The organism is Paraburkholderia kirstenboschensis (assembly GCF_032806925.1).
GTDB classification, from domain to species: domain Bacteria; phylum Pseudomonadota; class Gammaproteobacteria; order Burkholderiales; family Burkholderiaceae; genus Paraburkholderia; species Paraburkholderia kirstenboschensis.
This window is the reverse complement of record NZ_CP136512.1, coordinates 2,709,729-2,767,399: the sequence shown is the minus strand read 5'-3', so window position 1 is coordinate 2,767,399 and position 57,671 is coordinate 2,709,729. Positions and strand designations below refer to the sequence as shown.

At 62.7% G+C, this 57,671-nt stretch carries 51 protein-coding genes and 2 pseudogenes (1 of these 53 only partly in view); 21 read left to right on the top strand and 32 right to left on the bottom strand.

Annotated elements, in window-relative coordinates:
• The 3 genes from RW095_RS21370 to RW095_RS21360 all read left to right on the top strand — a co-directional run.
• On the top strand, positions 1–115 hold the end of the coding sequence (locus RW095_RS21370) for a thioredoxin family protein (protein WP_128596873.1). The gene continues 206 nt to the left of window position 1, outside the view; 115 of the gene's 321 nt are visible here — the last part of the coding sequence; the start codon falls outside the window, past its left edge; it ends in the stop codon at positions 113–115.
• 22 nt (positions 116–137) lie between these two features.
• The gene (locus RW095_RS21365) at positions 138–557 is read left to right on the top strand and encodes a secondary thiamine-phosphate synthase enzyme YjbQ (RefSeq protein WP_317018182.1); all 420 of its coding nucleotides are present in this window, start codon (positions 138–140) and stop codon (positions 555–557) included.
• Positions 558–634: 77 nt separating this feature from the next.
• A complete protein-coding gene (locus tag RW095_RS21360) occupies positions 635–1,654 on the top strand; it encodes a class I fructose-bisphosphate aldolase (RefSeq protein WP_317018181.1) in 1,020 nt (339 codons plus the stop codon).
• Positions 1,655–1,741: 87 nt separating this feature from the next.
• Here RW095_RS21360 and RW095_RS21355 read toward each other — a convergent pair whose 3' ends face one another.
• On the bottom strand, positions 1,742–2,035 hold the full coding sequence (locus RW095_RS21355) for a hypothetical protein (protein ID WP_317018179.1): 294 nt from the start codon (positions 2,033–2,035) through the stop codon (positions 1,742–1,744).
• A gap of 116 nt (positions 2,036–2,151) precedes the next feature.
• Entirely contained in the window at positions 2,152–4,305 is a 2,154-nt protein-coding gene (locus RW095_RS21350; protein ID WP_317019924.1) for a hybrid sensor histidine kinase/response regulator, read from the bottom strand.
• A 288-nt stretch (positions 4,306–4,593) separates the two neighbouring features.
• On the opposite strand from RW095_RS21350, the gene RW095_RS21345 reads away from it, so the two are divergent.
• Together RW095_RS21345 and RW095_RS21340 are read left to right on the top strand one after the other, a co-directional pair.
• Positions 4,594–6,204: an FAD-dependent oxidoreductase gene (locus RW095_RS21345; protein ID WP_317018178.1), complete on the top strand. Its 1,611-nt coding sequence runs from the start codon at positions 4,594–4,596 to the stop codon at positions 6,202–6,204.
• A gap of 136 nt (positions 6,205–6,340) precedes the next feature.
• The gene (locus RW095_RS21340; protein ID WP_317018176.1) at positions 6,341–6,511 is read left to right on the top strand and encodes a hypothetical protein; all 171 of its coding nucleotides are present in this window, start codon (positions 6,341–6,343) and stop codon (positions 6,509–6,511) included.
• 71 nt (positions 6,512–6,582) lie between these two features.
• Here the strand turns inward: RW095_RS21340 and RW095_RS21335 are convergent, their stop codons facing one another.
• The 3 genes from RW095_RS21335 to glgX all read right to left on the bottom strand — a co-directional run bounded on the left by RW095_RS21335 (position 6,583) and on the right by glgX (position 11,184).
• A complete protein-coding gene (locus RW095_RS21335; RefSeq protein ID WP_317018175.1) occupies positions 6,583–8,628 on the bottom strand; it encodes an AI-2E family transporter in 2,046 nt (681 codons plus the stop codon).
• Between the two features lie 51 nt (positions 8,629–8,679).
• Positions 8,680–8,859, bottom strand: coding sequence for a DUF2934 domain-containing protein (locus RW095_RS21330; protein ID WP_128591973.1), 180 nt, complete (start codon positions 8,857–8,859; stop codon positions 8,680–8,682).
• A 108-nt stretch (positions 8,860–8,967) separates the two neighbouring features.
• Positions 8,968–11,184 carry a glycogen debranching protein GlgX gene (gene glgX, locus RW095_RS21325; protein WP_317018173.1) on the bottom strand — a complete coding sequence of 739 codons (2,217 nt, stop codon included), beginning with the start codon at positions 11,182–11,184 and terminating at the stop codon, positions 8,968–8,970.
• Between the two features lie 196 nt (positions 11,185–11,380).
• Between glgX and RW095_RS21320 the strand changes: the two genes are divergently transcribed.
• Positions 11,381–11,782, top strand: a complete 402-nt coding sequence (locus RW095_RS21320; RefSeq protein WP_128591655.1) for a PRC-barrel domain-containing protein — start codon at positions 11,381–11,383, stop codon at positions 11,780–11,782.
• Between the two features lie 196 nt (positions 11,783–11,978).
• Here the strand turns inward: RW095_RS21320 and RW095_RS21315 are convergent, their stop codons facing one another.
• The 7 genes from RW095_RS21315 to RW095_RS21285 all read right to left on the bottom strand — a co-directional run bounded on the left by RW095_RS21315 (position 11,979) and on the right by RW095_RS21285 (position 20,620).
• Positions 11,979–14,228: a xanthine dehydrogenase family protein molybdopterin-binding subunit gene (locus RW095_RS21315; RefSeq protein WP_317018171.1), complete on the bottom strand. Its 2,250-nt coding sequence runs from the start codon at positions 14,226–14,228 to the stop codon at positions 11,979–11,981.
• Positions 14,225–15,229: an FAD binding domain-containing protein gene (locus RW095_RS21310; protein WP_317018169.1), complete on the bottom strand. Its 1,005-nt coding sequence runs from the start codon at positions 15,227–15,229 to the stop codon at positions 14,225–14,227. Before RW095_RS21310 ends, RW095_RS21315 begins: the two co-directional genes overlap by 4 nt.
• A complete protein-coding gene (locus RW095_RS21305; protein WP_317018167.1) occupies positions 15,226–15,765 on the bottom strand; it encodes a (2Fe-2S)-binding protein in 540 nt (179 codons plus the stop codon). Before RW095_RS21305 ends, RW095_RS21310 begins: the two co-directional genes overlap by 4 nt.
• Positions 15,766–15,972: 207 nt before the next feature.
• Positions 15,973–16,839 (bottom strand): SDR family oxidoreductase, encoded by an 867-nt coding sequence (locus RW095_RS21300; protein WP_317018166.1) that lies wholly within the window; start codon positions 16,837–16,839, stop codon positions 15,973–15,975.
• Positions 16,840–17,124: 285 nt separating this feature from the next.
• Positions 17,125–17,580: a response regulator gene (locus RW095_RS21295; protein ID WP_394365161.1), complete on the bottom strand. Its 456-nt coding sequence runs from the start codon at positions 17,578–17,580 to the stop codon at positions 17,125–17,127.
• 209 nt (positions 17,581–17,789) lie between these two features.
• Positions 17,790–19,475 carry an ATP-dependent DNA ligase gene (locus RW095_RS21290; protein ID WP_317018163.1) on the bottom strand — a complete coding sequence of 562 codons (1,686 nt, stop codon included), beginning with the start codon at positions 19,473–19,475 and terminating at the stop codon, positions 17,790–17,792.
• Positions 19,472–20,620, bottom strand: coding sequence for a ligase-associated DNA damage response exonuclease (locus RW095_RS21285; RefSeq protein ID WP_317018161.1), 1,149 nt, complete (start codon positions 20,618–20,620; stop codon positions 19,472–19,474). The genes RW095_RS21290 and RW095_RS21285 overlap by 4 nt, the downstream gene beginning before the upstream one ends.
• Before the next feature lie 176 nt (positions 20,621–20,796).
• Here RW095_RS21285 and RW095_RS21280 point away from each other — a divergent pair, with 176 nt between their 5' ends.
• The 5 genes from RW095_RS21280 to RW095_RS21260 all read left to right on the top strand — a co-directional run bounded on the left by RW095_RS21280 (position 20,797) and on the right by RW095_RS21260 (position 27,386).
• A complete protein-coding gene (locus tag RW095_RS21280; protein WP_317018160.1) occupies positions 20,797–21,699 on the top strand; it encodes a YihY/virulence factor BrkB family protein in 903 nt (300 codons plus the stop codon).
• A 135-nt stretch (positions 21,700–21,834) separates the two neighbouring features.
• Positions 21,835–22,638, top strand: coding sequence for an alpha/beta fold hydrolase (locus RW095_RS21275; protein ID WP_317018158.1), 804 nt, complete (start codon positions 21,835–21,837; stop codon positions 22,636–22,638).
• A 4-nt stretch (positions 22,639–22,642) separates the two neighbouring features.
• Positions 22,643–24,976, top strand: coding sequence for a hybrid sensor histidine kinase/response regulator (locus tag RW095_RS21270; RefSeq protein ID WP_317018157.1), 2,334 nt, complete (start codon positions 22,643–22,645; stop codon positions 24,974–24,976).
• A gap of 8 nt (positions 24,977–24,984) precedes the next feature.
• Entirely contained in the window at positions 24,985–26,061 is a 1,077-nt protein-coding gene (zapE, locus tag RW095_RS21265; RefSeq protein ID WP_317018156.1) for a cell division protein ZapE, read from the top strand.
• A 239-nt stretch (positions 26,062–26,300) separates the two neighbouring features.
• Positions 26,301–27,386: a hypothetical protein gene (locus RW095_RS21260; RefSeq protein ID WP_317018154.1), complete on the top strand. Its 1,086-nt coding sequence runs from the start codon at positions 26,301–26,303 to the stop codon at positions 27,384–27,386.
• 119 nt (positions 27,387–27,505) lie between these two features.
• Here RW095_RS21260 and tkt read toward each other — a convergent pair whose 3' ends face one another.
• The 4 genes from tkt to RW095_RS21240 form a co-directional block, all read right to left on the bottom strand.
• Positions 27,506–29,590, bottom strand: a complete 2,085-nt coding sequence (gene tkt, locus RW095_RS21255; RefSeq protein ID WP_317018153.1) for a transketolase — start codon at positions 29,588–29,590, stop codon at positions 27,506–27,508.
• A gap of 195 nt (positions 29,591–29,785) precedes the next feature.
• Entirely contained in the window at positions 29,786–30,331 is a 546-nt protein-coding gene (locus RW095_RS21250) for a cupin domain-containing protein (RefSeq protein ID WP_317018151.1), read from the bottom strand.
• Between the two features lie 204 nt (positions 30,332–30,535).
• Positions 30,536–30,706, bottom strand: a complete 171-nt coding sequence (locus RW095_RS21245) for a hypothetical protein (protein WP_020067861.1) — start codon at positions 30,704–30,706, stop codon at positions 30,536–30,538.
• Between the two features lie 27 nt (positions 30,707–30,733).
• Entirely contained in the window at positions 30,734–30,994 is a 261-nt protein-coding gene (locus RW095_RS21240; RefSeq protein ID WP_128586164.1) for a hypothetical protein, read from the bottom strand.
• A gap of 188 nt (positions 30,995–31,182) precedes the next feature.
• Here RW095_RS21240 and RW095_RS21235 point away from each other — a divergent pair, with 188 nt between their 5' ends.
• Positions 31,183–31,419, top strand: coding sequence for a hypothetical protein (locus RW095_RS21235; RefSeq protein WP_128596885.1), 237 nt, complete (start codon positions 31,183–31,185; stop codon positions 31,417–31,419).
• A 20-nt stretch (positions 31,420–31,439) separates the two neighbouring features.
• Here RW095_RS21235 and RW095_RS21230 read toward each other — a convergent pair whose 3' ends face one another.
• On the bottom strand, positions 31,440–31,685 hold the full coding sequence (locus RW095_RS21230; RefSeq protein WP_317018148.1) for a DUF6723 family protein: 246 nt from the start codon (positions 31,683–31,685) through the stop codon (positions 31,440–31,442).
• 189 nt (positions 31,686–31,874) lie between these two features.
• Between RW095_RS21230 and RW095_RS21225 the strand changes: the two genes are divergently transcribed.
• Positions 31,875–32,075: a hypothetical protein gene (locus tag RW095_RS21225; protein WP_317018147.1), complete on the top strand. Its 201-nt coding sequence runs from the start codon at positions 31,875–31,877 to the stop codon at positions 32,073–32,075.
• A 34-nt stretch (positions 32,076–32,109) separates the two neighbouring features.
• On the opposite strand, the gene RW095_RS21220 is transcribed toward RW095_RS21225, so the two are convergent.
• From RW095_RS21220 to RW095_RS21200, 5 genes and pseudogenes are all read right to left on the bottom strand, one after another.
• Positions 32,110–33,426 carry a c-type cytochrome gene (locus RW095_RS21220; RefSeq protein WP_394365112.1) on the bottom strand — a complete coding sequence of 439 codons (1,317 nt, stop codon included), beginning with the start codon at positions 33,424–33,426 and terminating at the stop codon, positions 32,110–32,112.
• 2 nt (positions 33,427–33,428) lie between these two features.
• Positions 33,429–35,008: pseudogene (locus RW095_RS21215) on the bottom strand (GMC family oxidoreductase).
• A gap of 2 nt (positions 35,009–35,010) precedes the next feature.
• Positions 35,011–35,460, bottom strand: a complete 450-nt coding sequence (locus RW095_RS21210) for a sugar dehydrogenase complex small subunit (protein ID WP_317019922.1) — start codon at positions 35,458–35,460, stop codon at positions 35,011–35,013.
• Between the two features lie 368 nt (positions 35,461–35,828).
• The gene (locus tag RW095_RS21205) at positions 35,829–36,935 is read right to left on the bottom strand and encodes a porin (RefSeq protein WP_317018145.1); all 1,107 of its coding nucleotides are present in this window, start codon (positions 36,933–36,935) and stop codon (positions 35,829–35,831) included.
• Between the two features lie 264 nt (positions 36,936–37,199).
• Complete coding sequence (locus RW095_RS21200) at positions 37,200–37,880, bottom strand: MarC family protein (RefSeq protein ID WP_128590829.1); 681 nt, start codon at positions 37,878–37,880, stop codon at positions 37,200–37,202.
• A gap of 366 nt (positions 37,881–38,246) precedes the next feature.
• Here RW095_RS21200 and RW095_RS21195 point away from each other — a divergent pair, with 366 nt between their 5' ends.
• The 3 genes from RW095_RS21195 to glgA all read left to right on the top strand — a co-directional run bounded on the left by RW095_RS21195 (position 38,247) and on the right by glgA (position 41,799).
• Positions 38,247–38,462, top strand: coding sequence for a DUF3311 domain-containing protein (locus RW095_RS21195; RefSeq protein WP_020067872.1), 216 nt, complete (start codon positions 38,247–38,249; stop codon positions 38,460–38,462).
• Entirely contained in the window at positions 38,459–39,931 is a 1,473-nt protein-coding gene (locus RW095_RS21190; RefSeq protein ID WP_317018142.1) for a sodium:solute symporter family protein, read from the top strand. Before RW095_RS21195 ends, RW095_RS21190 begins: the two co-directional genes overlap by 4 nt.
• Before the next feature lie 266 nt (positions 39,932–40,197).
• Positions 40,198–41,799, top strand: coding sequence for a glycogen synthase GlgA (gene glgA, locus RW095_RS21185; protein WP_317018141.1), 1,602 nt, complete (start codon positions 40,198–40,200; stop codon positions 41,797–41,799).
• A gap of 87 nt (positions 41,800–41,886) precedes the next feature.
• On the opposite strand, the gene RW095_RS21180 is transcribed toward glgA, so the two are convergent.
• From RW095_RS21180 to RW095_RS21150, 7 genes and pseudogenes are all read right to left on the bottom strand, one after another.
• The gene (locus RW095_RS21180) at positions 41,887–43,032 is read right to left on the bottom strand and encodes a GGDEF domain-containing protein (protein ID WP_317018139.1); all 1,146 of its coding nucleotides are present in this window, start codon (positions 43,030–43,032) and stop codon (positions 41,887–41,889) included.
• Positions 42,992–43,819 (bottom strand): hypothetical protein, encoded by an 828-nt coding sequence (locus RW095_RS21175; RefSeq protein WP_317018137.1) that lies wholly within the window; start codon positions 43,817–43,819, stop codon positions 42,992–42,994. Before RW095_RS21175 ends, RW095_RS21180 begins: the two co-directional genes overlap by 41 nt.
• A gap of 754 nt (positions 43,820–44,573) precedes the next feature.
• Positions 44,574–46,742, bottom strand: a complete 2,169-nt coding sequence (locus RW095_RS21170; protein ID WP_317018136.1) for a M1 family metallopeptidase — start codon at positions 46,740–46,742, stop codon at positions 44,574–44,576.
• 674 nt (positions 46,743–47,416) lie between these two features.
• On the bottom strand, positions 47,417–47,818 hold the full coding sequence (locus RW095_RS21165) for a glutathione S-transferase family protein (RefSeq protein ID WP_394365160.1): 402 nt from the start codon (positions 47,816–47,818) through the stop codon (positions 47,417–47,419).
• Between the two features lie 24 nt (positions 47,819–47,842).
• Positions 47,843–47,953 (bottom strand): annotated as a pseudogene (locus RW095_RS21160) (glutathione S-transferase family protein); the annotation flags it as partial.
• A gap of 141 nt (positions 47,954–48,094) precedes the next feature.
• Entirely contained in the window at positions 48,095–48,541 is a 447-nt protein-coding gene (locus tag RW095_RS21155) for an SRPBCC family protein (protein WP_317018134.1), read from the bottom strand.
• Positions 48,541–48,873: an ArsR/SmtB family transcription factor gene (locus tag RW095_RS21150; protein ID WP_128586123.1), complete on the bottom strand. Its 333-nt coding sequence runs from the start codon at positions 48,871–48,873 to the stop codon at positions 48,541–48,543. Before RW095_RS21150 ends, RW095_RS21155 begins: the two co-directional genes overlap by 1 nt.
• A gap of 130 nt (positions 48,874–49,003) precedes the next feature.
• On the opposite strand from RW095_RS21150, the gene RW095_RS21145 reads away from it, so the two are divergent.
• Complete coding sequence (locus RW095_RS21145; RefSeq protein WP_317018132.1) at positions 49,004–49,777, top strand: YkgJ family cysteine cluster protein; 774 nt, start codon at positions 49,004–49,006, stop codon at positions 49,775–49,777.
• A gap of 203 nt (positions 49,778–49,980) precedes the next feature.
• On the opposite strand, the gene RW095_RS21140 is transcribed toward RW095_RS21145, so the two are convergent.
• Positions 49,981–51,135 carry an epoxide hydrolase family protein gene (locus tag RW095_RS21140; protein ID WP_317018130.1) on the bottom strand — a complete coding sequence of 385 codons (1,155 nt, stop codon included), beginning with the start codon at positions 51,133–51,135 and terminating at the stop codon, positions 49,981–49,983.
• 133 nt (positions 51,136–51,268) lie between these two features.
• On the opposite strand from RW095_RS21140, the gene RW095_RS21135 reads away from it, so the two are divergent.
• Complete coding sequence (locus tag RW095_RS21135; RefSeq protein ID WP_317018129.1) at positions 51,269–51,652, top strand: CidA/LrgA family protein; 384 nt, start codon at positions 51,269–51,271, stop codon at positions 51,650–51,652.
• Positions 51,649–52,389 (top strand): LrgB family protein, encoded by a 741-nt coding sequence (locus RW095_RS21130; RefSeq protein WP_128586119.1) that lies wholly within the window; start codon positions 51,649–51,651, stop codon positions 52,387–52,389. Before RW095_RS21135 ends, RW095_RS21130 begins: the two co-directional genes overlap by 4 nt.
• A 92-nt stretch (positions 52,390–52,481) precedes the next feature.
• Here the strand turns inward: RW095_RS21130 and RW095_RS21125 are convergent, their stop codons facing one another.
• Positions 52,482–53,627: a porin gene (locus RW095_RS21125; RefSeq protein ID WP_317018127.1), complete on the bottom strand. Its 1,146-nt coding sequence runs from the start codon at positions 53,625–53,627 to the stop codon at positions 52,482–52,484.
• Between the two features lie 670 nt (positions 53,628–54,297).
• Between RW095_RS21125 and treA the strand changes: the two genes are divergently transcribed.
• The gene (gene treA, locus RW095_RS21120; RefSeq protein ID WP_317018126.1) at positions 54,298–55,992 is read left to right on the top strand and encodes an alpha,alpha-trehalase TreA; all 1,695 of its coding nucleotides are present in this window, start codon (positions 54,298–54,300) and stop codon (positions 55,990–55,992) included.
• A 146-nt stretch (positions 55,993–56,138) separates the two neighbouring features.
• Positions 56,139–56,720 carry an alpha-ketoglutarate-dependent dioxygenase AlkB gene (locus RW095_RS21115; protein ID WP_317018125.1) on the top strand — a complete coding sequence of 194 codons (582 nt, stop codon included), beginning with the start codon at positions 56,139–56,141 and terminating at the stop codon, positions 56,718–56,720.
• A gap of 33 nt (positions 56,721–56,753) precedes the next feature.
• Here RW095_RS21115 and RW095_RS21110 read toward each other — a convergent pair whose 3' ends face one another.
• Complete coding sequence (locus tag RW095_RS21110; RefSeq protein ID WP_317019920.1) at positions 56,754–57,389, bottom strand: carbonic anhydrase; 636 nt, start codon at positions 57,387–57,389, stop codon at positions 56,754–56,756.
• Between the last annotated feature and the right edge of the window lie 282 nt (positions 57,390–57,671).

Below are 57,671 nucleotides of genomic sequence, written 5' to 3'. Positions count from 1 at the left end.
GTTCAAGGTCAAGCTATGGCCCACGCTGATTTTCATGCGCGACGGCGCGGAAGTGGCGCGCGTCGTTCGCCCTGGAAGCGTGGAACAGATCGCCGACGCATTCGCGTCGCTCTGAACCGGAGTCGAGCGCTTCCATCATGCGACAGGCCATCCACCATCTGAGCGTCAAGGCGCCCTCTCGCGGACTCGTCGAATTCACCGACGAAGCGCACCGCTTCGTCGCGGCGCAGGACATCGACACCGGACTGCTGACTCTCTTTTGCCGTCATACGTCGGCGTCACTGCTGATTCAGGAGAATGCCGACCCGTCGGTGCAGCGAGATCTCGAGCGCTACTTCGCGAACCTCGCACCCGAAGACAAGCAACGCTACGAGCACGACGCCGAAGGGCCCGACGACATGCCCGCGCATTTGCGCACCGCGTTGACGCAAGTGCAATTGAGCGTACCGGTCGAGCATGGGCAGATGGTGCTCGGCACATGGCAAGGCCTGTATCTGTTCGAGCATCGACGTCATACGCAGCATCGCGACATCGTGCTGCATCTGATCGGCGAATAACGCAGGTAGTGCAGCGGCCGCCAATGCGCCGCGGCCGCAGTTTTCCTTCCGCAACCGGAACAAAGGGAGCACATCTCATGGACACCCGTAGCGAACTGCAAGCCACCGTCGACGCAATGGTTCAGCCCGGCAAGGGCCTGCTCGCCGCCGACGAAAGCGGCCCCACCATCGCGAAACGCTTCAAGACGATCGGCCTCGACTCCACCGAGGAAAACCGCCGTGCGTATCGCAATCTGCTGCTCACCACGCCGGGCCTCGGCGAATTTGTGAGCGGCGTGATTCTCTACGAGGAGACGCTCGGCCAGAAAGCTGACAACGGCACGCCGTTCCCAGAAGTCGCAGCGAAGAACGGGATCGTGCCGGGCATCAAGGTGGACCTCGGCAAGGTTGCGCTTGCTCATGCTCCGGGCGATGAAATCACCGAAGGGCTCGACGGCCTTGCGCGCCGCTTCGTCGATTACAAACAGCAAGGCGCGCGCTTTGCAAAGTGGCGCGCGGTCTACAACATCGCGGCCAACCTGCCGAGCCGTCTCGCGATAGAAGCGAATGCCGACTCGCTTGCGCGCTACGCTGCGATCGCGCAGGAAGCGGGCATCGTGCCGATCGTCGAACCGGAAGTGCTGATGGACGGCGACCACACGATCGAGCGCAGTGCCGAAGTGACCGAGGCGGTCTTGCACGAGGTGTTCGTCGCGCTGCAACGGCATCGCGTGGTGCTCGAACACATGCTGTTGAAGCCGAGCATGGTGCTTGCCGGTTCGGAGAGCGCGCGGCAATCGTCCACTGCGGATATCGCTGCTTACACGGTACGGATTCTGAAACGCACCGTGCCCTCGGCCGTGCCGGGCATTGTGTTTTTATCCGGCGGACAATCGCCCGAGGAAGCGACCGCGAACCTCGACGCCATGAATCGCCTCGGGCCGCTGCCGTGGAATCTGAGCTTCTCGTATGGACGTGCGTTGCAGGAGCCGCCGTTGCAAGCCTGGAAAGGCGCGGCGAGCAACGTCGGCGAAGCGCAGCAGGCGCTTCTGAAACGCGCGCGTCTGAATAGCGCCGCGGCGCTCGGCAAGTACGACGCGGCGCAGGAAAAGAGCTAGTCAGCCAAGCCGCGCCGGTAAAGCAGGCGATTCACGAGGCGCCCGTAGCGCATTCGCGCCGCAGGCCCTCACTCAGGACACGTCGGGTTATTGCCCCTTCGTGTCGCTACTTGCGTTCGCGCCCGGCATGTTGGTGGTGTCGGTTGCGGGCTTCGTGGTCTTCGACTTCGACGAGTGCTTCTTCGACTTCGAATGCGACATTGCGCCCGATGTCGCGTCACCACCCTCGCGCGTGGAGGTATTCGCGCCGCCGGTCGCGCTCGGGTCGTTGCCGGCCGGGCCGCCGCCCGCCCCGCCACCCGAGCCGCCCGCGCCCTGTGCCATGGCAAGCGAGGAAGCCGTGAGCAGTGTGGAAATAAGCAGTGCCTTCTTGATCTTCATGACTGTTCTCCTGTCGGAATGGAAGCGAGATAGAAGCGGATCGCGCACGCAGGCGTGCCACGTGCGCTTGCCTCGTCAGGAGTTCAGCAAGGGCTGTGCCTCAAGATTGCAACGCATTACGGTTCGCAAGCCACGAGCGCGTGCAGTTCCTCGATGTTGAAGGGTTTCGCCAGTATCGCCACGCCGAGGCGGCGCGCGCGTTCGAGTTCGTCCGCGTAGCCCGTCATCAAAGCGATCTTCTGCGAGGGCCATGCGCTGCGCACTCTTTCGGCAAGGTCGATGCCGTTCAGCTTGCCCGGCATCTGGATGTCCGACAGCACGAGTTCGAAGCGCTCGCCGCCGGTGAGTACGTCGAACGCCTGATCGGCGGTGGGCTCGTGACGCACTGCGCAGCCGAACGTTTCCAGCACAGCCGCGACGCCCGCCGCGACGTCTTCGTTGTCTTCCACGAGGAGCACCATGCCCGCGTGCCGCAGTGCTGGCTGCTCCACCACTTCTTCGTTCACGACGCGCGTCTGACGGCGTTCGCGATAGCGCGGCAGATACATCCGCACCGTCGTGCCGCTGCCGGGCACGCTGTCGATCTTCGCGGTGCCGCCCGCCTGTTCGCACATCGACAGAACCTGCGCCAAGCCGAGGCCTGCGCCCGAGCCGCTGAGCTTGGTCGTGAAGAGCGCCTCGAACGCGCGCCGCGCGACCGATTCGGGCATACCTTCGCCGTCGTCGGAACACGCGATCAGCACGTATTCGCCATCGGGCAGCAAGGTATCGCTGCCGACCAGCCGGTTGTTCTGGCAACGAATCACGAAGCGTCCGCCGCGCGGCATCGCATCGCGTGCATTCACCGCCAGGTTCATGATCGCAAGCTCGAGGTCGGTCGGATCCGCGAGCACATCCCATACATCGTCCACGATGCTCTGCGCCAGTTCGATCTGATCGCCGAGCGCCGCCTCGATGAGCGGCGCCGCGCCCGGCATCCACTTCTTCAGGTGGATCGGCTCCTGTTTCAGCGGCTGCTTCTTTGCGACGCTCAACAGCCGCCGCGTCAGCGATTCGGCCGTGGCGGTGGCGCGCTGTACCGCCGTCATTTCCTTTTCGAGGTTGTTGAACCGCTTCAGACGGGCAAGCTCGATATTCGCGGAGACAACCATCAACAGATTGTTGAAGTCGTGCGCGACGTTGGCGACCAGATTGCCGAGCGCGCCCATGCGCTGCAATTGCCGGCTCGAAGCTTCCGCCGAAAGCCGCATCGCAACCTCGCCCTGCCAGCGTTCCCACGCGACGCGCTCGCCGTCGAGTTGACGCAGCGAGTAAAGCACCAGGATCCAGATCGCGACACAAGGCACGGCGGTCAACGCGGCGATCACAAGGAAGTGCTCGCGCCACGCGTCGACGATCGCGCCTGTTGCATAGGCGCTCGACACATACAGCGGATAGTCGCCGACCCGGCGAAACGCGACGAGCCGCGCATCGCCGTCTTCCGCTGATTTGACACGTACGTGGCCGGACAACTGTTTGTCACGCAACGCGGAGGCAAACGCGTCGGACGCACTATCCGTCACTCCTGCCGGCGACGGCGGATAGCGCACCAGCGGATTGCCGTCCTGGCGATAAAGGGCCAACGCGAGCGACGAGTCGCCATTGATCAGCTCGCGATAGAAGCGCGAGAAGTACTCGTTGCGCAACGCGACCGACACGACGCCGAGGAAATTGCCGTCGTTATCGGTGCGCGCAATCGTCGTGTTGAACACGTCCGTTTGCGATAGAGGGCCGAACATCGGCAACGAAAAGTATGGATGCGGGCGCATCGCTCGCGCGGAGACGAAGTCTTCGCGATGACCGATCGAGATGCCGGTTGCGGGATACGCGCGGCTCGACACGAGCAGATCGCCGTTCACACCTATCAGGTTGATGGACGCCACTTGCGGAAAGTCCCCGCCGATTTCGCGCAGGCTCTTGTGTAACTGCGCGTCACGCGCGCGAAGCTGCGTATCGTCTTCGTTGCCGATCAGCTCGACGATGCGCGCAGCCATCTGCTGATTCAGGTCGAGCACCTTGACGGCCTGCTCCTCGGTTACGCGTACAAGCCGGTCGATTATGTCGTTCGAATCGGCTATGCGCCGCTGGTAATCGAAATAGCCGTAGCCGGCGAGGCATGCAAGGGGAAAGAGAATCGAAACGGCAAGCACGACGAGTAGCACACGCCGCGTCGCCGCAAAATTGCGCGACGGCATAGGGACATCAACTGCAACTCGCTCCGCACGCTGCACGGCCAACATCTCCACAAAAGTCATGAGAAGTCACGTAATTCGTCGCACGTATCGTGCCTCGTGATCGTGCGCTATTTCCGTAAAAGGAATCTAGCGTACTTTTCGGCCATTCACATAGCGAGACGTGAACAAACGAGAATGTTTTTGCATGACCCCGCCTACAGCCGGCTCCGGGCACGACGATTGCTGTTCCAGATAGCTTTAGGCTTTTTCTCTTTCCGCCCCCGCGGCCTCGGCGCGCGATCCTACCGCCCGGAGCCGCATCTGGCAACGCCTCGAGGAGCCCGCATGCCCACGACTGCACGACACGTCGCCCAGCTTTCGCAGTTACGCGAGGACCGGGCACAACGCGTCGTCGTGGACGACGAAAAGATCCTGTTGGTCCGCGACGGCGACACCGTGCGCGCGTATTCCGCCGACTGTCCGCACGCGGGCGGACCGCTCGCGCAAGGCGCGCTGTGCCGCGGCCGGATCGTTTGTCCCTGGCATAAGGGCACGTTCGACGCGTCCACCGGCCAGGTGCTGGAGCCGCCGCCGCTCGTGCCGCTCGAACGCTACGCGGTGATCGTCGACGGCGATGACGTGCTGGTCACGCCGGACGAACTGCCGAACGAAACAGAGCTTGCCCGCACACAGGAGCCGCACTTCGCGGTGATCGGCGCGGGCGCGGCCGGCGCTGCGGCTTGCGCTGCGCTACGCGAGTCTGGCTTTAGCGGGCGCATCACGCTGATCGGCGACGAACCGCACGCGCCGTATGACCGCACGTCGCTGAGCAAGTTTGTCCCTTCCGCGGGAATGGCCCCCGCCGATGTGCCGCCGCTTCTCGCTCACGACTGGTTCGAGCAGCACGGCGTGGAGCGGATCGTCGCGAAGGTAGTGCGCCTAGATGTGCCCAAGCGCACCGTTCATCTGGAACCCGGTGGCGCATTGACTTACGACACCGCGCTGCTCGCCACCGGCAGCGTGCCGAAAGTCCCTTCTATTCCAGGCTGCGAGCTTGGCGGCGTGTATGTGCTGCGCAATCTCGACGACGCCTCGGCAATCGTCGACGCGCTTGGCGACGGGCCGACCGACGAACTCGCAATCGACGCCGCCTCTGCCGCCACCACCACCTCCAGGCAGGTAGCGATTCTCGGCGGCAGTTTCATCGGACTCGAAACCGCCGCCGCGCTGCGCAAACGCGGTGTCGAAGTCACCGTTATTTCGCCGGACAAGGTGCCTTTCGCGAAGCAGTTCGGTGAACGCGTGGGCGCAATGTTCCGCGCGCTGCACGAAAGCAATGGCGTGCGGTTTCATCTGGAAGCGAAAGTCGCTTCGCTCGAAGGCGAAGAAGGCAGCGTGCATGAAGTAATACTGGAAAGCGGCGAGCATATCGCCGCCGACGTCGTGCTGTTAGGTACGGGCGTTACCCCCGCGACTGGCTTCATCGAAGGATTGCCGCTGCAAAAAGACGGCGGCGTGATCGTGAATGCAGGCATGCAGGCCGCGCCCGGTCTCTACGCCGCCGGCGACATCGCGGTCTTTCCGCTGCGTGAGAACGAGGAGCCGCTGCGAATCGAACATTGGCGGGTTGCGCAACAGCACGCGCGCATCGCCGCGCAAAACATGTGCGGCGCACGCAACCGCTATAGCGGCGTGCCGTTTTTCTGGACCTATCACTTCGGCAAGACGTTTGAATATCTCGGCCACGCAGGCGACTGGGACGAACTCGTGGTCGACGGCGATCTCGATAGTTACGAGTTCGCTGCGCTATACGTGAAGGACGACGAGGTTCAAGCCGTGCTCGCGTGCGAACGCGACGCGCAGACCGCGCACCTGATCGACGCTATGCGTCAAGGTCCGCTCGCGCGCGCCGACGCATTGCGGATCGTCGGGCGCGAGTCGTGCGGGGAAGCCTGACGCAATCCGATGTTTAGCTCATGGAGCGCTCACCTTTCATGCAACTCTACATGCCGATGTAAAAAGCACCCCAAGTAGGCCGCGCGAACAGCGTGGCCGTCCGCCCACCACATTTATCAGCCAAAGGAGAAACGTCATGGCAGAACCCAAGGAGCAGCATCCGAACGCCGACAAGACCGAGAAGCAGATCGACAAGGAAGTCGAGGACACGTTTCCGGCGAGCGACCCGCCCTCTACCGGCGGCACAACGAAAATCGTGACCGACGACGAAGGCAAGTCCTCGGAAGGCGGCGCCACAGGCAAGTAAGCACTGCTGCAACGAACATCGCCCGACGCGCAAGCGCCGGGCGTTTTTTTGCCTGTTTTTCCAGCGCTTTTCTAGGCGTTGGCCACCGCGAGCGATTCGCCGCTTGTCGTGCTGGCGCACATGCGGCAGGCGGCCAGCATCTCCTGCAACGAAGTGACATAGCATTCCGCGCCCATTGCGTTTTGCAGATCGACGCTCCACTTCTCGATATCCTCGCGCGCCCACAATCCAACGATAATCGACGCCTTCGGCAAACGCGTGCGGATGCGCCGCACCATGTAGCGCAAATGCGAGGGAATGCCGTCGATCCGCAAATAGACGATGCAAACGATGCCCACGTCGTCGGCATTCAATTGCTCGATCATGGCGCGTGAAGCGGCCTCGTGCGGCAGCGAGCGTGCTGTGAAGCCGTGCCTGCCAAGCAGCTGCAACAGAATGGTCGTCGCCAGAGGATCGAGCGGGCCCCGTCCGGGAATGCACAAGACGCGCTGATTCGCGGCGCGCGGCGGGTCTTGCGCCCGCTCCAGCGCATCTTCGGCGGCTTGTTCCGCGCTATCGTCGCGCGGCCCTTGCGCGGCACCGCGCGAAACGTGATTCGCAAACAACGCATGCATGCCCGCCGATGCCGCCGGCGCAATGCGCGACGGCGCCACCGGGCCGATATCGGCGCTAGCGTCTTCCGCCATGAGCCGCGGCGGGTGCTCGTCCGGATAACTGTCGAGTCCATCGACCAGATCGTTGGTAGTGGACTCGATGCGCGCGAGCTGCGCCGCCGTGACGCTGCCGCGCACGACATCGTTGGCGGCGAGTTGCAGGCCCGGGATCGTCACCTCGTCGTAGTATGCCGACAGCGAACGCTCGCGCAGCAGCAACTCCGCTTGCGCGATCGCTTCGTCGGGATCGCCCGCTAGCGCACGTTGATAAAAATTTTCGACGGGCGTGAGCGCGGGCTGGTCGCCCAGCATCACGTCGAGAAATTCCAGACGCCTGATATGCCGGCCGAGCACGAGCAGGCAGAGCGTCAAAGGCGTCGACAGAATCAGCCCGATTGGCCCCCAGATCCAGCTCCAGAAGATCGCCGCCACGACCACCGAAAACGGCGAGAGTCCGGTACTGCGTCCATACAGCAGCGGCTCCACCACCTGGCCCACCAGCAACTCGACCGTCACGAAAAGCGCGATGGACCAGATCGCCATGTCCCATCCGGGACTCACCGCGGCGGCGAGCGCGGTGGCAAGCCCGCCTGCGATCCAGATGCCGACATACGGCACGAGCCGCAGCAACGCCGCGAGAATGCCCCACAAAATCGGACTCGGCACGCCGATAAAGAAAAGCCCCGCGCCGATCACGACACCGAGCCCTGCATTCAATCCAAGCTGCGAAACGAAGTAGCGGCTCAGGCGCCGCGCGGCTTCGTCCATTACCGTGGTGGTGCGATGCAGGTCGCGCGAGCCGAACAACCGGATCGCGCGGTCGCGAAGATCGTCGCGTTGCAAGAGGATCACGACCATCACGACGAACACGATGAACGCCGTCTCCAGCGGACTGATCGCCGGCGACAACACGCGTCGCGCGAGTTCCAGCGGCGTCGGCACCGGCTCGCGCACTTCGACGGGAACGGCGGCGGCGCGGCCATCGGGAGAAGACGCATCATGACGCGGCGCGGGCTGTGACGGTTCCACGGTGGCGCGTTGCAGCGCCTGGCCCGCGGCTTTGGCGAAACGATCGAGCTTGCCCACGGTCAGCGTATGCGCGGCTTCCATCTTTTGCTCGATGGTCGCCTGATAGCGCGGCATACCCGCCGCCAATTCTGTCAGTTGCATCGCGATCACCGCGCCGAGCACGCCGATCACCGACACCGAAATCACCACAGCGGCGAACACCGACGCGACATGGCCGAGCTTCAAACGGCCCAGCCACTTCACAAGCGGCGCGACAAGAAAGCTCAGCAGAATTGCGAGCGTCACCGGGATCAGCACCGCTCGCGCGAAGTACAGGCACGCCACGAGACCCGCGCCAACGCCCAACGCGATCAGCGCATCGAGACCGAACGCGGCAGGCGGAGCGTCGATGCGCGTGGGAGGGCTGCCGCGCGACGGATCGGGGAAGTCCTTCATGGCGATGCGTACCGCTTGCCGCTATCTGTTGTAGTGCTCCCTGGCATGTGCTTATTTCTTCGGCTCTTCTGCAATCGGCCCGCTTTCCACTGGCGGCGCTTCCTTTTCGATCTCGCTGCGGGCCTGTTCCCAGTATTCGTCGGGCGTGCCTTTCGGCTCCGACGCCTGCTCCCACAGGTAATAAGCGCGCATGCGAATCTGTTCCTCCTGAGAGGCCTGCTCCTGTTCCATTTGGTCACCTACAGTAAAGGTCAAGCGGATGCCGACATGGCGAAGGCCACGCGCAATCACTGAGTGAATACGCGCGGCCTTCAGGCAAACAGCAAGTGCTATTCCCGATCAGGAAGCAGGCGGGGCTTCGCTTTCATCGGAGGTGAGCTGCTCTTCCAGCCGGTCGAACACGCGTTGCGTCGCGCGACTCGGAGCCTCCAGCGCGAATAGCAGTAACGAGCGCGCCGTCACCTGATAGTCGTCGCCAGCGCTGAACTGGGGCAGTTCGGCGCGCACCGGCATGTTCGTGTCGAGCAGGCAAGTCCAGCGTTCGCCTTCGGCCACCTCGGGCAACGTGAAGTTGACGACGTCGTGGTGCGCGTTCAGCACCAGCAACAAGGTCGCGTCCGACGCGGGACGGCGAATGCCGCTCGCCTGCGCGCGGCCGTCGATCACGAGACCGAAGCAGCGCATCAGCGGATCGGCCCATTGCTCAGGCGTGAGATCGGTGCCGTCGGGCGAGAGCCAACGCGCGTCGGTCACGTCGAGCGCCTCGTTGTACTCGCCCGTGAGAAAGCGGCTGCGACGCAGCACCGGCAAGCGGTGACGCAGCGTCGTGAGGTTTCTCACGAACTCGGTCAGCGCGCGGCCGTCATCGTCGATACCTTCCCAGTCCACCCAACTGATCTCGTTGTCCTGGCAATATGCGTTGTTGTTGCCCTTCTGCGTGCGGCCGAACTCGTCGCCCGCGAGAACCATCGGCGTGCCTTGCGAAAGCAGCAACGTTGCCAGCAGATTGCGCTTTTGACGCTCACGTTGCTGACGAATCTCGATGTCGTCGGTTGGACCTTCGACGCCCATATTCCACGACTTGTTGTCCGAGTGCCCGTCCTTGTTGTCTTCGCCGTTCGCCTCGTTGTGCTTGTCGTTGTACGAGACGAGATCGTTCAGCGTGAAGCCGTCGTGAGCGGCGATGAAGTTCACGCTGGCCCACGGGCGCCGGCCGCGATGATTGAACTTGTCCCCTGAGCCGGTCAGACGCGCGGCGAGATCGGCAACCATGCCTTCGTCGCCCTTCCAGTAGGCGCGCACCGTGTCGCGAAAGCGGTCGTTCCATTCGGCCCAGCCAGGCGGAAAGCCACCCACCTGGTAGCCGCCGGGACCGCAATCCCACGGCTCCGCGACGAGCCGCACGCTGGAGAGAACCGGGTCTTGCCGGCAACTGTCGAGAAAGCCGCCGCCCTCGTCGAAGCCGTGCGGCTCGCGGCCGAGAATCGTCGCGAGGTCGAAGCGGAAGCCGTCGACCTTCATTTCCGTCACCCAGTAACGCAGGCTGTCGGTCACCATTTGCAGCACGCGAGGATGCGACAGATTCAGCGTGTTTCCGGTGCCCGTATCGTTGATGTAATAGCGCGGCTCGTCCGGCATCAGGCGGTAGTACGACGCGTTGTCGATGCCCTTGAACGAAAGCGTCGGCCCGCGTTCGTTGCCTTCGGCGGTGTGGTTGTACACCACGTCGAGAATGACTTCGAGGTTGGCGTTGTGAAAGCTGTCCACCATTCCCTTGAACTCGCTGACGGAATCCGTCGACGAAGCGAAGAAACGCGGGTCAGCCGCAAAAAAGCCGATGGTGTTGTAGCCCCAGTAGTTCGTGAGGCCCTTCTCGAGCAGATAGCTGTCGTTCACAAATGTCTGGATCGGCATCAGTTCGACCGACGTCACGCCGAGGCTCCTGATGTAGTCGATCACCGCTTTCTGTCCGAGTCCCGCGAAGGTGCCACGCAATTCCTCGGGCACTTCGGGATGACGCTTCGTGAAGCCGCGAACATGCGTTTCGTAGAAGATCACGCGGTCCCACGGCAGCGGATTGCGCTCCGGGTGCGACCATGAAAACGTGGCGTCCACGACCTTGCACTTCGGCACGAAAGGCGCGCTGTCGCGTTCGTCGAACGACAGGTCCCCTTCTTCCGAACCAAGCGTATAGCCGAAAATTTCGGGCGCCCATTTCAGGTCGCCGATATGCGCCTTCGCATAAGGGTCGAGCAGCAGCTTGTTCGGATTGAAGCGATGGCCCTTCTCGGGTTCATACGGACCATGCACGCGATAACCGTACACGGCGCCCGGTTTCAGATTCGGCACGAACACGTGCCAGACCTCGTCGGTGTATTCGGGCAGTTCAATGCGTTCAATTTCATGCTGACCGGTTTCATCGAACAGACATAGCTCGACTTTGGTCGCGTGCGCCGAAAACAGCGCGAAGTTCACACCGTTTCCATTCCATGTCGCGCCGAGCGGAAAAGGCGTGCCTTCCGCGATGCGCGTGGAGTAACTGGGCGGGGATGACATAGGGATTCCTGTGAGAAGCAAAAGCGCTTGCGCGCGGTTCCGGTGTAGGCGATATGAATAGCAGGCCCGCTCCTATAGCAATCCCCGGGCCCGGGCCTTGCGACCTTGGGCCGCCGCGGCACGCAATTTGCGGTAACGGGCTTGAAAGCTACTGGACGCGCCGCGAATGGCGCCACACATAACAAGGAGAAATCACATGGGAAGCACGCAAGCCAGACCGCTGCTTGCAGCAGCACTGCTCGTCGGCATACTCGCGTCGCATGGCAACGCTTATGCACAAGGCGCTCCGCAATCCATCACCGAAAGGCGCACCGACGTCGTTCAACTCGCGAGCGGCTATCGCGCGTCGAAGCTCGCCGGGGCCGACGTCTTCAATAAGAACAAGGACACCATTGGAACGGTCGACGATCTGATCGTCTCGCCAGGCGGCGACCGCGGCACCTACGCAATTCTGTCGGTGGGCGGTTTTCTCGGCATAGGCAAGCATCTCGTGGCGGTTCCGTTCAACGATCTGCAGATCACCAACCGTCGCGTGGTTCTTCCGGAGGCGACCAAAAAATCGTTAGAAGCGCTGCCGGAATTCAAATACGCCGACTAATGCTGTGTTTCGATGCTCCGGTGTGGTTCGCGCTGCGCGAATACGCGGAACGCGAATGTCGAGCCGCAGCACATGAACGAAGCGGAGCGCGGCTGACGAGCCTCGCTCCGCGTTTCTTCGCATTTGTCTGCGTTTCTTCGGTTGTTGCCGCTTGTTGCCGCTCCTTGTCGCTTCGATTCCGCGCGACAACCGGCATTCACGCGAACAGCTTGTCCAACGTAATCGGCAAGTCCCGCACGCGTTTGCCGGTTGCATGCCAGATAGCATTACTCACTGCCGCCGCCACGCCGAGCACGCCGATTTCACCCACGCCCTTCACGCCGAGCGGATTGACGATATCGTCGTGCTCCTCGACGAACAGCACGTCGATGTCATGAATATCCGCGTTGACCGGCACATGATAGTCGGAGAGGTTGTGGTTCATCTGCCGGCCCATGTCGTGGTCGAACTGTCCTTCCTCGTGCAGCGCCATGCTGATGCCCCACACCACGCCGCCCGCCACCTGGCTCGCCGCGGTCTTCGGATTGACGATGTGACCCGCGGCCACGGCACTCACCACCCGAGTCACGCGCACGGTGCCCAGCGCCTCGTCCACGCGCGCTTCGACAAAAACCGCCGAATGCGTGCCCATCGAATACGCCTGCTGCTTTTCATGCGGCTTGACGGTGGCTCGCTCTTCGAGCGATTCGAGGCCGGCGCGCTCCAATAGCGTGTCGATCGCGATTGCGTCTTCGCTGCCCGATCCGCACACGATCTGCTTGCCCGCGCGCCTGATGTCCTCGCGCGCGGCACTCGCGAAACCCGCGCCGCCATGTTCCCGCGCGAGTTCGACGAGTCGATTGTGAAGTCGCTTGCACGCGACATCGACCGCGCTTCCCACCGACGACACCGTCCACGATCCGCCTTCGAGCGGCGCCTTCGGCAAGCGCGTATCGCCCAGTTCGAACACTACGTCGTGAAGCGGCACACCGAGCGCGTCCGCCGCGATCTGCGTCATCGCGGTGTAGGTGCCGGTGCCGATATCCGCGGTCGAGCTCGACACAGTCACCTGGCCGTCGCGCGTCAGCACCGCGCGCGCCGACGCTTCATTTTGCATCGCGTCCCATACGCCCGTCGCCATGCCCCAGCCGATCAGCTCAGTGCCCTCGCGCCGCGCGCGCGGCGCGAGCGGCCGCTTCTCCCAGCCGAAGCGAGCCGCGCCTTCGCGATAGCATTCGCGCAGCGCCTTGCTGGAGAACGGCAGATTTTTGTTCGCATCGCGTTCGGCGTAGTTGATGAGGCGCAGTTCGAGCGGGTCCATCTGCAACGCCTCGGCCAGTTCGTCCATTGCCGCTTCCAGCGGGAAAAGACCTTGCGCGGCGCCCGGCGCGCGCATGTCGGCGGGCGTCGGCACGTCGAGCCTCACGACCTTGTAGCCGAGCGTCACGTTGTCGCATTGATATAGCTGACCGGCCCAGTTCACCACCACGTCGCAGTAGTCCTCATACTGGGACGTCTCGGAGACGGCTTCGTGAATCACCGCCTGCAGCCTGCCGTCGGCGCCGGCACCCAACGCCACGCGCTGAATCGACTGCGGCCGATGCGCAAACGTGAACATTTGCTGGCGCGTCAATGTCACTCGCACCGGGCGCTTCAATTCGAGCGCCGCCATGACCGCGAGTGCGAGGTGATACTGCGGCCGCAGGCCCGAGCCGAATGCACCGCCGACAAACGGCGACACCACCTGCACCTGCTCGTCGCTCAAGCCGAACACGGCCGTCAGATACGACTTCGTATTGACGACGCCCTGCGTCTTTTCATACACGGTCAAGTGGCCATGCTCGTCGGGCACGACCGTGCAGCCATGCATTTCCATCGGGTTGTGATATTCCGCCGGCGTGCTGTAGAACGCATCGACACGGGCCACGGCGCTGGCAAACGCAGCATCGGCGTCGCCGCGCGGCGCGGGCGGCGTGTCGAAGCCGCCCTTGTCCGTCGACGGCGGCACGGCCTCCATGAGCACCTCGCCCATGGCCGTTCGATGCGGCGCCGACTCATAGCGCACATCCACGAGCGAGGCCGCATGACGCGCGAGTTCGAGAGACTCCGCGAGCACGAGTGCGACGGGCTGGCCGCTGTACCACACACGGTCGTCCCACAGCGGCCTGAGCGGACTGCCGCCGGGCGCAACCATGTCCTTGTAGGGTTTGTCCTCGCGAGGCAATTCAGGGCGATTCTGATACGTCAGCACATGCAGCACGCCCGGCAGCGCAAGCGCGGCCGATGAATCGATCGACACTATTCGCCCCGCCGCAATCGTGCTCGACACGACGAAGCCATACGTGAGTCGATTGGCGGCGAAGTCGGCCGCGTACTGTGCGGCGCCGGTCACCTTCAGCCTGCCGTCGACGCGCTTGTGCGGCACGCCGCTCGCGCGCAGAGCAGGCAAAGTCTCGATACGGTTCATAGCCCGGACTCCTCGAACGAACGTTGTCTCGCGCCTAGAAATGCGCGCTCGATTGCGCGCGCCGTCAATTCGACCTTGAACGCATTGCCCCGGCGGCCCCGTGCGTCACGCAGCAAGTCCGTGGCGAAGTTGCGTACCGTCTCCGCGCTCAGTGTCTTGCCCTGCAGCGACGCCTCAGCGTCCGTATTGCGCCAGGGCTTGTGCGCAACGCCGCCGAGCGCGCAATGCGCATTCACGATCACGTCGCCGTCGAGTTCCAGTCCCAGCGCGACGGAGACAAGCGCAAACGCATAGGAAGCCCTGTCACGCACCTTCACGTACGCGTGATGCTGCGCGAAGCCCTGCTTCGGCAATTCGACCGCGGTGATCAGTTCGTCGTCGCGAATGTTGGTATCGATGTGCGGCGTGTCGCCCGGCAGGCGGTGAAAGTCGGCGAACGGCAACACGCGCGCTCCGTTGGGCCCGGATAGATGAACCGTTGCATCGAGCGCGGCCAATGCCACGCACATATCGGACGGATGCACGGCAATGCAGTGTTCGCTTGCGCCGAGAATCGCGTGCATCCGATTCACGCCTTCCATTGCCGGACAGCCGGTGCCGGGTTCGCGCTTGTTGCAGCGCGTGCCCGCATCGTAGAAGTAGACACAACGAGTGCGCTGCAGCAGATTGCCGCCCACGCTCGCCACATTGCGAATTTGCGGCGAAGCGCCCGCCAGAATCGCCTTGGACAGCAATGGATAACGCGCGGCAATGGCTGGGTCGTAAGCGGCCGCGCTGTTGGTCACGAGAGCGCCGATCTTCAGTCCGCCCGCCGCGGTCGCCTCGATCTGTTTGAGCGGCAAACGGTTGATGTCAATCAGGACCTGCGGATGCGCTACGTTCTCGCGCCACAGATCCACCAGATTGGTACCGCCTGCGATAAACGCAGCGGCTGCATTTGCACGATGCTGTTCGATGGCTTGCGGCACTTCGCTCGCGCGCGTGTACGAGAAGCGGTTCATGGCCGCGCTCCCTGGTGCTTATCCTCGACCTCCGCTGCGTCGAGAATCGCGGCGACGATGTTGGCGTATGCGCCGCAGCGGCACAGGTTGCCGCTCATCAGTTCACGCACGTCGTCCGCGGTTTTCGCATGGCCTTCCTGCAGCATCGCCACGGCGGAGCAGATCTGTCCCGGCGTGCAGTAGCCGCACTGAAATGCATCGTGGTCGATGAACGCCTGTTGAACCGGATGCAGTTCTTCGCCGTTCGCGAGCCCTTCGATCGTCGTGATCGATGCGCCGTCGTGGACCACTGCCAGTGCGAGACATGTGTTGATACGCTGGCCATTCACAATGGCGGTGCACGCGCCGCATTGCCCGTGATCGCAGCCCTTCTTCGTACCGCTCAAATGGCAATGCTCGCGCAGCAAGTCGAGCAGCGAGGTCCAGGCTTCCACTTCGAACGGGTGCTTTTTTCCGTTGATGTCGAAGCTCAACGGCACGCGCTGGACGTCGCTCGGCGCGACGTCCAGCAGCGTTTCCGCAGTGGGTGAATTCATGAGGGGTTTCTCCTGACGATGGGTACGTACAGCGAGCGCAAGACGAACTCATGACGCGCGCAAGCGCCGTGCCCGAAAGGAGGAGATCGCACCGGTCCGCGCTCGTACCGCAGCGTTACGTCGGCAGGAATATGAAGGGCGACTTTGCGAACCGCTGCTTGCGCTTAATCACGCAAACAGCGGCCCCTCGGCATTCGCTCAATATGCCTAAATAATCGGCGAGCCGCCCGTAACGGCGATGGTGGCGCCCGAGATGTAACTCGCTTCGTCGGATGCCAGCATCACGAAGGCCGGCGCGACTTCCGCGGGTTGCCCTGGTCGCTTCATCGGCACTTGCTGGCCGAATTTTTCGACTTTTTCAGGCGGCATCGTCGAAGGAATCAGCGGCGTCCAGATCGGTCCAGGCGCCACGCAATTCGCGCGAATGCCCTTTTCAGCCAGCAGTTGCGCAAGCCCGCCCGTGAAGTTCTGGATCGCGCCCTTGGTCGTCGCGTACGCGATCAGGCCGGGATTCGGATGGTCCGCGTTGATCGACGTGGTGTTGACAATCGCGGCGCCCTGCTTCATGTGCCTGACTGCAGCGCGCGTGATCCGGAACATCGCGCCGATGTTGGTATCGAACGTCTTGTCCCATTCCTCGTCGGTGATTTCGTCGAGCGACGGGTATGTCATCTGGTATGCCGCGTTGTTCACGAGCACGTCGAGCCGGCCGAACGCCTCGATCGCCTTGTCGACAATCGCGTTGCAGTGCGCCGGATTCGTGATGTCGCCAGGCACCAGCACCGCCTTGCGGCCCGCCTCTTCGACCCAGCGCGCGGTCTCGCGTGCATCGTCGTCTTCGTTCAGATAGGAGATCAATACGTCCGCGCCTTCACGCGCGAATGCGATGGCGACGGCGCGGCCAATGCCACTGTCGCCGCCAGTGATGATGGCGGCCTTCCCTGCGAGGCGTCCCGAGCCCTTATACGATTTCTCGCCGTGATCGGGTTGCGGGTTCATCTCCGCGGTGCGGCCCGGTGTCTGATCCTGCTGCTGTCCTTTGAACGGCGGCGTGGGACGTTCTGTGTCGCTCATATAAAACCTCCAGAAAGCTGTTTAACCTGCGCGGCGTGCAAAACGCACGGCGTTGCGACAGATTTAGCAACCGACGGGCCCGCGCATGGCGCGGCTTTCTGGTGCATTCCCGCTGCACGATGGGACATCTATCGAGAATCGCGAGAGAAAACGCGCGAGGAAATGCAATGGGCTGAGGGGCACTTCGAGCGAACGGAGGGAGTCGGCAAACACGCGACATACTGCGGAAAGCACTTCAGGAACTGCGCCCCACGCACCGCAGTTTTTTCAAACGGCGCGCACGCTTTACGGCGGCGCCACAGCGTGCAACGCCGCAGCCGACTCCAGCACGCGCAGCAGACGCTCGGGCGTCAATGGCTTCGCGCAGTGAGCGTCGAATCCGACGGCGCGCGCGCGGGCGCGGTCGTCGCGCGACGCAAACGCCGTGCAGGCCACCAGCAGCATATGCGAGGTGGATGGATGCGCGCGCAGACGCCGCGCCAGTTCCAGCCCGTCGAGGCCGGGCATCTTGATGTCGAGAACCACGGCGAACGGCTGCCATTGCGACGCCATATCGCATACCGCGTGCGGATCTTCGAGCGCGCGGCATTCGAACCCGTCCGCGTTCAACAGCATTTGCAGCGCGTCCGCCGCTTCACGATAGTCGTCCACGACCAGTACGCGCCTGTGCGACGCCATCGCATACTCGATTGGCCGCCATACGACCACGTCTTCGCTGTCTTCGAACTGGTTGTCGAGCATCACTACGTTCTCCCTGGTGCTTGCGCGCGCCGAATGACGGCACCCGCCGCCCGGTTGCAAGATTCGCTCCCGCGCTGCACTGCATCACTGGTGACATGCTTTCTGGATGAGCCGCGATCAAGCAGCGGCGGTGTTTGTCGTCGATGTATCGTGAATGCATCGTTGCCGATGCGTGTTACCCATTCGTCGCTAGTTCGCTACCGCCAAGGTCATCCCGCGCGATCGTCGATGAAACCCTTGAGCATCGCGAGCGTATCCGCGTCGTCGATATGCTTGTCGGTGCGCCAGCGCAGCATGCGCGGGAATCGCACGGCCACGCCGGACTTGTGACGCGTGCTCGCCTGGATGCCCTCGAAACCGATCTCGAACACGAGCGTCGGCGTCACGCTGCGCACCGGTCCGAACTTCTCGATCGTAGTCTTGCGCACGATTGCGTCAACCTGGCGCATTTCCTCATCGGTAAGACCCGAATACGCCTTTGCGAACGGCACGAGCGTGCGCACGCCATTGGCTTCGTCCCAGACCGCGAACGTGAAATCAGTGTATAGGCTCGCACGTCTGCCGTGTCCGCGCTGCGCGTAAACCAGTACTGCGTCGATCGCATACGGATCGATCTTCCATTTCCACCAGGTGCCGGATGCTTTCGTGCGGCCAACGCCGTACATCGACTCGCGCTCCTTCACCATGAAGCCCTCGACGCCCCGCGCGCGGCTCTCCTCGCGTAGCGCCGCCAACGCGCGCCAATCGGCTCCAGACACCTGCGGCGATACCCGCAGCAGCTCGCGTGAAAGCGTGCCGTCGAGCGATGCGGCCAACGTGTCCAGGCGTGCGCGCCGCTCGGCGAGCGGCGTCATGCGCAAGTCCTCGCCGTGCGCTTCCAGCAGATCGTAAGCAAGCAACGCGGCGGGCGAATCCGCGAGGATTTTTTTCGTCAGCGTCTTGCGTGCGATGCGCGGTTGAAGGCGCGCGAATGGCAAAGGCGCGGTGGCACCGGGTTCCCAGGCAAGGATTTCGCCGTCGATCACAAAGCCGTCAGGCAAGGCCTCGCCCAACGCGGCCACTTCGGGAAACCGATCGGTGATCAGATCCTCGCCGCGCGACCACAACCACACACGGCCGCCGCGTTTGACGAGTTGCGCGCGTATGCCGTCCCACTTCCATTCGATCAGCCAGCGCGACGGATCGCCAAGCGTCTCGGGATCGGTCTGCAACGGATGCGCGAGAAAGAACGGATATGGCAGGCCCAGATCGCTGTCGTGCCGATCCGCCGATTGCTGCTCGCCCGCGTTGTCGACGCCAGGTGCGTCGGGCGCGATCAGACGCAGATAACGCGCGGCGTCCGGCTTCTGCCGCGAATCGGTCCATCCCACCATGCGCTGCGCAATGCGCTTATGGTCCACTCCCGCGACCTGGGCGAGCGCACGCACCACCAACTGCCGCGCGACGCCAACGCGAAAGCCCCCGCCAATCAGCTTCGTCAGCAAAAAGCGCTCGCCCCAGTCCAGTTCATCCCAATAGCTGAACAGACGCGTACGCAACTCTTCAGGCGCAAGACCGCGCAAGGTCAGCACACGCTGCTCGATCCATTGCGTGAGGCCCAGTTCGGTACTGCGTCGCGCGGGCGGCAGAATATGCGCGATGGTCTCGGCAAGATCGCCGACTGCGTGATACGACTCCTCGAAAAGCCACGCGGGCAATCCCGCGCGTTCGCGGGCAAATTCGGTCAGGAGACGCGTGGGCACCGATTGCCGCGGCTTGCCGCCGGCGAGAAAGTACGACGCCCATGCGGCGTCTTCAGGCTCCGCCACGGCGAAGTAGCTCGTCAGCGCTTCGAGCTTGTCGTGCGTGGAGGTTGTCGCGTCGAGCGCAGTGTAAAGAGCAGCGAAGCGCTTCATGAACGGCTCGCGGCATCGTCGAACTCATGCACGGGCGCTTCATCGCTTTGTGCGGGCGGTGCATTGCCCGGCACTGCTGTCGCGTCGCCGCCCAATGCATCGGCTTCGACCGTATCGTCGCCGTATTGGGTCTCGAAGGCGCCCGCATCCAGCCCTTGCTCGCGCAGCCAGCGCACCATCGGTTCCACCGAGCCATGCGTGACGATGACGCGCCCCGCGCCCGTTGCGTGAATCGCCGTTTGCAGCGCCGGCCAATCCGCATGATCCGAGAGCACGAACCCGCGGTCGACGCCGCGCCTGCGGCGCGCGCCGCGCAAGCGCATCCAGCCCGACGCGAACGCGTCGCTATAGTCGCCGAAACGTTTGAGCCATGCGCTGCCTTGCGCCGACGGCGGCGCAACGATCAGCGCCTGGCTGAACGCCGCCTTGTCTTTGGGCGCAATTTCGCTGACGAGACGCACCGGTGGCAACCGCACGCCCGCGTCACGATAAGCACGATTGAGCGGTTCGACCGCGCCATGACAGAAGATCGGGCCGATGCCCGGGTCGATGCTTGCCAGCACGCGCTGCGCCTTGCCGAACGAATAGCAGAACAATACGGACGCGCGTCCCTGGGCGGCGTTGTGACGCCACCATGAATCGACGCCGTCGAATATGGTTTGCGGTGTGTCCCAGCGGTAGATCGGCAGACCGAAAGTCGATTCCGTAATGAATGTATCGCAGCGCACCGGCTCGAATGCGTCGCAGGTCGGATCGGGGTCGAGTTTGTAATCGCCGGATGCGACCCACACGCGCCCGCGGTGCTCGATGCGCAATTGCGCGGACCCAAGCACATGCCCTGCGGGATGCAGGGACACGGTTACCCCGTTGATGTCGAGCCGTTCGCCATACGCGAGCGTTTGCAGCGAAATGTCAGGCAGGCGGGAGAGCAGCACGTTTGCGCCCGCACGCGACGCGAGATAACGCCGATGCCCGAAGCGGGCGTGGTCGGAATGCGCATGCGTGATCACCGCCCGCTCGACGGGCTGCCACGGATCGATATGGAAGTCGCCGGGCGGACAATACAGACCCTCGGGACGCGCGATGACGAGGTCCCCGGAGTCGGCATGTTGCTCTGCGATGTTCGATGTTGATTCGGATGCCATGTCGCACCTCAATAGCAAGGCGTATTCCCGCTCTCGCAACGCGAGCTTCGATTCCCGCAAAGTTTTGTGTGTGCGATCGCGAGACGTGTGGAGGCTTTCTTGCTTACCCTACGCTGAAGAGCGCACCGGTACGCGCCGTCCGTCGGCGGCTCGCCGCGCGCGCGTGGCGAGGTCCTATGCACTCCATCATCGATCAGCGCACGCTCAATGTCGCGAGACACCCGGGCAGATTCATCCTCGAAACGATGAAGGCGTTCCGGGCCAATCAGGGTTTGCTGCTCGCCGGCGCGGTCGCGTACTACGCGTTGCTTTCCATCGTGCCGCTGATGATCCTCATTGTGATTGCGCTGTCCCGCATCGTGCCGCAACACATTCTGCTTCCGGCGCTAGGGCATTTGCTGCAATGGCTCGTGCCGGGCCAGTCCGCGGCGCTCGTGCGTGAGCTTGCCAATTTTCTCGCTCACCGTGCGGTGATCGGCTGGGTGCTGTTCGTGACGATGCTGTTCTTCAGTTCGCTCGCCTTCACGGTACTCGAAAACGCGATGTCGCTGATCTTCGTTCATCGTGTGGTCATACGGCGGCGGCATTTTTTACTTTCGGCTCTACTACCCTATTGCTACATCCTGTTCCTTGGCGTGGGCGCGTTGATCGTCACGCTCGTCTCGAGCGGACTGGAAGCCGTGGGTGCCGAAGGCATCGAACTGTTCGGCCTGCATCTGTCGCTGCAGGGCGCTTCGCGAGTCCTGCTGTATCTGCTGGGTCTCGCCGGCGAAGTTTTCCTGCTGACGTCGATCTATATGGTCATGCCGGTCGGACGGCCATCGCTCAAGCATGCGCTGTTCGGCGGCATCGTCGCTGCGCTGTTGTGGGAGATCACGCGGCATGTACTGGTCTGGTACTTTGCCACGCTTTCACAGGTCAGCGTGGTGTACGGTTCGCTCACCATGGCAATCGTCATTCTGTTCAGCCTGGAATGGCTTGCCACGTTGCTGCTTTTCGGCGCGCAAGTGATCGCACAATACGAGCGCTTCGGCATGGAGCCGCGGAGCGCGCCAAAGCAGCCGATAAAGACCGGATGAAACCGGAAAGCCGCAGCGCGGCGCATCGGTGCAGACGTGCCGAGGCGGCGCGGCCGCGAGACTGCGGTAACATTCTGTCAGATCCCGGACCGAGCGCATCCCCGCTTCCATCCCGGCACGCTCCAGGACTCGACAATGAGCATCATCCAGCGCAACAACGTGAATATTTCCGGGCGCGGCGCGAGCACCATCGTGATGGCGCACGGCTTCGGCTGCGACCAGAGCATGTGGCGCCGCGTCGCACCATATTTCCATGACGACTACCGCATCGTGCTATTCGATCACGTGGGCAGCGGATCGTCCGACCTCGCCGCATACGACGTCGACAAGTACGACTCGCTGCACGGCTATGCGCGCGACCTGGTCGAACTCGTCCGCGAAGTGGCCGACGAGCCGGTCGTGTTCGTCGGCCATTCGGTGAGTTCCATGATCGGCCTGCTCGCCGCCCTCGAAGCACCGCAGCTTTTTTCCGCTCAGGCGATGGTGGGCCCGTCGCCCTGCTACCTGAACGACGGCGATTACATCGGCGGGTTCACGCGCGAGGACATCGACGACCTGCTTGTCACGCTTGAGGACAACTATCTCGGCTGGTCCAGCGCAATGGCACCCGTCATCATGGGCGCGCCGGATCAGCCGGAACTCGTCGTTGAGTTGAACAACAGCTTTTGCCAGACCGATCCGCGGATCGCCGCCCAGTTCGCGCGCGTCACCTTTCTCTCCGATCATCGCGGCGTGCTGCCTTCGAACCCCACGCCCACTCTGATTCTGCAAGCAAGCGAAGACGTCATCGCGCCGCGCGCGGTCGGCGAGTACATGCATCGCACGATGCGTAGCAGCACGCTTCGCGTCGTAGAGAATAATGGGCACTGTCCGCATGTGAGCGCGCCTCGCGCGACTGCGGAGGCCATCAGCGCTTTCCTGCAGACGACTGCTCGTTAACGCAATGCAAAGTACCGACCGCCCATTGCCGCTCGCCGACGCGCTGTTCGAGCACGCCGCCTGCGGCCTCGTCGTCACCGATACCGACGGGCGCATCGTGCGCGCCAACGCAACGTTTTGCGAATGGATCGGCCATGACGCCGCAGAACTCACGAGGGGCATGAGCCTTCAGGATCTGCTGACAACTGGCGGCAAGGTGTTTTATCAGACGCATTGGGCGCCGCTGCTGCAAATGCAGGGCTCCGTCGCCGAGGTCAAGCTGAGCATGCTGCATCGCGACGGCCATACGGTGCCGACACTGCTCAATGCAGTGCGCCGCGTGCACGGCGAGCAAAGCTACATCGAAGTCGCGGTGCTGATCGTCGCCGATCGTCACAAGTACGAGCAGGAGCTCGTGCTCGCGCGGCGTAACGCGGAGGCGTCCGTAGCCGCGCATCAGCTGGCGCAACGGGAATTGCAGGAAAGCCGCGACGTGTTGAGCCTCGCAATGCGCGGCGCGCGCATGGGCGCGTGGTCGCACGAGCCGAAGACCGGCAAGTTCTGGTGGAGCCGCGAACTCGAAGCGCTCGCGGGTTACGCCGAAGGACGCCTCGGCAATACAGCGCGCGGTTTTTTCGAACTGATTCATCCGGGCGATCTGCTTGCGCTCAACGAGGCCGTCGATCATGCGGTGCGAAGCCGCGACGACTACGTCGCCGAATTCCGCTTCCTGCATGCAAGCGGCGACTGGTGCTGGATGGAAGGCCGCGGCCGCGCCACCTACGACGAGCATGGCGAGCCGCTGACCGTCTGCGGGCTCGGCATCGACATCACCGAGCGCAAGCAGGCGCAGACAGTGCTGCTGCGCCAGGCCGCAATTTTCGAGCACTTGAGCGATGCAATCGTGATCACCGATCTGCGCGGCAACATCACCGACTTCAATGTCGGCGGCGAACGCATGCTCGGTTACCGGATGCGCGAGATTCTCGGCAAGCCCGTCTCGATCTTTCATCCGCCTGAAGATGCGCTGCGCATTCATCGCGAAGTGTTCGCGGGTCTCGGCGCGTACGGCACGTGGCGCGGCGAGTTGCCGTTCGTGCGGCGCGACGGTTCGCGCGGCGTTTGCGAAACCGTGGTCAAACCGCTCGCCAACGAGCGCGGCGACATTTACGGTGCGGTGAGCATCAATCGCGACATTACCGAGCGGCGGCATGCGGAGCAGCAACTCACGCGGCTTAACGCGGAGCTCTCCAAAGCGGATCGCCGCAAGGACGAATTCCTTGCGACGCTCGCGCACGAGCTACGCAATCCGCTTGCGCCGATGCGCAATGTCCTCGAAATTCTGCGCGCGAAAGAATTCAGCGATCCGCAACTGAACTGGTCGCGCGACGTATTTTCCCGTCAATTGCAGCACATGACGCATCTTGTCGACGATCTGCTCGAAGTCTCGCGTATCACCCAGGGCAAGCTCGAACTGCGCAAGCAGCGGCTCGAACTCGCGCGCGCGATGCAATCCGCGGTGGAAGCCGCGCGTGCGATCGTGCAGGCGTCCGAGCATCGTCTGAGCGTGACGTTGTCCCCCGAGCCGCTTTTTCTCGATGCGGACCCTACGCGTCTTTCGCAGATGATCCTCAATCTGCTGAACAACGCAGCGAAGTACACGCCGCCAGGCGGAAGCATTGCGCTCACCGCACAACGCGAAGGCAACCAGGCCGTGATCGCAGTGCGCGATTCGGGCATAGGCATTCCTCGCGAACATCTGAACAGTGTCTTCGAAATGTTCTCGCAACTTGCGCCCGCGCTCGACCGCTCCCAAGGCGGACTCGGCATTGGGCTCGCTCTCGTGCGCGGTCTTGCGGAATTGCACGGCGGCACCGTCGCTGCATTCAGCGGCGGGCCCGGCGCGGGCAGCGAATTCGTGATCCGCCTGCCGCTGTCCAGTTCCGCCGATGCACCCGCTGACGCCACGCAACCCGATAAGCCGCCGGCCGCCGGACTGCGGATCGTGATTGTCGACGACAATGCGGACGCCGCCGACAGCCTCGCGATGGTTCTCGAACTGGAGGGCCACCAGGTGCGCACGGCCAGCGACGGAGTCGCGGGACTCGCGGTGATCGCCGAATTCGCCCCGGAGGCGGTGATTCTCGACATCGGTCTGCCGCTCCTCAATGGCTATGAAGTCGCGCGCCGGATTCGCAGCGACTACCCGGACGCCGGCATCCGCCTCATTGCGGTGACGGGCTGGGGCCAGCAGCAGGACAAGCAGACGGCGGTGGAAGCGGGCTTCGATCATCACTTCACGAAGCCGGTGGACCCCAATGAACTGCAGCGTGTGTTAAGCGGACAGCGGGTCGAATGAGCGCGCGCATGTTCGACGAGGCGGACATGACCAACAGTCTCGCTGCGCGCGGCATCGTGCCTGATGCGAGGCAGCGCGATGCGATCGCGGCGCTCTGCGCTTTGGCCGGGTCCACCGCAAGCCGCGTTGAATCGCGATATCAGGGCGTGTATTGCCACGGACTGCCTGGACGCGGCAAGAGTCTGGTGGTCGATACCGCGTTCGAACTCGCGGACTGCCGCAAGCGGCGCCTGCATTTTCACGAGTTTCTCCGCGAGATGAATCAGCGCCTCGTGAACGAACCGCGTGGCGACGACAGGCTTGGCTCCGTGTCGAAGCAATGGCTCGATGGCATAGAGTTGCTATGCTTCGACGAATTCCACGTGCACGATATCGCGGACGCGTTTCTGATGGGCCGCTTTCTCGACACGGCGATCAATCTCGGCACGCGCATCATGCTGACGTCGAACTATGCGCCCGACGGCCTCCTGTCCGACCCGGAGTTTCACGAGCGTTTCGTGCCCACCATCGAGCAGATCAAACGGCATTTCCGGGTGATCCATTTCGACGGCGCGCGCGACTATCGTTTCGGCGGCAAACAGCATGAGACGCCGCGTTTCTTTGCCCCGCTCGATGCAGCCGCTCGCAACGCGCTGCGGGAAATCTTCCTGCGCTACGACAGCAGCGGCGCGCTCGAATCGACCAAGATCAGTGCCGCGGGCCGCCCACTCGTGGCACACGCAGTGGGCGCGGCTCTGCTGTGGGCCGACTTCGAAACACTGTGTGTGGCAAGCCGTTCGCATCTCGACTATCTGGACCTTGCCGAGCGATGGCATGGACTCATAGTCGATAACGTACACACTGAATGGCTCACGCAAGCGCACACGTTGCAGCGGCTCGTGTGGCTGGTCGACATTCTTTACGACCGTAAGCGTGCGCTTTTCATTGCATCGGACGAACCGATTCATGCCGCGTTGCGCGACCTCGAAGGCGCGCATGATCTGTCGAGAACGCTGAGCCGGCTTACCGAGATGCAATCGCGCACTTATCGCAGCACACTCGACGAGACGACGGACGTGTCCGCGGCTACTCCGTCCGAGCGCTAAACTCAGCGCGCATGTCTATGCGCGAAGCGCGGCTGCAAAACTTGCAACGGCTGTGCTCATTCGCGTCAGTCGCGCGACGGGTTCGCGCAGCGTCCCTCGCGGCGTACCGACGCAAATAGCGCTGTGTATCGCCGGTAAGCTCATCATCACGCAAGCTTGTCGCGCGTCCGGGAATGCGCCCTGCTACCGCCGTTGCGCACTCATTCTTCAGCGGATAAGCGTTCCGCCCTCTCCCCGACATGATAAGAACCGCTTCGGTCGCCGCCGCGCTTTGCGCGGCATGCCTTTCCTCTGCCTGCGTGCATATCGGACCGTCGCGCCTCAAAGCCGATCAGGTCGACTATGCGCGTGCACTCGGCGACGCGAAAAAACGCGAGATCCTTGCGGCCGTGGTCGGCCTTCGTTACGGCGACGCACCTGCGTTTCTGAGCGTCAGCAGCATCATCGCCGCCTACACGTTCGACGCCAGCGGCGGCGCAACCGCTAACGCGGGCTCAGGCAGCCAGCCGAACTACGCGCTCGCCACGGGTAGCGTGTCATATTCGAATCACCCCACATTCACGTTCACGCCAACGACCGGCGAAGCATTCGCCTCCGCTTACATCCGGCCGCTCGCGCCCGCACTCGTGCTGCCTCTGGCCGAAGGCGGCATCCCTATCGACCTGCTGTTGCGCATCACCGCGCAATCGGTGGGAGGCTTGCAGAACGGCAATGCGCTCGGCGGAGAAAACAGCGCGGGCGCGCCCGGCTTTTTCCAATTGCTGCGTTCGCTGCGCCGGCTGCAACTCGCAGGCGAGCTCAACGTCGAGTCGCGCAACGTGGGCAGCAAGAACGATCAGATGAGCGTGTTTCTGGTGATGGGAGCAACGACAAGCGGCGAGTCGCCGCAAACGGCCGCCGACCTGGCTCGCGTGCGCAAGCTGCTGCATCTGTCGTCGAAAACGCGCAGTTACGAGATCGTCTATGGGCCTTCTTCCGCATGGCAGAAAGCGGACAAGATTCCCATGGTGACGCGCTCGGTGCTCGGCATCCTAAGCGATCTCGGTGCACAGGTGCAGGTGCCCGTCGACCGCATAACCGACGGTTCGACGAAGCCGACCGTGGGCCTGATCGGCGGAGAGACGAGACCGACGATCATCATTCACTCGGGCGAGAGTGCGCCCGACAATGCGTACGTGATGATTCCGTACGGGACGTCGTCATACTGGGTCGATCGCAACGACTTCGACTCGAAATACGCGTTCACGGTCGTGCAGAATCTGATGGCGCTCGCGGAGGCAGATACGAGCAGCAAAGCGCCCGTTGTGACGATTCCGGCGAACTGAACTGAAGCGGATCGGACACAACGGCTTGCCGCCTTCTGCGCTTCTGCCAGTTAGCGCCGACGCTCGACAAAAAGCCGGCGGTTTTCACACCGCCGGCTTTTTCGCTACTGCTTTATGCACTACTCCTGGCTGCGTTTTGTCTGCACCCGTGCGATCTGCTGCTTCGCCGCTTCGTACACATGCTCGGGCGTGAAGCCGAATTTCTTCTTCAGATCGGAAAGCGGCGCAGATGCGCCGAACGTGTGCATCACCACTTGCGCACCGAGCCGGCCGACGTATCGGTCCCAGCCTAGCGAGGCGGCCTGCTCGACGGCCACGCGCGCGTCGATGTCGGGCGGCAGCACGGCGTCCTGATAGGCTTCGTCCTGCCGCTCGAACAGATCCCATGACGGCATCGACACCACGCGCGCGGCGATGCCCTCGCTCTTCAGTTTCTCGTACGTATCGACGCAGATCGACAACTCGCTGCCCGTCGCGAGCAGAATGACTTGCGGCTTCTGTCCGTCGGGCGCATCGGCGAGCACATAGGCGCCCTTCTTCACGCCCTCGGCCGATGCATAGCGGCTGCGGTCCAAGGTCGGCAACGGCTGCCGCGACACGACGATGCACGCAGGACGCCGCTTCTGCGTGATCGCGACGCGCCACGCTTCGGCCACTTCGTTTGCATCGCCCGGACGCAGCACGGTAAGGCCCGGTACGCCGCGCAGCGACGCCAATTGTTCGATTGGCTGATGCGTCGGGCCGTCTTCACCGACGCCGATCGAATCGTGCGTGAACACATAGATCGACTCGACTTCCATGATCGCCGACAGGCGGATCGGCGGCTTCATGTAGTCGCTGAAAATCAGGAATGTCGAACCGAACGGCCGCAAGTTCGACAACGCGAGGCCGTTGACCACCGCGCCCATTCCATGCTCGCGAATGCCGAAATGCAGATTGCGGCCGCCGTAGTTGTCGTGCTCGAAGCTGCCCGCGCCCTCGAATTTCAGATTCGTTTTCGTGGATGGCGCGAGGTCCGCCGCGCCGCCGATCATCCACGGAACGCGCGCGGCAATCGCGTTGAGCACCTTGCCCGACGACTCGCGCGAAGCCATGCCTTTGGCGTCCGCGTCGAACTTCGGAATGTCGCTATCCCAGCCAACCGGCAATTCATGCGCCTCGATCAGCGCTAATTCGCGCGACAGTTCCGGATATTGCTTCGTGTAGGCGTCATATTTTGCCTGCCATTCGGCGCGCGCCGCCTTGCCGCGCGCGCCGATGCCCTCGGCGAAACGCTCGTGCACGCCGTCGGGCACGTAGAAAAATTTGTCTTCCGGCCAGCCGTAAAACTTTTTAGTGAGCGCGACTTCCTCGACGCCGAGCGCCTCGCCGTGCGCGGATGAGGTGTCCTGCTTGTTGGGCGCGCCCCAGCCAATGATGCTGTTGACCACGATCAGCGTCGGCCGGTCGGTAATGCTTTTTGCCTCGACGAATGCGGCTTCCAGCGCGGCGGCGTCGTTCGCATCGTTCACATGCAGCGTATGCCAGTTGTAGCCGCGAAAACGGCTTTCGACGTCGTCGCTATAGGCGAGATCGGTGTGTCCTTCGATCGTCACGCGATTGCTGTCGTAGATCCAGATCAGGTTGGACAGTTTCAGATGGCCCGCGAGCGAGGCCGCTTCGTGCGAGATGCCTTCCATCATGTCGCCGTCGCCGCACAGCGCGTAGACGCGGTAGTCGAAGAGCGGCGCGTCCGACTTGTTGAAGCGGTTCTCGTACCAGCGGGCCGCCATCGCCATGCCGACGCTGTTGCCCAAGCCCTGGCCGAGCGGACCTGTCGTGGTTTCGACGCCCGTCGTCATACGGTATTCAGGGTGTCCCGGCGTCTTGCTGTCGATCTGGCGGAAACGCTCGATGTCCTCCAGCGACACGGCGGGGTTGCCGGTCGGCTTGCCGTCTTCGTCCACCGCCTTCACGTTCGCCAGATGCAGCAGCGAATACAGCAGCATCGACGCATGCCCGACCGACAGCACGAAGCGGTCGCGGTTCGGCCACAACGGCTCGTCCGGGTCGTAGCGCAAATGGTTCTGCCACAGATGGTAGGCGACCGGCGCGAGCGCCATTGGCGTGCCGGGGTGGCCGGAATTGGCCTTCTGGACAGCGTCCATCGACAGCGTGCGGATCGTATTGATGCACAACTGATCGAGGGCGGGATCGTTTTGCATGGGACACTCCTTGTTCGGCCGTTGTAAACATTGCCGGTGCGCGCTGCCGCGACGTCGCCGGCAAGCGGTGTTCAGGGAAACAACGCATGAAGAGCTCAGCAAGCCTCATGGATGATGCGCCGATGCGCGCAAATCTGCACGCGGCGTGACATCGGGATCGTGTTGGGGTTCTGGCGGGCGTGCTAGCGGGTGGAGCTAGGCCGCGTTCAGCCAATGCTCGCAAAGGGGGCCATGCTTGCCGTCGACCGGGTCCATTTGCGGGAACGGCAGCGCGTGCATTGCGGCAAGCTCCTGCGGGGTCAGCGCTTCGCGGCGGATATCCCACTGCTGGCCTGCGGGATAGGCACCCACCACCCGGAAGCGGCCCGCGAACGATTGCAGGCAATGGCCGGTGCCGGCAGGCAGCAACAAGACGTCGCCAGCGGACACGCTGACCACCTTGCCGCCCGGACCGCCGACGATCACATCCGCGGAACCGTCTGTCACGCCGAGCACTTCGTGCGCGGTCGAGTGAAAGTGGTGGTAGTCGAAGATGCCGTCGCGCCACTGCGGCGGCCATTCATTGTGTGCGAACAGCAATTCGAACGCCTTGGCGAGATCGCCGATTGCGGGGTCCACCGCTTGCCTGTAGATCACGACCGGCAGCTTGCTGTTATTCGGTACCCAGTCGTGCGGTTCGAGCATGAAGGCTTCGTACTCGGTCTGCGCTGCATCGAATGCGTGCTTCGAATCTTCCTGCATGGTTGGCTCCTGTGGGTAGCGGTGCCCTTTCGGCGTGCGCTTGCCGAAAGGGACGTATTGCAGCGCCGCATAAAGCGCGCCCGCCCCGGGGGCATGGCGTTGGCCCGGTTGGTGCCGCGAGGCGGCTAGCCGTGCGCAACGCGGCCCCACGGGGCCAGGCCTGCCCTGCCATGCGTTCAAAACCGCGACGCCCAAGCAAACGACTCAACCGCCGCCGATGCCCTGCAACACCTTGCCGGTGCCGCCACACACGGTGCACTGCACTTCCTCTACCTTGCCGGTTCCTTTGCAAGCCGGGCAGATGTCCTCGCCGACGCCGGGTGCGTCGGGCGGCGCTTCATCGCCGGGGTTCAGGGGTTGGTTGTCCTGTTGCATGTGTCTCTCCGTTCGCTGTTGACCGCATCAATTCTTGTGCGACGCACGGCCACCGCCGCCCGCAGGCTCGCCGTGCGTGCCGGTGCCGAGCGGTACCTCGGCGGTCTGCTCGGGATGCTCGTTCGAGCGCTGCGGATTGGTTTGCTGGTCGACCCCGGTCTGCGTGACCGGCTCGATGCCGAGCGGACTCGGCTCCACGTATTGCGCGCCGCTCGGCTTGTTGCGTTCTTTCACTTCCGGCGAAACCTCGGGAGCGCCGGAATTCTCGCTGGGTGTGTCGGGCTGCATATCGCTCTCCTTTTATCGGCTACCTCGTGAATGAAGCAACATACGGACCCCGCCGGACGCCACCGTGCCGCAAACCAAGCGCCTCCCCTGTACGGCTCAGGAGCGGCGCAGACATCGGCGAAGTGGGCACGTGCATTGCGTCGGTTGGACTGAAGCTTCGGACTCGTCTTTGTAAAAAGGAGCACTTCATGACAATGACGACCATTCGCTTATCCGACACGGAAGTGCAGGTCGAGCGAACGCTCTATACGTTCGCGCAAAAGAGCGACGCCGACGCGTTCGCGCAGTGCGTAGTGAACGATTCGATCGACACCTGCTATCGCAATCATCCGCCGCTGTCGGCGCGGCCCACCGTACCCGACGAACATCCCGACGATCCGAATCGCGGCAGCACGATCTCGCCGTCGCTCGGTGGAATGCCTTGACGAGCGCAGGCGCGCCGCGGTCAACGTTCCGGCGATTTGCGGTCGGCGGCGACGATCTGCTTGCCGTACTCGATGGCGGCACGGCGCGCCTCGTCGGCCGTCTCGTACGGCCCGATTTCCGGCGCACCGTCGAACGGAAAAAGAATCCTCCGGTCGGCTCTGCGGACGACCTTCAGTCCACCTACGTAACGGCCGTCGCCTGTTCCGTGATAGCTGGCGAAAATCTCGAAATCGTCGTCAGCAACGTCGGCCTTATGTCGCGCCATTTCTGTATTCCCCATCCCTTGCGATGCTCGACGAGCACCCCCATGCTTAACTGCGCAATGCTCGGTGCATTGCGCGTGATGGAACATAGCAATGGCCGTTCCACGCGCGAAAGGCACTACGCGAAGGGCGATTGGGGACCAAGGGACATGCGCGTTGCACGCATGATGAGAGAAACGTTGGAGGTAACGATGGCTGGTTCAAACTCGCATGACGGGGCGGCGTTTGTCATGCACACGCCGATGCCGCCCGAGGTCGACCCGGAGGCGCCGCCGCCCCCGAACATCGATCCCGATCCACCCGCGACGCCCGACGACGACCCGGGCGGGTTGCCGCCGGCCGCGCCGGAAGGCGACCCGCCCGCGAAGCCGCCGCCGATGCGGGCCGCGTGACGGCTCGCGCGACGAGACGGCCATGCGGTAACGCTCAGCGCAGTCGGGCGACGTCCTTCTCGCCCACGTGCGTGGCCGCGGGGTTGCCGAATTGCGTCGTCACGTAGTTCGTGAGCGCGGCGATCTGCGCGTCGTTTAGGGCTGCGGCGAACGCCGGCATGCCGACGTCGTCGCCTGCGGCTTTGCGTTGCACGCCGTGCAGAATGACCTGCATCAGGTTGCCGGGACTCGACGCGCCCACCGTCGAGTTATGCATCAACGGGGGATAGTAGCCGTCCGGTGTGCCCTTGCCGTTCGCCTGGTGACACGTCGCGCAATTGCCCAGATAGAGCCGCGCTGGATCGAGCGCGCCGTCGTTTAGCGCGACGCCTCGCAGGCGCGCCACGTCGGTCGACGGTTTGCCCCACGCGCTGCGCGATTGCGAACCGCCCTGACCGCCGCCGTCGTTGACCGGCGGCACCGTGCGCACATATGTCGCGATCGCGCCGATGTCAGCGTCGCTCATCTTCGAGAAGCTGTGCTCGACCGCCTCGGCCATTGGCCCCGCTGCCTGCGCGAGTCCAGGCACACTGCCCGTTTGAAGATACTGCACGAGCTGCGCATGGCTCCATCCGCCAATGCCGCTACCCGGCGACGACGTGATGTTGTAGCCATCCCACCCCGCGAGCACCGAGCCGCCGAGGAAGCCGCTGCCGGTTTCATCGAGCGCCTGCTCCTGCATCGCGAAGCCGCGCGGCGTGTGACACGTGCTGCAATGCGCAAGCCCCTGCACGAGATACGCACCGCGATTCCACTCGGCGCTCTGCTGCGGCTTCGCCTGATATGGGCCGCCCTTCAGGAACATCCAGTTCCATACGGTGAGCGGCCAGCGCATGTTGAGCGGCCATGCAATGTCGCTCGCGCGCGTGGCCTGCTGCACCGGCGCGACGCCGTAGCGGAAGTACGCGTATAGCGCCTTCACGTCGCCGTCGCTGACCTTCGCGTAGGAAACATATGGCATCGCCGGGTAAAGGTTGTGGCCGTCCTTCGAAACGCCCTTGCGCAGCGCGCGGACGAAGTCTTCGAGCGACCAGGTGCCGATACCCGTTTGCGGGTCAGGCGTGATGTTGCTCGAATAGATCGTGCCGAGCATCGGCACCTTGAGCGGCAGTCCGCCCGCGAAAGGCTTGCCCTTCGCGGTGCTGTGACAGGCCATGCAATCGCCGGCGGTGGCGAGATATTCGCCGCGTTTGATCAACGCCGCGTCGTTGCCGTCCACCGCTTGTGCGTCCTGCGCGAATGCGCAAAGGGGCAGCGCCGAAGATAAAGCGAAGGCGCCCGCCAGCAGCCCGAAAAAAGTCTTCTTCAACACGTTCACACTTCCTTCTTCAACTGGTCGGCCATGCGCAGTGCCAGCGCGGCGATGGTCAGCGTCACGTTGACGGTGCCGACAGTCGGCATCGTCGCGCTGCTCGAAATGAACAGATTCGGGTGGTCGAACGTGCGGCAATGCTTGTCGACCACGGAATCGCGCGGATCGCGGCCCATGATCGTTGCGCCCGTGATGTGGTTGTTCGGCGCGAAATCGTCGTTAAACTGGATCTCACTGCCGCCCAGCACCTTCGCCGCGTTCGCATAAACCTCGCGGGTGTGCGCGGCGCCGCGCTTCACGTAGTCGTCGATGCGATAAGTGATCTCGGGCCGTGCAATGCCGATCGCGTCGGTCTCGGTGCGGCTCGGCACGATGCGGTTTTCCGGCTGCGGCAGAATTTCGTGGAAGCAGTCGAACTCGACGAAGCGCGCCGAGCGATCGCGAATTTGCGCATCGAGTTCGGCGGGCTTGATGAGCTTGCCTTGCTTGAAAATCTTCTGCGTCTCCTGGTCGACGCGCGACAGGTTCGACAGGTGGATTTTCTTGGCCGCTTCGGTCGAGCGGAAAGCGCCGTCGCGAAAGCCGATCAGCGATGTCATTTCCTGCGGGCCGCGGCCGGGCCACAGTTTTTCATCAGCGTAAAACGTGACGCCCGTGCCCGGATGGTCCATCAGATTGCGGCCCACCATGTCGGATCTGTTGCCGACGCCGTTCGGAAAGTCGTGGCTCTGCGACATCAGCATGATCTTCGGCGTCTCGATGCCGTTCGCGGCGAGCACGAAATACCTGCCTTCCACGCGATGCTCGTTGCCCTGCGCGTCTTTGTACAAGGCCGCCGTGATGCGCTTGTCCGTGCCGACTTCGAGCTTGTAGACCACCGCGTTGTCGATCAGCCTCGCACCGGCCTGCTCGGTTTTCTCTACGTGCACGATGCCGTTGTACATCGCGCCGATCGGACTGATCGGCATGCAGTTGTTATTGCCGCAGCAGGTCGGGCGGCCATCGTACGGACGGCTGTTGCGCGCAACCGGTTCCGTCACGACGTGATAACGCGAGTCGAACGCATTGAGCTTGCTCTTGATGGTCTGCTCGTTGTACGACAGAGGCAGCGGCGCCATCGGATACGGCTGGCTGCGCGGAGAGCCGAGTTCTTCGTCAGTCGGGCCCCACACGCCGAGTACTTCTTCGGCACGCTGGTAGTACGGCTCCAGCTCCTCGTATTGCATCGGCCAGTCGCGGCCCACGCCATAGACGGTTTTCATCCTGAAGTCGTTCGGCATGAAGCGCCATGCGGACGCGGCCCAGTGCCATGTCGTGCCGCCGACCGCGCGAATGTACTGCGAGTTGAATTTGTGCTCGCCCTTGAGGATCAGATAATTGTTAGGCGGACCGTGAAATCCATCTTGTCCGCCTGATTGCGAAAGCGCTCGACGATCTCCCAGCGCGGCATGCGCGGCCCGGCTTCGAGCAGGATCACGGACTTGCCGGCCTGCGCCATCTGATGAGCGACGATCGCCCCGGCGACCCCCGACCCGACCACGACGATATCGGCTTGCTCAGCGCTCTGTTGTTTATCGGCCATGCTTATGCTTGCCTCTCGACGGGTTTTGCGGCCCAGAAGCCGGGCTTGTTCGGGCAGTACGAGCGGATGATCAGCGTGTCGGATACGACACCGAACATCAGTGCCTGCTCGTAAGTAATGACGACATCATCGACGGTGCCGAGATACCAGGCTTCCACGATCTTCAACGCAAGCGCTTGTTGAGCGGCGTCGGCGGAACCGGCGGCGAGCGCACCCGCGAGCTTCGGCAATTGCTGCGCGAGTTCAGGCGTGGACTTCTGCAGTGCGCCAAGAAGCCGTGTGCCGACGTCGCGATCGAGCGCGGACTTTTCGGTCAGCGATTGCGACAACGTCATGAAGGTATCGATGGGAGCGGACGACGAGTCGTCGGCCAGCGCCTTGAGCGTGAGCGAGCCGGTCAGGCCTGCAGCCGTCAACGCGAGCGCGCCCTGAAGCCAGCGGCGGCGCGTCATGGTCGACGGCTCACCGCTCGCGGCGCGTTCGCCGAGAGAGTCTTGTGGAGTCAATGTTCTTATCCCTTGTGAGGCGTTGTTCAAAACTTGTCGATACGGTGATGCCGGTACTGAAATGAAGCGTGTGGCTATGCGATTAACGAAAAGGCGACGCCGGAGCCGCTCAACGGTGCAGTGGAGCGACTGTCGGGCAATGCGCGATGCAACGGCGGCGTTAGCGGCAATCGAAGTCGGAGCGGTAACGGCGTCGTGGAGGCGGCTCCGATCCGCGTGAAGCGCATGAAACGCATGAAAGCGTCGATGCTCATTGGCGCATTCGCGCCGCTCGATGCGCTATTCGCGCCGCTGCCTGCCTATCAGGCGGCGCGTCAGAACTGATGCAGCATGCCGACATAAGCGCCCGTTTGCGATTCGCCGACGAGCGGGCTCGTGTTGCTGGTCGCATCGCGCGGCGAGGCTTCGAGCGAGAAGTTCGCGTTGCTGCTGTTGCGCACGTAACCTACCGTGCCGTATAGGAATGTGCGCTTCGAGAGGTTGTACGTGGTGCCGAGCACATACATCATGGCGTGGCCCGATGGATCGTGCGCCGCGTCGCCACTGCCGTCGCCGACCTTCACGTAGTAGCCGCCCGCGGTCACGGCCCAGCGCGGCTGGAAGTTGTACGTCGCGCCGAGCCAGTAGTGGTCGGCGGTATCGGCGACGCCCACCGGTGAGTCCGGCGCCGAGTAATGCGTATAGGCGCCCTGGATCTTTACCGCGTCGAAATGCACGTTCGCGCCGACGAAGTACTCGCGCGAACTCTGGAAGATGTTCGAGAACCGGCCGTTGCTGTCTCGCAGTTCGTCGTAGATGCCGCGCACGTCGAAGAGCTGCGAATGGTAGCTCAGCATGATGCCGTCCGAGCGGCCGAACTCGCCGCTCGCGCCGCTGTTGAACGCGCCCGGCTGATTGCCGAAGGCGTACTGCGCCTGCACGTCGAAGCCCCAGAACACCGGGCTGTGATATTCGACGTTATTGTTGGTCTGCTGCCAGTTGCGACCCCGCACGAGCGACGCCGACGCAAACGCCTGCTGCACGAAGGGATCGAATTCCCATACGCCGTCGCTGTCGATAAACAGATTACGGCCCGCTTGCAGCGTGCCCCATTGCTGGCTGCTGAGTCCGGCGAAGGCGCGCCGCGACCAGAGCCGTCCGCCGCTCGTTGTGCCGTCCATCACCTGCAGACCGGTTTCCAGTGTGAAGATTGCTTTCAGTCCGCCGCCCAGGTCTTCAGCGCCCTTGAGACCCAGCATGCTGGTGCCCCAATCGCCGCCTTCGGCGCGCCAGCGGTTCGAGCTTCCGCCCGTCCCGTTGTTGATGTGATTCAGATATTCGACGCCCGCATCCAGACGGCCATATAGCGTTACGCTCGTTTGACCATATGCGAGCGGACTTGCCACCGCGAGCGCGGCCACCAGTTTTGCGTGTAGTCTCATTGTCTCGGCGTAGTTTCGTATGACGCGGTATGGGGCAAAGCATGAGCACTGCATGAAGCAATGCGAACTGCGGGACCGCTCGAAGTACTACGGATATCGACGCCAGGTGCTGCCAGATGGGGAAGGCATGCGCGATGTTGTAAAACTACACGCATTGCCGCCGAACTATAGGCGATGCGCGTTTACCTAACTACCTGTTTGGCGCAATAGACTTTTGCGACCCATGCACTCGACTGCGAGCCCGTGGCATGAGTACCGCATTGTTTACCGGTTCACCGCCGGCTGCATCGTCGCGATGGGAATGAGGAACTCCGAAAAGCCGGTCAGCATGATCTGCACGCCGATGCACAACAACAAAAAGGACGAAACGCGCATGGCCACCTTGGTGCCCTCCGTGCCGAGATACCTCGCGAAAATGACCGCACGGCTGTAGATCAGGTAGACGGTCAGCGCAACCGCTAGCGAGATCACAACCGAAGCGATGCTCGACAGCACGAACTCCGACAGCTTATGCGTGCGGTTCGCGGTCAGCGCGACGGCCGTGGCAATCGAGCCCGGCCCGGTGGTCAGTGGAATGGTCAGCGGGAAGAACGCTCTCGCCTTGGCGTTTTCCGCATCCACGCGCTTCACGGTCGGCTGTTCGGCGGGCTGTGTGTCGGGCGCATTCAGCATCTGCCAGCCGCCCACCGCAACCGCAAGGCCGCCGCCGATGCGCAGCGCCTGCATCGAAATGCCGAAGAAATGGAGAATGGGCGTGCCGATGAAAAACGCCACCAGCAGCACGCACACGACATTGATCGCGATCTTTCTTGCAAGCGCGGTGCGTTCCTCGGTGGTCAGCGAGGCGGTCCGGTCAAGAAAGACAAAAGCAATGCCGATCGGGTTGATGATGCTGATCAGCCCGGTAAAGCCGAACAGAATGTCCGAGATCAGACTTTCGACCATATGCGATCCGTGTCGAGCGGCGGCCAGGCACTCCGACTGCTGCACACTGGTGCGCCGCGCCGTGTGGTTGAACTGAAGCGCCGAAGCTCCAGACCTGCGCGCGTTGCGTGGCGAGATCATAGCGCGGCGCGATATGAACCCGAGAGAAAGGCGTGAGTGTGCTGGGTGCACCCCACTGTCCGCTCGTGAATGTCGCGCATTGCAACGCAACACGAGCACACAGTAGATGCACCGATCGATGCGCCCGCAACTTTCAGAAAGCCTACACTTTTTTGACCTGCTTTACGGGACCGAAGCATCCGGCATACAGTCGCCAGCGAAGCCGCACTTTCAACGAGACGTACTTACAGTTCGAGGAGTTGCCCCATGTTGCTTCGTGTACTCGCCGCGCTGCCGTTCATCGGCATTTTGCTCGGTGTCCCGTTTGTGAACCGCGTAGAGCCGCTTGTGCTCGGCATGCCGTTCGTGCTGGGCTGGATCGTCGCGTGGGTGGTGTTGAGCTCGATCATCATGGCGATCGTCTACCGGCTCGACGCGTCCAACCGTCACGTCGCCGCTGACGGCGAGGAGGTCCGACCATGAGCGCACTCGTCATCATTGCAGCCATTACGCTGTTTGCGCTCTTTCTCGGCGTGCGCGCGAAGCATGGGCACGACATGAGCCTCGAGCAGTGGACAGTGGGCGGCCGCAGCTTCGGCACCGCCTTCGTGTTCCTGCTGATGGCCGGCGAAATCTATACGACCTTCACGTTCCTTGGCGGCAGCGGTTTTGCATATGGCAAGGGCGCGCCCGTCTATTACATTCTTGCGTACGGCACGCTCGCATACATTCTTTCCTACTGGATGCTGCCGCCGATCTGGCGCTACGCGAAACAGCACCATCTCGTTTCGCAGCCGCACTTTTTCAGCCGCAAGTACGATAGCCCCGCGCTCGGCACGCTCGTCGCGCTGGTTGGCGTGGCCGCGCTCATCCCGTACCTCGTGCTGCAATTGAAGGGCTTGGGCATCATCGTCGCAACCGCTTCGTATGGCGCGATCTCTTCGACGGCTGCGATCTGGATCGGCGCCGCCGTGGTCACCGTGTACGTGATCGTCTCGGGCGTGCGCGGTTCGGCATGGAACTCGGTCGTGAAGGATCTGCTGATTCTCGCGATCGTGCTGTTCCTTGGCATTTATCTGCCGCTGCACTACTACGGCGGCCTCGGCGAAATGTTCCGTGCAATCGACACCGCCCGTCCCGGCTTCCTGACCTTCCCCGCCAAGGGTTCGAGCGTCACGTGGTTTCAGTCCACCGTGCTGCTGACGGCGCTCGGCTTCTTCATGTGGCCGCACACCTTTGGCTCGATCTTCACCGCCAGGGACGAGCGCATTTTCCGCCGCAATGCGATGGTGCTGCCGCTCTACCAGCTGATCCTGCTGTTCGTGTTCTTCGTGGGCTTTGCCGCGACGCTGAAGGTGCCGGGTCTGAAGGGCGGCGACATCGACCTGTCGCTGTTCCGCCTGTCGTTGCAGACCTTCGACCCCTGGTTCGTCGGCGTGATCGGTGCGGCCGGTATTCTAACGGCGCTGGTGCCGGGCTCGATGATTCTCACCTCGGCTTCCACGCTGCTCGCCAACGACGTCTATCGCGGCATGGTGAACCGCAACGCGACGGACGCCACGGTTGCCAATCTCGCGCGAATCCTCGTGCCGGTCGTCGCGCTCGTGGCGGTCGCCTTCACGCTGCACGGCGGCGAAACCATCGTCGCCTTGCTGCTGATGGGCTACAGCTTCGTGACGCAACTCTTCCCCGCGGTTATCTGCAGCCTTTTCCCGCGCAATCGGGCGACCAAGCAGGGCGCATTCTGCGGCATTGTCGCGGGCGTCGCCGTGGTGACGATCACCACGACCATGCATCTGACGATCGGGCAATTGATGCCGTTCCTGCCCGACGCGCTGAAAGACGTCAACATCGGCTTCGTCGCGCTGGCGGTCAACATCATCGTCTTCGTCATTGTGAGTGCGATGACGCAAAGCGGGCGCGTCGAGCATGCGCACGCGTCGGCACATTGATTCGAGCGCGCCTTGCGCTTATTGAAGCCGTCGCCTTGCGCGACGGCTTTTTTATTGCCCCTGCGGCATGAGGTCGAAAATACATTTGTGTGAAAAAACGCCTGGAAGATAAGTCGGGCGCTGTCGAGCGGAAACGGCCCGCACTGCAGCATGGCGGCGGACAGGCTGCAAACGCAGAGGTGACGCCGGGCACATGCTTTGCTGTTGGATGGCCCTGTGAATCCGCCGCACTGCACAAGTGCAAAACGCGTCCTTTGGGGGCCACCTTGCCGCTTAACGTACTACTTGTCGCTTCCGAAGCTCTCCCGCTCGCCAAGTCGGGTGGACTCGGCGACATGGTCAGCGCCTATGCCGCCGCTTTGCGCGATGCCGGCGTCGACGTCTCGATTCTGATGCCCGCGTATCCGGACGCCCTCGAGCGCGCCGTCGATGTTACCCACGTTGCGCGCATGACCGGCCTGCCCGGCGGCGACGCCCGTTTGCTGCGCGCCAGCATGCCCGATAGCGGCGTGACCGTGCTGCTGCTTCAAATGGATCACCTGTTTGCGCGCGAAGGCTTATATCGTGACCCGGAAGGACACGATTATCTCGACAACCTCACGCGATTCGCGTCGCTCGCGGCAGCGGCCGCACGCGTCGCGCGCGGCGTTCGCAACCTGAAACGCCCCCACATCGTGCACGCGCACGATTGGCATGCGGGTCTCACGCCGCTTTACATGCGGCTCGCAGGCGTCGCCGCGAAAAGCGTCTACACGATTCACAATCTCGCGTTCCAGGGCAATCATCCGCTCGCGATGGGCGGCTGGATCGGCGTGCCGCCGGAGTTGCTCGCGCCGGCGCTAACCGACGAGCGCAGCATCGAGTTCTACGGTTCGCTCAGCATGATGAAGGCCGGGATCGTGCACGCGGATCGCGTTACGACCGTCAGTCAGCGCTATGCACGCGAGATTCTCACGCCGCACTTCGGCCACGGAATGGAAGGCGTGCTGAAGGCACAGGTGCACAAACTGAGCGGCATCGTCAATGGCATCGACACGTCCGTGTGGAATCCGGCTACCGACGAGTACATCGCCCGCCCCTATTCCGTCGACGACACCGCCGGCAAGCAGGCGTGCAAGCGCGAATTGCAACAGGCATTCGGTTTGACGCGCGACCCGTTCGCGCCGCTCGTCGCGATAGGCAGCCGTCTCACCGAACAGAAACTGGCCGACGTGGTGATACGCGCGTTGCCCCGACTGCTCGAAGAGCATCCGCGTCTGCAGTTCGCAATTCTCGGACAAGGCGAACGCGGGCTCGAACATGCGATGCAGGAACTGGCCGCCGCGTGGCCGGCGCGCGTGGGCGTGCAGATCGGTTACGACGAGCCGCGCGCGCACATGCTGCACGCGGGCGCGGACATTCTGCTGCACGGCAGCCGCTTCGAGCCCTGCGGGCTCACGCAACTCTATGCGATGCGTTACGGCACGATTCCCGTGGCCTCGCGTGTGGGCGGCCTCGCGGATACGATTGTCGATTACGCGCCGCACGAAGCGCGAGACGAAGATTGCGCGACCGGCTTCCTGTTCGACGGCGAAGATCCGCACGACGTCGCGCATGCGCTTGGCCGTGCGTTGGCCGCGTTCGTGCGGCCGTCGTCGTGGCATGCGTTGCAGCGCAACGCGATGAGCCGCGACTCGGGCTGGGAAGTGTCGACAGCGAACTATCTTTCGCTATATGCGGATCTCGTCGACGCACGCCCCGCGCTGCCCGATACGGGCGTTCGCAAGACGCCTGTCCGCGCAAGAACGGTAGCCTCGGCGAACTCGCGGCGAATTCACAGCGATGAAACGTTCAATGCGGGTGTGGGCGAGTTGGCGCGGACCGCGTGATAGCGGTAATGGCGGTAATGAAATGGCCTATGCCGTGAAGGCGCAGCCGCCTGGCCCAAGCTCCGAAGAAGCCTATAGGTGCGCGCCTCAAGGCGCGCGCGAGGCAAACGCGTAGCCGTCCTTGCCGCTTCGCTTGACCCGGTACATCGCTTCGTCGGCGGCAGCGACGAGGCGGCAATAGTCGTCGACGAGATCGGGGTAGCTCGCTATACCGATGCTCGCGCGGACCATGCCCATGCCCATCTGTTCGTCGGTGCGGGCCACGCAAGCGATCAGGCGCTGCGCGATCTGGCGCAGTTCGTCCTGCTCGGCGAATTCGCGAACCAGCACTGCGAATTCGTCGCCGCCGATGCGCGCGACGACGTCCTCTCTGCGCACCGATTCGCGAAAACGCCGCGACACCGCGACGAGAAACTCATCGCCCACGCGATGACCGCGCGAATCGTTGACCATCTTGAAGCCGTCGAGGTCCACATACAGCACGGCCATCTTGCGCGGACTCGCCGCAATCGACACCTGGGCAGCGGCCTCCTCCAGTGCGGCGAAAAGCTTGCGCCGGTTCGCGAGCCCGGTCATCGGATCATGCAGCGCCGCGTGCTCGAATTCGTGCGACTGGCCGGCCAACTGCCGGTTGCGCTTGGCGTACATGCCGAGCGCCGTGATGAGCAGGCAGAAAAGCAGCGCCGCCACCGCGATGAGCATGTGCGCGACTCCCGTGACTCGCTTGCGCATGTCTGCGCTATACGTATCGCGCTGCGTGTGCCAATAGGATGACGCGTCGCCGAGCAACGTGTCCATTTCGGCGAGCGTCGCATCGGGCAATAAAACCGACGATGGAATACGCGGCGCACTCGCAGGACTGGCATTTACGAGCGCGGCAAGCGACGCGAGACGCCGTGTCAGTTCGGCACGCGCCTGGCCGTAGCCGTCGGCTGCGGCATCGTGTGCGTGAGGCACCTGGTCCCATACGCCGACGCGGGCACGCGCCGTCTCCGCTCGCTCGACGGCTTCGAGCACGAGGCCCGCATATTCCTGTTTGACCTGATCCGCGAACACCGTTCTGATCTGCAATGCCAGATACAGCAGGCCGATCAGCAGGCACAGCAGCGACGCCACGGCGACCGTGGCGGGACCGGGCGTGAGGCGCCATCCGTTGGCGCGGCCGGATTCCCGGGGCAACGCGAAAAGCGCTTCAGGGATGCGAGTAGAGGTCTTGCTGACTTCCGCTGCCATGTTGTCGATAGCTTACGCGTCGAAAGAAGGAGCCCATCCTTGCAAACAGATTGGGCTTACGCCGTGGGTTGGTCGCTGAAGCGCGGCGTTCCTGCTGCGCGTATTTCGCTTCTCGCGCGGGACGCGTGGATGCCAGTTGCGGCGCGGCCGGTTCTGCAGCGCCGGTGGTACGTTGCATTGAGCGAGGCGAGATGGCGGGGGCGGTTGCCGCGCTCGACGGCAAAGCCTCGGCGTTATCCGCGAGCAATTCCTCTTCATCCTGCGGACGGCTGATCTGTCCGGACCACACCGACGGCTTTCGACTGTCCGCACTCGTCGACACGGACGACTTCGCGGGGACTGCCGGCAAATCAAGCAGCGCGATCGGGTCCGCGGGCGAGCTCGTGGCGGTAGCAGGACTCTGTGCCGGGGCGACGATCGCGGATGTCACGAGCGGTGCTCCCACGATAGCGGCCGAAGGCGGCGCAGCCTGCACGCTGGTCGCGAGCGCAGTGTCCGCTTGAGCGGACGCTTTCGCGAGCGCCGACGCCATGCTGTTCGGCGTGGGCATGCGCAACGCCTGGCGCGCGCGCGCGATGGCCTCGGCATAGGTCTGCTGGTCGCTATTGAACCAGACGCCGTAGGCCACGGTGCCCACCACGCCGAACGCGAGCGCGCTCGCCGCCGCTACGCACAGCGCGAGGCGTCCGAAGCGGGGCGTCACGCCTGTTCCTTCGACATCGCCGCTATCGAGGCGTGCATCGTCTCCATGTCCGTGAACAGGAGGCAAGTCGGGATCGTTATACATCGCAATACGCTCCGCAATTCTTCCGTCTGACGCTCCATCAGGCTCAGGTCTCACAATTTCGCACGGTCGATGCAAACGCTGCTGGAGGAATGTAACTCTCCCGTCCGGTAGCGACAACAACGCGAGGCGCGGCTTCCGACGGCTGTTCGGCAGCGCGCTTTCTCGCCTGGAAACCTGGTAAATCGTTCAATGCCCATGCATTTGCAACAACGCAGTGGCCTTTCGACTGACGTACGAGCGGGCGCAAAGCGCCGCCAGCCTTGAGGACCGGGTCAGCAGAATGCGCCAGGGCCCACCTACTGCGCAATTTTCGCGCCTGCGTGCGAACCATGCGCACGCCCGGCGCGTGCCCGCGCGTGCGCGGCCTCAGGCGGCGTCGCCGAGCCGCGCCGGAATGGTTGCGCGATCCACTAAAGGAGGAATATTTATCGCCACGCCCGGCGCGGGCACGAGTCGCCCATTCTCATGGAACCGCCGCGAAGCGGTCGCACGACCTTTGTCATGGCGCGCCCGCAGAAGTGGCGTAGGTTGGCGAGGTTTCGGCGCAATTGCGCTATGACCCGGAAGGACCGCTTGCCTGTCCGTTAAGCGCATATTGGCCGCTAATGCGCTAATGCGCCAATGCCCTAACGCCTTAATGCTCGACCTCGCGCGCGAAGCGCAGTGGCCCGCATCGCGTGAACGATGCGGGCCACCGTACTGCCGTCGACCAGCAGCCTGATGTTGGCCGCCGGCTTTCACGGGTTAGTGCGCGTTACTGCCCTTGTGCCTTTTGCCGCAGTTTGCCTTGATAACGGATCGTCGGACGCAGCGACTGCGTCGGCGGCGCCGGCGTCTTCAGCAACTGACGGGCAACCGTGGCGTTAGCGGAACTGAACGAGCCGATGCTCGTTTCACGCGACGGGTCCGCAAGACCGTGTGCCACCAGCAGTTTCGCTTCGAGTTGCAAACTCGTCAGCAGGACGGGATCCTTCAGTGCATTGCCCTGCGCGAGCAACTGACTCCACGCGTTGTTGCTGTAGTTCGTCACGTAGTAGTCGAGACCGCTCGGATCGGCGAGCACCGCTGAGCAGCCGTCGAGTCGCACCTGCATTTGCGGGTTCTTCAGCGCGAGCGTTCTGCGCGAGGTCAGACCGTCGCCATAAGCGAGCGTCAGCGGAACGGTCCACTGCGTCCCCGGATACTGATTCTGATTCGGGAACGGCGACTGTTTCAGCGTCACGATGGTCTGGTTCGTCGTCAGATCGCATTGGGTGTCGAGCGAAATCAACGGCACGCCGGTTTGCCGCACGAAGCTGTCGCCGATCGCGACCATCGGCTCGCCGCTCGCCTTTGCCAACTCGTCCCACAGACGCTTCGGCGTCACGTTGCCAAGCGAATAGTCGGCGAGATATTGTTGCAGACCGCGGCGCATTGTTTCCTCGCCGAGATAGTTCTCGAGCATCTTCAGCACATGGCCGCCCTTGTCGTACGTGAACGCGCTCGCGCTCAGCACGAAGTCGTTGGACGCCCAGCCGTTGAAGTTCGGCTGCACCGGAAACGAGGTCGATTTCAGGTCCGCGTTGATCACCGCATACTTGTTCTTCACGTCGTCGACCCAGCTGAAGCGGTCCGGGAAGAAACGCACCTTGGTCTTGTTTTCGAAGAACGTTGCAAACGATTCGTTCAGCCACACATCGTCCCACCAGTCGAGCGTGACGAGATCGCCGAACCATTGGTGCGCCGCTTCGTGCGTGACGACGGTTACGCCATAGTCGGACATGGTCGTGCCCGGCGCGGGCAGGATGTCGTCCGCGAATTCGAGAATGGCGCCCCAGTTCTCCATGCCGCCGAAGTTCAGGTCCTTCTCTTCCTTGAAGGCGTCATTGGCGGCCACCGTGTCGAACTTCGTGAGCGGCAATGGGATGCCGGTGTAGCGATAGTAGTAATCCAGCGCCTGCTTGGTCTGCTGCATCGCCGGCTTGGCCCAGTCCCGCATGCCCGGCGGCGTGAAAATGCGCAGATGCAGCCCCTTGCCGTCAGGCAGCGGACTCGTGAAGTCGTCTTCGAGAATGTCGAACTGGCCGCCGCCGAAGAAGAGCAGATACGAAGGCATTGGCGGCGTCTTTTCGAACGACACCAGCTTGTAGCCGCTATCGACATTCACCGCGGGCTTTTCCGCCGCGTTCGACACGACGTTCCAGTTCTGCGGCACTTCCGCGCTCACCTCGTAGGTGGGCCGGAAAGCCGGCTCGTCCCAGCCCGGGAACCATTGCCGGGCCAGATTCGACTCGCCTTGTGTGAGGATCGCGCCGCTCGTCGTGCCGTCGGTCGCCTTCAGATCGACGCGAAATACGCCCTCCGCCGCCGAGCAGCCGGGATAGTGATCGTCGCCGCAACTGCCGCCCGTCTTCGCGACCGGATCGTCATAACTCTTGAAGTTGATAATGCCGCTCCACTCCATGTGGAGCGAGTAGTTACCGGCGGCGATCTGACCGCTCACGGGCCGAAGCTGATAGAAGTCGCCATCGTCTTGCGGCGTGGCGATCAGCGCGATGTTGCCCGGCTGAAGCGTGATGGTGCCGTTGGTGAACTTGACGCGGTGGCCTGCAATCGTGATCGCATTGACGGCCTTGAGCACCTTGATCTGCACGTCTGCGCGACCGTCGAACGACGACAGCGCCGGGTTGGGCCGGAACCATAGCTTGTAGTTGACCGGCATGACCGTGTTCGGCAATTCGACGGGCTGCACGGTCTTGTCGATCGACGTATCGGCAAGCACCGCGCTGGCGGGCGGCACCTGCGCGACTTCGGATGCGCTCGCCGGCCCTTGTGCGGATTTACTCGTTAATGACGCGGAGCCGTCTCCTCCACCGCACCCGGCCGTTACCATTATTCCGGCTAACGCCAGGCACTGCACCTGCAATCGGAAATTTATACGCATTTTAATCCTCGACTGACAATATCGGTATAAAGAAGTGCGTTGAGTCACTTGAGTCGTGTTTCTCTTTTTTCAGCGACAAAGGTCTCCCGCACTAGCACCGAATTGCTAGCCAGAATAAGAATATGGACGCGTTACGTCCTCAGCACTAGTTGGCTGATTTTCAGATTCAAATGCTTATCTATTACAAAGCTTTCAAAACCACGATTTGCGACGTTTTGGCGACGCCCGGCAAAGCGCCGACCACCGGACCTCGCGAGCAGGACCAGAAACCAGGATCAGTTTTCGACGACAGTGCGTAGCCTAGTTTGGCAAACGTTATCGTGTCAACTTCCTTTCACAATCTTTCCTGAATTGCCGCGCGATGTATGCGACTTGGATGCGTGATGTAATCCACCTGAGTTAATACTCTAAATAGCGGTTTTTCCGGATTGGACTACGGAAAACTTTTTTATTGTTCATTGCCGGATGTGCTAAGGCGGACGGGATGCAGATAATGAATCGTGAATCGATTTTTGTACTAGCTGTTGAGTTCAGCGCCGCGCAAAAGAAAGAGTCGTGTGCGGGTGGGTCACGGAACAGATGGCCGCAAGTCGGCGCATTGCTGACCCGGGCCACGAACGGTGACGTGGCACACATCACCGTCGGCGCAACGATCTCTCAGCACATGAACGTTCTCAGGCCGCAACCGCCTGGGCCTGCCTCGAAGGAAACGGATCGCGCCACGCCTGCAACTCGCTCAGCCGATCATGCCAGCGCATCACCTCCGGGAACTCGTCTAGCGGCATCTTCGCGCTTGCCGCATAGGGCAGCGTGACGCCCACGGAGAAGTCAGCGATGCTCATCTGATCGCCAAGCAGCCATTTACGCCCCTTCAGATGCCGGTCCAGCACGCCCGCATGTTTGCGAAACCAGCCTTGCGCTTCCGCGACCTTGGCGCTGTCAGGTGCGCCCAGACCGATGGCCGGTTTGATCAGGTGTTCGAAGTAAAGCAAGCCGCCGTAGCGGTAGAAGTGCTGGCTATTCCAGCTTAGCCAACGCAGCACGTCCGCCTGCTGCTCGGCATTCTGCGGCCACAGCGGCGGTTGCCCGCGTTGCGCGAGATGGCAAATGATCGCGTCCGCTTCCCAGATGCTCCTCTGGCCATCGACGAGGCACGGCACCTTGCCGTTCGGATTGAGCGCCAGATAAGCAGGCTCAGTGTGCTCGCCCTTGCCGAGATCGACTTAGACGTATTCGATTGGCAACCCTAAATATTTAGCCACTGCGCATGCCTTGCGCGGCGCTAACGATTCCGCATAGTAAAGCTTCATTTGACGTCTCCGTACTGTTTCACTTCATTCGATGCTGCCTCTTCAAAGTTCCGTGTTGCCGAGTTCCGCAATCAGTGCATCCAGCTTCTCGAACGCGCCCTTCCAACCGGCATCGTGACCGTCGCGCGCCGCTTCGTCGAAGAATTGCGAGTGTGTGAAGTTCATTTCCGTGCCGTCGTCGATCGGACGAAACGTGATGCTGACAAGCGAGCGCCGCTCGGGCAACGTCACCCATTCCCACGTAAAGACGAGCTTACGGTCCGTCTCGACCTCCTGATATTCGCCGCGGCAGTCATGCGTTTCGCCGTCGAGCGTCTGGAACACCACGCGAAACCGGCCACCCACTCGCGGATCGGCTTCGGCGCTCAACACAGGACCGGCGTCAGGCCCCCACCAGCGCGCCATCAACTCCGGCCTCGTCCACGCTGCGTACACTTTCTGCGGCGGCGCCTCGAGGCGGCGCACGATCGTCAAACTGGGCTTCTGCATCACTCTCCTCCTTCGACAAAATCGGCAAGCCGGTCGAGGCTCGCCGTCCAGAAGCGTTCATAGCGTTTGAGCCACGCCATGGCCTCTTCCATGGGGCCGGCAACGAGATCGACCGACACGGTTCGGCCATGCTTGGCGCGCGTTATGAGGCCAGCATCGCTCAGCACATCGAGATGCTTCATGACGGCCGGCAGCTTGAGCGGCAACGGGCGCGCGATTTCCGTGACCGAAAGTCCCGGCTCCCGCTCCAGACGAGCGAGGATGGCCCGCCGGGTCGGATCTACCAGCGCGGAAAACGTACGATCGAGTTGACTGACAGGACACTTCACCATGTGGTGAACTATACAGATTCAACGAGCAGTGTCAAGGATTTTTGCTCGATACTTTTTTCCGCGGCTCGCTGTCAGATGTTCGCCGTTCGCGCGACCAAGCCGAACGTCGAACTAACAAAAGGAAATTCGGGTGGACGATATCGACTTCGAATGCACCGCCTGCGGCAAGTGCTGCCACGATTTGAGCTTGCCGCTGACATTGGCCGAGGCGAGCGACTGGCTCGCGCGAGGCGGACAGATGGAATTGATTTGCGAGGCGATTCCGTGGCCGGCCGATCCCGAGCCGCCCAACGCGCAAGCGGACTACAGAAAAGCGCGCTCGACACCCGCAGCAAGCGGTTCGCTGCCCGTGCGCGTGTCGATCATTCTCGCGGCTGCGTTCGCGGGTCCGTGCCCCAATCTTCGCGCCGACATGCTGTGCGGCATCTATGAAGAGCGGCCGCTCGTGTGCCGCATCTATCCGGCGGAGATCAATCCTTTCGTCTCGCTGACGCCCGCAAGCAAGGCGTGTCCGCAGGAGGCATGGCATAAGAAGCCGTTGCAGCGGCACGGTGTGCTGGTGGACGAGACGACGCGGCAGTTGGTCGAACTGTCGCGCCGAACGGCAGAAAACGAAGCGCCGCTGTGCATGCGCTTATGTCACGAGTTGGCGATCACTCATGCCGCGCTGGCAAACGAAGGCTTTGTCATTCATGCGCCGCGAAGCAGCCAACTGCTCGCGGCTCTCGCGCGAATTCGCGCGATGCCTGATGCGCCACTCACGCCGGCAGAATGGACTTTCGTATCCAATCGCGGTGTGACGGTGGAGACGCTGCTGTCGGTGGGCGCCGCCGTCCGCCTCGATGATTCAGTGAACGCACGCGACTTTCGCTATCACGGCTTTCATGAGGCATCGCCCGCATAGCGCCGCGCATGGCCACCTACACAAGTGTGGACCAGGCGGCTACGCCGACGCACTGCCCGCGAGTCTTCAGACGGTTCTACCCGCCTTGCTGAACCTCGGAGGGGCTCATGCCTCCTCGAACATTCAGCGCCTGGCTTGCCGCGCGGCTATCTGATGAACTGCCACGACAGGCGCGCGCGGCTCTTCGCGCATCGCTCAATGCGTTAGGCCCGCAGCGGCCTGAAGAATGCGCGGATTTCGGCGGCCAGCAGGTCCGGCTTTTCCATTGCCGCGAAATGGCCGCCGCCCGGCATGTCGGTCCATTGCACCACGTTGAAGGTTCTTTCCAGCCAACTGCGCGGCGGGCGACTGATCTCTTTCGGGAATCGCGCGAAGCCGACGGGCGGCACGACGCGTTGGCCATCGGCAAAACGCATCGGCTGAAGGCGGTTTTCCCAATACATCTGCATCGCCGGGCCAATGCTTTGCGTGTACCAGTAGAGCGATATGTTGGTCAGCAACTCGTCTTTCGAAAACACCCGTTCGACGTCGCCTTCGCAATCGCTCCATGCGCGGAATTTTTCTCCGATCCATGCGGCGAGCCCCACCGGCGAATCGTTCAGCGAAGCCGCAAGCGTCAATGGCTTCGTCGTGTGCATGTGCGCGTAGCCGCCTTCGAGCGCTACCCACTCGTTCTTCTCACGCAGAAAACTTTCTTCTTCCGGCGTCAACGGTTGTTGCGCCGCTCCGATTGCGGGCTCGTACGACCCAGGCAGGAAGTTGAGGTGAATACCGTCGACCATCTGCGGATGCCGTGCCGCAAGCGCAACGGACACACCTGCGCCGAGGTCGCCCCCTTGCGCGCCGAAGTGCTGATAACCGAGGCCGCGCATCAGCGAGGCCCAGAGATCCGCGACCTGAAACGCGGACATGCCGGGCTTCGCGGGCGCTTGCGAAAACGCGAAGCCAGGCAGCGATGGCACGACCACATCGAACGAATCAGCGGGATCGCCGCCGAACGCAGCAGGCTCGCAGAGCCGCTCGATCAACGCCTCGAACTCCACGAACGAGCCTGGCCAGCCATGCGTAACGACAAGCGGATAAGGTGCCGGTCCCGCGCCGCGCCGATGCAGGAAATGCACGCGCTGTCCGTGCACATCGGCCACGAATTGCGGCTGCCGGTTCAGGCGCTGTTCCGACGCGCGCCAGTCGAACTGGCCAGCCCAATAGTGGGCAAGCTCGCGCAGCCATTCCGAATCGACACCCTGCTGCCACGCGGAAGACGGCGTAGCGGGCGCCCAACGCGTTGCGCGGATGCGTCGACGCAGATCGTCGATGTCATCGTCAGGCACGGCGATATGAAACGGCTCGATCTGCATGGATGTCGTCCTGCAACAAGTCATTGATGAAGAACTTTCTGTACGCAAGGCTCGCGTAATCTGCTCACGGGAACCACGGAACTATCCGCATGGTACACAATGGCCGCATTTCCGTTTCCTGCTGGAGTTCGACATGCTTGCAGCGCTGGCTGCCCTGCTTACTTTTCAATGCCTCGGAGAAGGTGTGTCTTACGTGTTTCAGTTGCCGGTGCCGGGTCCCGTCATCGGCATGCTGCTGCTGTTCGGCTTTGTCATGATGCGTCCGCAAACAGCCGATGCGATCGAACCCACCGCGCTCGAACTGTTGCGGCACCTGTCGCTGCTGTTCGTGCCAGCGGGCGTCGGCATCATGGTCTCGGCAAGCCGCATTCGCGGCGACGCCGTTGCGGTGATCGTGTCGATTGCCGTCAGCACGACTCTGGCGATTGCGGTGGCCGCGCTCGTCACGCGCGCGTTGATGCGCCGGCAGCAACGCCGGCAGTTGCACGATGACGCCGACCAGGAGGCCGCACAATGACCGCCTTACCAAAGCTCGGCGCAATCTGGGTCTATCTCGCAGCGAGCCCTTTGCTCGGCCTGACCATCACGCTGATCGCGTACCTGATCGCCCAGACGCTGTATGCGAAGGCGCGCTTCAATCCGCTGGCTAATCCAGTGCTGATCGCGGTCGCGTTGCTCGTCGCGCTGCTCGAAATCACGGGCACTCCGTACGCCACCTACTTCGAGGGCGCGCAGTTCGTGCACTTCCTGCTCGGCCCCGCGACGGTCGCGCTCGCGTTGCCGCTCTATCGCCAATGGGCGAAGCTGCGCCGCTTTGCGTTGCCGCTGATCGGCGGACTCGTCGCCGGCTCGCTAACGGCGATACTCTCCGCGATTGGGGTGGCTGCGCTCTTCGGCGCATCGCATCAGACGCTCGCGTCGCTCGCACCGAAATCCGCGACGACGCCGATTGCAATGGCCGTCGCTACCGAGATCGGCGGCATTCCGTCGTTGACGGCTGTACTGGTCATCTCAACGGGCGTATTCGGTGCAGTGTTCGCCCGCGCCATTCTCAACGCGCTGAAAATCGCCGAGCCCGAAGTGCGCGGTTTCGCACTCGGCATTGCGTCGCATGGCATCGGCACGGCGCGCGCCTTTCAGGTCAGCGAGCAAATGGGTGCGTTCGCGGGACTCGGCATGGGTCTCAACGGTGTGTTCACCGCGTTCGTGGTTCCCGTGCTGATGCCGCTCATTGCGCGCTGGCTTGGCACCTGAGCAACGTGCTCGTTAGCTCGACGACGCAAAAAGGCCCGCAAATCGCGGGCCTTTTTGCAATGTGCCGCTACAGCGGCACTGGACGCGACTGCTCAAAAACGATGGCGGATGCCGACCGTGCCGACCACTTGCGAGCTGGTTGACGAAGCGCTCACGCCGACGATGTCCGCGGTAATGCCCGAGTTGCCGGTGCTGCCGACATGCTGGTATGCCGCTTCAGCATAGACGTCGGTACGCTTGGACAACGCGTAGTCCGTTTGCACCGTGACCTGATGGTATTTCGGGCTCACGCCGTCAAGGCGCGCGTCGGTAAACGTGTACGCGCCCGACACCGACACCGCCGGCGTCAACGCATAGCGTCCGTTCACTTCGTAGTTCGTGAAGCGTGCGCTGCCTCCCGTCAAAGCCAACCCGCTGCTCGTGCCCGATGCCGACGAACCGATCGCGCTCGCGCCGTTCAGTTGCGTCTGTGTCACGACGAGACCGACGTTCGCCGGGCCGAACGCATAGCTCAGACCCGCGCCGTACGTGCGCTGACGCGCCGCCGTGAAGGTGGAGTCGCCGGTCGCAACCGCGCCGCTGGTGTTGGTCGACGAACCGCCGCCGTTCAGTTGCAGATAACCCGCCGCGACCTTCAGGCCGCCGAACACATACGACGCGCCGACGCTGTACGCGCGGCTATCTGCGAAGCTGCCCGCTGCGTTCGAGAATCCGTATAACGCGCCGAACTTGAAGCCGGCGTAATCGACGCTCTGAAATTTGACGGCGTTGTTGATCCGCACCGAGTTGTTCAGGTTGTCGTTGTCGTAAGGGTGTGACGCGAGCGTGCCGCCATACTGCGTGCCGTTCAGTGCAAGCGGCGCGAGATAATCGACCACGCTGTCGTACTGGCGACCCAGCGTGACGGCGCCGTACTGGCTGCTCGACAAACCGACGAACGCCTGCCGGCCGAACTCGCGGTTGTTCTGGCCAAGCTTGCCGGTCGACAGATTAAAGCCGTTTTCAAGCACAAAGATTGCCTTCAGGCCATTGCCGAGATCTTCTGAGCCGCGCAGGCCCCAGCGATTGCCGTTCAGAATGCCGCTCGCCTGCTGGAAGTTGCTGCTGCCGCCCGAATTGCTGGTGTAGGTCAAGCCTGTATCGATCAGGCCGTACAGCGTCACGGAGCTTTGTGCATGAGCGACGCCCGCGGCGCCGGCAAGAGCGAGCGAGATGCCCGACAATACGTATTTGTTCATTGAATATCTCCTGAATCCAATAGCGGTTGCTATTGAGCGGCGGAGAATACCGCATGAATTCCAAACGTATTTTTCAGTGTATTACAACGTTGCCTTTTAGCCACGTCATTGCATTTTAACTTTCCGTTTATTTTCCGGCGAACGCGCTTGGTATCCGCATAAATGAAATGGGGCGCACCTTGCTGCGGGTGCGCCCCAAGTGCCTGATTTAGAATGCGCTCGGAATCTCAGACCAATTAAGAATAGCATATGGATTGTCTTGCAACAACGCGAATTACGAGCCTTATTCTTCCAATATATTTCCGTGGGGAACTTATGGTAGTTGGAAATTAACGTTTGAAACAACTTAAGCTGATTATTCCTTTAACAGCAAAGATCTTTTTCCTGATTCGATAAGCTGAAAATGATCTGAGTGCGGTAGCGGTTGCAGCAACGCCGTCGATCAAGGTCCGTTGACGCAGACATCGGCTTCAATTACTTCGTCATCCCAACTAATCGGCACTTAGCCACGGCTCCTTGACGGCCTCAGCAATGCTGTTGAACCCATTCACCATGCATAGTTTGAAGCACGCCGGGTTTTGTGCCATGCTAGCCACGCCCCAACTCGGGTCATCAGAACAGAGGGCGTGAGAGGCAGACCAATCCTGTTGTCCATTCCTCAGGAGGAGACATGATTGTGTCATCGCAAGCGCGCAGCATTAGCCGTGCCGGTAACGCGTCCGGCGTTCCGGGCGTCCTCGTTCAGCCTTCCCTCTCCGTCGCGCGATTGAAGTACGTGCATCGCGCGGTTGCTGTTTCGAGCTTCGCCTTCCTCGTTGGGCTGTCATCCATCTGTCGCGCCGACACGTTGGTGGGCGGCACCTTGCCGCCCGCGCCCGATATCCTGTACGGCGACCTCTTCGTTGCGGTGCAGACCGCGCAGATCTATCCGGACCAGAAGACCTTCGTCGATGCAACGCCAAATGCGGACCCTGCCGTCATCGTGCAGTTGTACCAGCAGCAACGGGGCAAGCCCGGTTTTTCGCTGGCGAACTTCGTGAACCAGTACTTCACCCCGCCGAGCGAGCCGGTCATCACGCCGCCCGCGAATCAGACGCTGCGTGAGCACATCAACTGGTTATGGCCCGCCCTCACCCGCACGACCATGAGCGCGCCGCCGAACAGCTCGCTGATTCCGTTGCCGAAGCCCTACGTGGTGCCCGGCGGCCGCTTTCGCGAGGGCTACTACTGGGACACCTACTTCACGATGCTCGGCTTGCAGGAAGCGGGCCGTGAGGACCTCGTCGACAACATGCTGGACAACTTCGCGTACATGATCGACACGTTCGGCCATATTCCGAACGGCAATCGCACGTACTACCTGGACCGCTCGCAGCCGCCCTTCTTCTCGCATATGGTGGAACTCGCGGCGAAGGTGGAAGGCCACGGCGTCTATCAGAAGTACCTGCCCGCGCTGCGCAAGGAGTATGGCTACTGGATGCAGGGCGAAAGCTCCACGCCGGCCGGCTCGGCGACCCGCAATGTGGTCGTGATGCCTGATAGGACGGTACTGAACCGCTATTGGGACGAACTCGACACGCCTCGCGACGAATCGTATCTGGAGGACATACAGACCGCGCAAAAGGCCACCGGACGCAATCCCAACGACGTCTACCGCGAACTGCGCGCCACTGCTGAAAGCGGCTGGGATTTCAGTTCGCGCTGGTTCGGCGACAACATGACGCTCGCGACGGTGCGCACGACATCGATTATCCCCGTCGATCTGAATAGCCTGATGTTCCACCTGGAAATCAGCATTGCCAAAGGCTGCAGCGAGACGCGCGACTTCCGCTGTGTCGGCGAATTCGCAGGGCGCGCCGCCAAACGCGCACTCGGCATCAATCGCTATCTGTGGAATCCGAACGGCTACTACGGCGACTATGACTGGCAACTCGCCAAACCGCGCGACAACAAGACTGCCGCGATGGTGTTCCCGCTGTTCGTCGGCGCGGCATGGCCTGAGCGCGCGAAAGAGACCGCGCAGCAAGTGCAGTCGACGTTGCTGCAGCCGGGCGGACTCGTGACGACGACCTACAACACCACACAACAGTGGGACGCGCCGAACGGCTGGGCGCCGCTGCACTGGGTCGCGATTCAGGGCTTGAAGCGCTATGGTCACGACGCCCTCGCGCAACAGATCGGCACGCGATTTCTTACCGACGTGAAAGGCGTCTATGCGTCGGATAAGAAGCTGGTCGAGAAATACGTGGTTGAGGGAGCGGGCACGGGCGGCGGCGGCGGCGGCGAGTATCCGCTTCAGGACGGCTTCGGCTGGACCAACGGCGTAACGCTCAAACTGCTCGATCTGTACAGCCCTGGCGAGTAGCGGCGCTCCCACGACGCAAACAGGCTCAAGCGGACGAGAACAAGGAGGCACGGCTGGAAAGCAAGAATACTGTATAAAAACACAGTATAATGCCTTGCATGAACCAACCATTTGCTGGCCGGGCCGCTCGCCCCCGGCATTGAACCATGGCGTCCCAGCAAGGCCTGTTTGCCCCCGAGCCCGTTGCGCTATTCGGCGACAGCGAAGGCGGAATAAGCTACCTGCCCGACTCGATCCCGCTTGCCCTCGCGCAACAGTGGTTTGAAGAGGCGTTGCATAACATCGGCTGGAGCAGCCATCAACGCATGATGTACGAGCGCGAGGTGACCGTGCCCCGGCTGATCGCCACTTTCATGCGCGAATCGGCGGACTTGCCCGCGCCGCTTGGCGAAGCGTTCGAGATGGTCCGATCGCTGGTCGGCGCGCCGTTCAATCGCGTCGGGCTCAACCTCTATCGCGACGGGCACGACAGCGTCGCACCGCACAGCGACAAAACCGCGAATCTGGTGCACGGCGAGCCGATTGCGATCGTGTCGCTCGGCGCAAGCCGCCGCATGACCGTCCGCCCGAAAAAAGGCTCGGGCCGCGCAGTGCATGTCGAACTGGAACCAGGCAGTTGCCTCGTAATGAGCTACGCGTCGCAGTTCACGCATGACCACGGCATTCCGAAGCTCAATGAAGGCGTTGGGCCGCGCATCAGCCTTGCGTTTCGCTGCTATAGCGGCTAGCAGCACTAGCCACGTCGAGCATGCGCGGCGCCATCAGAACGCGTAAATGTCCGGGTTCTCGAGCAGCGGCACGAATTTGCCGGTGCGGCCGTCGAGTGCGAGCATGACGCCGGTTTCAATCTCGAAGATCCAGCCGTGCAATTGCAGCGTCTTGTTCGCGAGCCCAACGGCGACCGACGGATGCGTGCGGATATTGGCCAGTTGCGCGACCACGTTGTCCTTGACCAGCGCGTCCAGACGCTCAGTAGCCGACTGATAGGTGCGCGACGCATTGATCGCCTTCGCCGCATCGGCGTGACGCAGCCAGCCGGCCACTGCGGGCAAATGTTCGAGATTCGTATTGCTCGTGATCGCGGTCATCGCGCCGCAATTCGAGTGGCCGCATATCACGATATCGCGCACGCCGAGCACCGCGACCGCATATTCCACTGTCGCCGATACGCCACCAGGCTCCGGACCATACGACGGCACGATATTGCCCGCGTTGCGGATCACGAAGAGCGCACCCGGTTCCGCCTGCGTCAGCAGTTCGGGAACCACGCGGCTGTCCGAACATGTCACGAAAAGCGTGCTCGGACTTTGCGCGGTCGACAGGCGCTTGAACAGAGCACTTTGCTGCGGAAACACTTCGCGTTGAAAGCGGATCAAGCCCTCGATGATTTCCTGCACGATGTTCTCCCGATAATCGAAGATGCGCGGCGCGCCCTGCATGGCGGCCCCGGTTCGCGCGAACTATACCGCGTTGTGATGGCTGCGGCAGGCGTTGCAGTGCTATTGGGACGGCGCGACCCGCCAGGCACTGGTGAACTCACCGGCGCGGCTCATGGACCGCGCCTCGAGTGCCGCAACGGTTCGCGACGTCAGAACCGCGGAGCCGCCAAGCCGCCCAGGCCTTATCGGCGAGAACAACCGTCGAGCCCGGCGCATGCCGGCCCCGTCGACGGCAATGAC

Coding starts and splice junctions, on each gene's coding strand:
- RW095_RS21230 (WP_317018148.1), bottom strand. CDS start 31,685: ATGGCGCGACATAAGGCCGACGTTGCTGACGACGATTTCGAGATTTTC.
- RW095_RS21315 (WP_317018171.1), bottom strand. CDS start 14,228: ATGAACCGTATCGAGACTTTGCCTGCTCTGCGCGCGAGCGGCGTGCCG.
- tkt (WP_317018153.1), bottom strand. CDS start 29,590: ATGCAAAACGATCCCGCCCTCGATCAGTTGTGCATCAATACGATCCGC.
- RW095_RS21180 (WP_317018139.1), bottom strand. CDS start 43,032: ATGGCAGCGGAAGTCAGCAAGACCTCTACTCGCATCCCTGAAGCGCTT.
- RW095_RS21335 (WP_317018175.1), bottom strand. CDS start 8,628: ATGAAGGACTTCCCCGATCCGTCGCGCGGCAGCCCTCCCACGCGCATC.
- RW095_RS21240 (WP_128586164.1), bottom strand. CDS start 30,994: ATGCAGCCCGACACACCCAGCGAGAATTCCGGCGCTCCCGAGGTTTCG.
- RW095_RS21310 (WP_317018169.1), bottom strand. CDS start 15,229: ATGAACCGCTTCTCGTACACGCGCGCGAGCGAAGTGCCGCAAGCCATC.
- RW095_RS21205 (WP_317018145.1), bottom strand. CDS start 36,935: ATGAGACTACACGCAAAACTGGTGGCCGCGCTCGCGGTGGCAAGTCCG.
- RW095_RS21295 (WP_394365161.1), bottom strand. CDS start 17,580: ATGCTCGACAACCAGTTCGAAGACAGCGAAGACGTGGTCGTATGGCGG.
- RW095_RS21135 (WP_317018129.1), top strand. CDS start 51,269: ATGCTTGCAGCGCTGGCTGCCCTGCTTACTTTTCAATGCCTCGGAGAA.
- RW095_RS21340 (WP_317018176.1), top strand. CDS start 6,341: ATGGCAGAACCCAAGGAGCAGCATCCGAACGCCGACAAGACCGAGAAG.
- RW095_RS21115 (WP_317018125.1), top strand. CDS start 56,139: ATGGCGTCCCAGCAAGGCCTGTTTGCCCCCGAGCCCGTTGCGCTATTC.
- RW095_RS21280 (WP_317018160.1), top strand. CDS start 20,797: ATGCACTCCATCATCGATCAGCGCACGCTCAATGTCGCGAGACACCCG.
- RW095_RS21285 (WP_317018161.1), bottom strand. CDS start 20,620: ATGGCATCCGAATCAACATCGAACATCGCAGAGCAACATGCCGACTCC.
- RW095_RS21195 (WP_020067872.1), top strand. CDS start 38,247: ATGTTGCTTCGTGTACTCGCCGCGCTGCCGTTCATCGGCATTTTGCTC.
- RW095_RS21360 (WP_317018181.1), top strand. CDS start 635: ATGGACACCCGTAGCGAACTGCAAGCCACCGTCGACGCAATGGTTCAG.
- RW095_RS21355 (WP_317018179.1), bottom strand. CDS start 2,035: ATGAAGATCAAGAAGGCACTGCTTATTTCCACACTGCTCACGGCTTCC.
- glgX (WP_317018173.1), bottom strand. CDS start 11,184: ATGTCATCCCCGCCCAGTTACTCCACGCGCATCGCGGAAGGCACGCCT.
- RW095_RS21300 (WP_317018166.1), bottom strand. CDS start 16,839: ATGAGCGACACAGAACGTCCCACGCCGCCGTTCAAAGGACAGCAGCAG.
- RW095_RS21190 (WP_317018142.1), top strand. CDS start 38,459: ATGAGCGCACTCGTCATCATTGCAGCCATTACGCTGTTTGCGCTCTTT.
- RW095_RS21260 (WP_317018154.1), top strand. CDS start 26,301: ATGATAAGAACCGCTTCGGTCGCCGCCGCGCTTTGCGCGGCATGCCTT.
- zapE (WP_317018156.1), top strand. CDS start 24,985: ATGTTCGACGAGGCGGACATGACCAACAGTCTCGCTGCGCGCGGCATC.
- RW095_RS21155 (WP_317018134.1), bottom strand. CDS start 48,541: ATGCAGAAGCCCAGTTTGACGATCGTGCGCCGCCTCGAGGCGCCGCCG.
- RW095_RS21330 (WP_128591973.1), bottom strand. CDS start 8,859: ATGGAACAGGAGCAGGCCTCTCAGGAGGAACAGATTCGCATGCGCGCT.
- RW095_RS21125 (WP_317018127.1), bottom strand. CDS start 53,627: ATGAACAAATACGTATTGTCGGGCATCTCGCTCGCTCTTGCCGGCGCC.
- treA (WP_317018126.1), top strand. CDS start 54,298: ATGATTGTGTCATCGCAAGCGCGCAGCATTAGCCGTGCCGGTAACGCG.
- RW095_RS21270 (WP_317018157.1), top strand. CDS start 22,643: ATGCAAAGTACCGACCGCCCATTGCCGCTCGCCGACGCGCTGTTCGAG.
- RW095_RS21290 (WP_317018163.1), bottom strand. CDS start 19,475: ATGAAGCGCTTCGCTGCTCTTTACACTGCGCTCGACGCGACAACCTCC.
- RW095_RS21305 (WP_317018167.1), bottom strand. CDS start 15,765: ATGAATTCACCCACTGCGGAAACGCTGCTGGACGTCGCGCCGAGCGAC.
- RW095_RS21170 (WP_317018136.1), bottom strand. CDS start 46,742: ATGCGTATAAATTTCCGATTGCAGGTGCAGTGCCTGGCGTTAGCCGGA.
- RW095_RS21235 (WP_128596885.1), top strand. CDS start 31,183: ATGACAATGACGACCATTCGCTTATCCGACACGGAAGTGCAGGTCGAG.
- RW095_RS21245 (WP_020067861.1), bottom strand. CDS start 30,706: ATGCAACAGGACAACCAACCCCTGAACCCCGGCGATGAAGCGCCGCCC.
- RW095_RS21175 (WP_317018137.1), bottom strand. CDS start 43,819: ATGTATAACGATCCCGACTTGCCTCCTGTTCACGGACATGGAGACGAT.
- RW095_RS21225 (WP_317018147.1), top strand. CDS start 31,875: ATGGCTGGTTCAAACTCGCATGACGGGGCGGCGTTTGTCATGCACACG.
- RW095_RS21200 (WP_128590829.1), bottom strand. CDS start 37,880: ATGGTCGAAAGTCTGATCTCGGACATTCTGTTCGGCTTTACCGGGCTG.
- RW095_RS21140 (WP_317018130.1), bottom strand. CDS start 51,135: ATGCAGATCGAGCCGTTTCATATCGCCGTGCCTGACGATGACATCGAC.
- RW095_RS21210 (WP_317019922.1), bottom strand. CDS start 35,460: ATGACGCGCCGCCGCTGGCTTCAGGGCGCGCTCGCGTTGACGGCTGCA.
- RW095_RS21345 (WP_317018178.1), top strand. CDS start 4,594: ATGCCCACGACTGCACGACACGTCGCCCAGCTTTCGCAGTTACGCGAG.
- RW095_RS21275 (WP_317018158.1), top strand. CDS start 21,835: ATGAGCATCATCCAGCGCAACAACGTGAATATTTCCGGGCGCGGCGCG.
- RW095_RS21320 (WP_128591655.1), top strand. CDS start 11,381: ATGGGAAGCACGCAAGCCAGACCGCTGCTTGCAGCAGCACTGCTCGTC.
- RW095_RS21250 (WP_317018151.1), bottom strand. CDS start 30,331: ATGCAGGAAGATTCGAAGCACGCATTCGATGCAGCGCAGACCGAGTAC.
- RW095_RS21150 (WP_128586123.1), bottom strand. CDS start 48,873: ATGGTGAAGTGTCCTGTCAGTCAACTCGATCGTACGTTTTCCGCGCTG.
- RW095_RS21365 (WP_317018182.1), top strand. CDS start 138: ATGCGACAGGCCATCCACCATCTGAGCGTCAAGGCGCCCTCTCGCGGA.
- RW095_RS21130 (WP_128586119.1), top strand. CDS start 51,649: ATGACCGCCTTACCAAAGCTCGGCGCAATCTGGGTCTATCTCGCAGCG.